Raw genomic sequence first — 57,671 nt, 5'->3', positions numbered from 1 at the left:
CGCAGGATGATCTCGCCCATGGGGGAACGGCAGATGTTGCCGGTGCACACGGTCATGACGGTGTAGGGCTTGTTGGTGCTCATATCGCCTTTCATAGATCGGAAACGGATGTAGCGGACGTAGCGGGCGTAACGGACATGACACGGACCCGACCGCCGTCCGAAAGACGGACCCCGGCAGCGGAACGGCGAATCGTCCGCATGCCAGGGTCTGTCGGTGCTCTTGTCTTACTTGGTCTTCGTCAGCAGGACGAAGCGGTAGGCATCGATGCCGCTCTTCGGATCGGCGGGCGTGTGCCACTCCCCCACTTCGGTCTCCTGCCACAGCCCGGCCTCGACCAGCGCGGCCATGTCCGGAGCGTAGGTGTCGGCGTCCACGTTCGCGGCCAGCATCGTGATGTAGGCCTTGTCCGCGAACGGCAGGGCCTCGGAGAACAGCTGCGCGCCGCCGATGATCCAGATTTCGGAACGATCCAGACCATCGTCCGGAATCGCCTCCTGGCGGGCCATGTCGAGCGCGTCGTCGAGGCTGGTGACCACCGTGGCGCCCGGCGCACGGTATAGCGGGTCACGCGAGACCACGATGTTGTCTCGGTTCGGCAGCGGACGGTACTTGACCCCCAGCGATTCCCAGGTCTTACGGCCCATGATCACCGGATGGGATACGGTCAGCTCCTTGAAGTGCTTCATATCCTCGGACAGGTGCCAAGGCATGCCGCCATTGAGGCCGATGGCGCCGGCGCGACCTTCCTTGTCGCGGGCTTCGGCCCAAATCAGATTCACCGAGAAGGTCTTGGGGAAATCGTCACCCCAGTCCTCCTCCGTGGCAGACAGCCCGGCAGATCCGGGCTCGGGTTCGTGATAGCCGCTACGGCTACTGTCATGCTCCATTTCGCTTACTCCTCCTGGATTGCGGAACTGCCCTTAGTGTAGTGGGTATGTCAGACGGCAACCGACCATCAGCCGGCACCGGACCGTCAGACGGCGACGGGCGCCTTGATGGTGGGGTGATGCTGGTATCCGACGATGGTGAAGTCGTCGTAGTCGTAGTCGAACAGCGAATCGGCCTTGCGGATCTCGATCTGCGGGTACGGGTACGGCTCGCGCGAGAGCTGTTCGAGCACCTGGTCGATGTGGTTGTCGTACACATGGCAGTCGCCGCCGGTCCATACGAATTCGCCGGGCTCCAAACCGGCCTGCTGGGCCATCATCAGCGTGAGTAGCGAGTAGGACGCGATGTTGAACGGCACGCCGAGGAACATGTCGCACGAACGCTGGTACAGCTGGCAGGAGAGCCGGCCGTCCGCCACGTAGAACTGGAACAGCGCATGGCAGGGCGGCAACGCCATCTGCTCCACTTCGGCCGGATTCCATGCGGAGACCACCATGCGGCGGGAATCCGGGTGGTTCTTGATGAGATCCATCACATTGGCGATCTGGTCGATGGTGCGGTTCGGGTCCTCCGGCGTGGGGGCCGGCCAGGAGCGCCACTGCACGCCGTAGACCGGGCCGAGGTCGCCGTTGGCGTCCGCCCATTCGTCCCAGATATGCACGCCGTGCTCCTGCAGCCAGCGCACGTTGGACGACCCCTTGAGGAACCACAGCAGTTCGTAGGCCAGTCCCTTGAAGAAGACCGTCTTGGTGGTCAGCAGCGGGAAGTACTGCGCAAGGTCGAATCGCATCTGCTGGCCGAACAGGGAGATGGTGCCCGTACCGGTACGGTCGGACTTCAGGGTGCCTTCGGTCAGGATCTTGCGCACCAGATCCTCGTACGGCATTGGAATGGCCGTTTCGGGGCGCGCGGGGATACGGGTACGGATGTCTGCGAGCTGTTCTTCGGTCAAAGCCATGGGCAACATGGTATCGACAGAGCCCTACCTAGGCCGTCGCGCTGGTGCGGCGACCTCGCGGAAAGCCTTATTTTCCGGCCATTCGAGCCATCAGCGTAACGAACGCAATACCTGGGGGCATAATGGAGAGGTCAACAATGCCATGAGATGCCGTAAGGAGGCACACTATGGGTAAGCGACTGTGGGTTGAGCGCAACAAGGACGGTTCGTGGGATGCTTTCAGCGATGACGGCGCTCATATCAAGTTCGGCAAGGATCGCGGCCAGTTCACGCCGGGCGATCTGATGAAGGTCGCGTTGGCCGGCTGCGCGGCGCTGTCCAGCCAGTTCGCCATCGAGCACACGCTCGGCGAGGGCAAGGGCGCCAAAATCGTGGTGGACGGCTCCTACGACCCCGAGAACGACGCCTACACCGCTTTCGAGGAGCATGTCGTGGTGGATGCCGCCGACGCCGACCTGTCCGAGGAGGACGCCGCGAAGCTCAAGGAACGCATCACCCGCCACATCGAAAAGGGCTGCACGGTGAAGCACACGTACGTGCAGGAGACCCCGGTCCGCATGGATGTGACCATCAAGCACTGATTTTTGCCGTACGGCATTACGGATCATTTGCCGTAAGGCGGCATAAACATCAAAACTGGCTCCCCTCTCCGAGGGGAGCTGTCAGCGAAGCTGACTGAGGGGAGTCGCGGAATAACCGTGGCGCTCCCCTCAGTCTCACTTCGTTCGACAGCTCGTCCGGCAATTACGGACGAACTTCGTTCGCGCTTTTCTGGCTCGACTGTCATCTCGCACATTGCCTACAAACAGCTCTGCTGTTTGCTTCACGGCAATGTCCTCAGAGAGGGGAGCCAGTATCGTTATTGCCGATTAGTCGTCAATCACTGCCTGTCGGGATCGATGGTCTTCTCGATCTGCTGGGCCACTTCCGGTTCGGCCTTGTCCACCGGGATCTCTTCGACGCCGGCGATGTCCTCCAGGGACTTGGTCGGCACATCGGCGGGCGAGCTCGGCACGGTGTCAAGACGGGATTCCGCGGCCTCCACATACTTGCGCGGCACCACGTACACCGGGCCCACCGCGTGCTGCAGCAGTCCCTGGCTCGTGGAGCCCAGCAGCAGGCCGGTGAAGCCACCGCGGCCACGGGAGCCCACGACCACCACGTCATGGTCGTAGCTGGCCTTGGTCAGGGCGCTCACAGCCGGTCCGGACACGATCTGCTTGTTGATCTTCAGGTCCGGATGCGCTTCCTGCAACGGCTTGATACGAACGTCAAGGTCTTCCTTGTAGGACTCCATCACGGCGTCCTCGCCGTCCACGCCCTTGAGGTTCGGCACGGCGGAGATCACGTCGAGTTCGGCACCCCAGCAGGAGGCGAAGTCGGCGGCGATGTCGAGCGCCTTGAGGCCCCACTTGGATTCGTCGGAGCCCACGGCCACCTTGGTGATGGTGTTGTTGAGGTGCATGAGGTTGCCGTCGTCGTCGGTGTAGGGCACCACCACGATCGGGCAGTAGGCGTACGCCGGCAGCGAGGAGGACGTGGTGCCGAGCAGTCGTTCAGCCAGGCCGCCCTTGCCGCGGTTGCCGATGACGATGAGGTTGTAGTTGCGGGACAGTTCCACGAACACGGACGCCGGGTCTCCGGTGACGATCAGCGTGGCTGCCTCCACGCCCTGCTCGTCCGCGATGGCCTTGGCCTTGGACAGGATCTCCTGGGCGTCGGAATGCGCGGCGTTGTCATCCCCCATCGCCGTATAGGTGGCATCGAACGAAACGGCGGCATAGCTTGGCAGGGAATACGCGCAGACGATCTGCAGCGTGAGCCCGGCATGCTTGGCATAATTCGCGGCCCACCATGTTGCCTTGTAGCTGGCATGCGACCCGTCAACGCCGACGAGTATGGCCTTGTCGTTAATCATGACGACCTCCTTGAAGTTATTACGGGATAGTCCCGCACATGTCCAACAATACCCCGTGACACTCGGTTTCGGCGGTAGCCTACGCGCAAAAAGAACAGGCAAATACGCAAAAGGCGCGCCCCGTAATGGGACGCGCCTTGGCATGAACGTTGGAACAGTTCTTGGATGGTTCCAGGCGGTTCGGCGACCTGTACGGCCCGCCGGAATCAACTACAGGAGACGGCGGATGGCGTAGCCAGCGCCACCGAAGACGGAGACGTCGACGATCTGCGTGCCCTGCACCGGGTTCATGGCGTTGACCACCATGCCGTTGCCGATGTAGATGGCGGCGTGGGTGCCGTTGGCCAGGATGTCGCCCGGCTGGGCCTCGGCGAGGCTGGCGACCGGCGTGCCCATGGCGGCCTGCGCACCGGAGGAATGGGGCAGGGAGATGCCGAACTGGGCGTACACGTACTGCACGAAGCCGGAGCAATCCCAACCGGCCGGGGTGTTGCCGCCGGCGACGTACGGATAGCCCGTGAACTGGCTGGCGTAACGGGCGAGATCGGCGCCGCTGCCGGTCATGGAACCCAAGTCGATCTGCGGGATGGCGGTGCGCTGTTCGGAACGGCTGGCCGCGTATTCCTGGGTCTGGGCCTTGGCGGCCTCGTCGGCGGCCTTCTGTGCGGCTTCGGCGTCCTTCTCGGACTGGGACTTGGTCTGCGGCACGTTCAGGGTCTCGATGCCGCCCCAATTGGAGTTCTCGTCCACCGAGGTGGAGGTGGATTCGGCCAGGAGGTTCGCCTTGGCGGCGGAGGCCTTCGGGAAGGAGCGGGAGGACACCACTGCGGTGGTGGTGCTGGCGGTGTCCGCGGCGTTGGCGGCGGGTACTACGCCGGCGAAGAGGGTGGCGGCCGCTACGACCGCGACGGAAGTCGAAAGAATCTGCTTAACGTTCATCATCAACGCACCACCTTACCACAGACGTTGACGCCTGTTCTGGTTCGCTTCCGCACAGCACAAGGCCCCGGACACGTCCGTGCCGGGGCCTTGAGGGGTTCGTCGATTCAGCGAAGGTGCATCACGGGATGCGTACCACGATGGTCACCTGGTTGAGCATGGCGCCGGCCAGCGCCACGGTGTAGCCGTTCCAACCGCCGTGCACGGCCTGGCCGTTGCCCACGTACAGCGCCACGTGGTCGTAATGGGCGCCGCCGTTCCAGCCGCCGGTGTTGGCGTAGATGAGGATGTCGCCGGGCTGCAGGGAGCCGTCGGTGACGATCTGGCCGCCGGGTACGTTGGCGTACTCCTCGGGCCAGCCATGGAAGTTGATGCCGCGTGCGGCGAGTGCGTAGCTCACCAGAGCGGTGCAGTCCATGCTTTGGCCGATGAGCGAGTATGCGCGATCGATGGATGCGGCGGCGCCGGCGGACACGGAACCGTCCGTCTCGGTGTAGGACAGGGTGCTGCGAGCCTGGCCGCGACTGGCGGATTCCATCTGACTCTGCACCTGGGCCGCTTCGGCCTCGTCCTGGACCTTCTTGGCCGCTTCGGCTGCGGCCGCGTCCTTCTCGGCCTGGGAGGCGGTCTGCGGCACGTTCAAAGTCTCGATGCCACCCCAGCTGGAGTCGCCCTCGACTTCGGTGGCGGTGGATTCGGCGGTCAGGTTCTCACGGGTCTGGCTGCTCGTGGGGAACGACTTGATGGAAGTGATGATACCCTCGTCGGCATTGGCCGCGGGGGCGAAGGCAAGCAGGCTGGCCGTGGCTGTGCACGCGGCGATTACTGAAGCGATTCGGGGAAAAGTCCTCATGAAACCTGAACGCTAGCCCGTAAACATGAACGGAAGCTGGGAGTCAATGGGCGAAACCGCACAATATAGGGGATTATGTCGGCGTGTCGCTAGTTGACAATCACTAAAAATCCATCTCGGATTTCAGCGGAAAAGTGACCAATGTCACGAAAGCTGACGACTCATCTGCGATGATGCGGGAGCCGCATACGGCGAATCGACGGGAATCAGTAGTGCACGTACTGGAACTTGGCGGCCTCGTCGGCGGTGAAGGTGCGGTGGGAGATCACGCCCAGGCCCTTGGCGTTGGATTCGGAGATCTCGATGGAACCGTCCGCGTTGATCTTCTCCAGCACGGCCACATGGCCATAGACGGGATCGGCGTTGGCCTGGCCCTGCGTGAAGATCACAGCGTCGCCCACGTGGCGCGGGGTATTGTCCACCCAGTAGCCCAGAGCGCGGGCGGAATCGGCCCAAGCGCCGCCGTTGCCGAAGTTGCCGCTGCTCGGCAGGCCGAGCTCGGCGCGACGGTTGTACGCATACCACGTGCACTGGCCCCACGGGTAGTTGTTGCCGCTAGTGCCGACGCTGTGGTTCGGATCGAAGCCGGCCGGAAGAGCCGCGGAATCCTCATCCATAAGCACGGAGACCACCGGGTTGTTCGCGGTGTTGCGGTTCATCAGCGTGGTGTTCAGCGAGCTTTCGGAGTTGCTCAGACTCCATCCGCCCTCGTTGGTGGACTGCTCGGTCACGGAGGAATTGAGTTCGGTACGGGCCTCGGAACGGGAGGCGGATGTCACATCGCTCACGCGCTTGATCTGCGTGGTCGTGGTGGCCGGGTCGGCGAACACGGTGGTGGTGTCGTCGTTGTGGGCGAAGGCCATGGAGGTCGCCGCGGTGCCCACCAGCGCCGCGAGGGACGCGGAGGCGAGGATATGGCTGCGACGTTCGGCCGCACGGGCGGCCTCGCGAATGGAGCGACGGGTCTGCGGGGCGATTTCGTTGATCTTCTCGGCCACCGCGGGATCAAGGCCCAGCGCGATGGCATCGCCGCCGGCGGCCTGTGCCGCACGGACCGCGCGAACGGAGTGGGAACCCTTTCCGGAGGCGAAGAAAGCCTTCGCTAAGCTGAACTTCTGGTGTGAGACCTTGGTCGCTTTATGCGAGGCATGCTTCATAACTGATTTACTCCTTGGATGGGTCGGACGCCTCCTCATGAGGGCGTCGCCGTACCGTCACAATTGCCCACTCTACAACGGGAGTATGTCAATTGCCAACCTGGCAAGGGCCCGTCCGGGCGTGTCAATCGATTGACGTATGCTCGTTCTCCCTGGAAAACCACCGGTGTTTCACGGCCTGTTTCATGGTTTTTCACGGCGCTTTTCCGCGGTATTCCCTTGTATTTCCGGGCTTGCGGCAAGATTGCCGATACCGTTTACCGCACCGGCATGATCGGCTGGGGACGCTATCGCCTTTCTCGCATACCGTTATATATAGGAATTATCTATGCCCGGCTATGACGGGGCTGCCGGGCTCCTTGGGAAATCGACGCCTGGAACGGCCGACAGCTCGACTGCCGGGCCGGTTGCCCGGAGCCTCCCCTCTGCGTGTGAAAACTAATCAATCAGTGCAGCCCGCCGACAACCCCGCCCTTCCGGCCCAAAGGAGCGTTACCCCATCTTGGCGGCCTTCGAGCACGGAAAAGACAAGCTCTTACTCTCACGATCGCGAGCCGTCTTTTCGGCGACCGTTTGGGTATAGAAGCGCTCATCTCCTGTCCTCAAACAATCGCGAATCCCTCTCCTCGTGACCGTTTGAGTACAGAAGTGTGCCGCTCCTGTACTGTAACGATTGCGCATCCCACTTCCAGCGGTCGTTTGAGGACAGAAGCCGTTCCCTTCTATACCCAAACGACCGCAAATCCCTCCTTCAGCGTCCTTTCCAGTACAGAAAAGCCCGTTTCTGTACTCAAATGACCGCAAATGCCCTCCTAGCGGTCCTTCAAGTCCAGAAGCACATGACTTCTGTACTCAAAAGACCGCTGATGAGGGGATTCGCGGTCTTTTGAGTACAGAAAAGCCCCTCTCCCATACTCAAACGACCACAACCGCTTCAAGCAAAGACCCCCTCCGCGAAACACATCACCACGCAATCCGTCATCCGACCATCAGACAACCGACATACGGACGACATGCGGGACCGCACCCTCGGTCCCCTACGACAGCGGCGGGTTCTAGTCCTGATGATCTCGAAAGGGGTCTCAGGTGGGTAGGTGGGTGTTCAACGGCGCAGAGTACGCACCCTGAAATGCCCCGAAAATCCGGCAGCCGGGAGATTGCCCACATTCGTTGCCGGCACGGGCTAGCCTTAAAGGCATGACTGTGAGCATCACCATTCCTGAATCGTTGAAGCCCGAGGACGGCCGCTTCGGATCCGGCCCGAGCAAGATCCGTCCCGAGCAGATCGCCGCGCTGGACGCCGGCGCCACCACGCTGCTGGGCACCTCCCACCGTCAGAGCCCGGTCAAGCAGGTGGTCGGCTCCATCCGCGAAGGCCTCGCCGAATTCTTCCACCTGCCCGACGGTTACGAAGTGGCGCTGGGCAACGGCGGCGCCAGCGCGTTCTGGGAGGTGGCCTGCGCCTCGCTGATCACCCGTCAGGCCGCGTTCAGCACCTACGGCTCGTTCAGCGCCAAGTTCGCCGCCTCCGCCGCCAACACGCCGTTCCTGGAGAAGCCGGTGATCTTCGAGGGTGAGCCGGGCACGTACCGCCTGCCCGAACTCACCGAGGGCGTGGACACCTACTGCTGGGCCCACAACGAGACCTCCACCGGCGTGGCCGCGCCGATCCGCCGCGTGCCCGGAAGCCGTGAGGCCGGCGCCCTGACCGTCATCGACGGCACGAGCGCGGCCGGCGCCCTGCCCATCGACATCGCGCAGACCGACGTCTACTACTTCTCCCCGCAGAAGGCCTTCGGCTCCGACGGCGGCCTGTGGGTGGCCATCCTCTCCCCCGAGGCCATCGACCGTGCGGCCGGCGTGGAGTCCAGCGCCCATCTGGAGGGCGCGCGCCGCTGGGTGCCGCCGTTCCTTTCGTTGACCTCCGCGCTGAACAACTCACGCAAGGACCAGACGCTCAACACCCCGGCCGTGGCCACGCTGATCATGATGGCCAACCAGATCGAATGGCTCAACGGCAATGGAGGACTGGCGTGGACCGCCGCCCGTTGCGCCAAGTCCGCGTCCATCCTGTACACGTGGGCCGAACGCTCCGATTACGCGCATCCGTTCGTCACCGATCCGGGCGCACGCTCGAACGCCGTGGTCACCATCGATTTGGACGAGAGCGTCTCGGCCAGCCAGGTGCTCGCGATCCTGCGCGAGAACGGCATCGTGGACGCCGCGGGCTACCGCAAGCTGGGCCGCAACCAGCTGCGCGTGGGCGTGTTCCCGTCCGTGGAGCCGTCCGACGTGATCGCCTTCACCAAGTGCGTGGACTACGTGGTGGAGCATCTGCAGTAAGGCAGGTCCGTCCGTAATCCGCTTGTTTTCCTGTCAATCGTCGCGTATCGCATCGTCGTGCGCGGCGATTGACGTTCCTGTTGACTACAGTGCATGACTATGAAGTTCGCGCCCATCATCGACCCTGCCGTCCGCAAGCCCACCCCGAAGCCAGTGCGTGTGGATCTGCGCAAGGTGTTCGGCATCGGCACCGGCCTGTGGGCCGTGGCCCTGATCGTCGCGTTGATACTGACGACCATCGACCGTACCTTCGAGCCGCTGGTGATCATGTGCTCGTCCGGCGTGATCATCGGACTGCTGCTGCTGATCTGGGAGTTCTTCGACCGCTGGGATTACCGGCGATTGGGCTTGTAGGGGCAGCAACGGACTCACCGAGCCGCTCCCCTCAGCCACCTTACGGTGACAGCTCCCCTCAAAGAGGGGAGCCAAGGATGGGGTCACTGCGCCAGGGGCAGGGTGAGAGTGAAGGTGCTGCCCTGGCCGGGGGTGCTCCAGACGGCGATGTCGCCGTGGTGGGTCAGCGCCACATGCTTGGCGATGGCCAAGCCCAGACCCACGCCGTCCGCCGTGCGTTCACTTTGGCCGGCACCGCGGTAGAAGCGCTCGAAGATGCGCGCCTGGTCCTTCTTGGCGATGCCCACACCCTGATCGATCACACGGATTGAGGCACGGCCTCCGTCCTGGCTTTTGGATGCGGACACGCTCACCACGCCGCCTTCCTTCGAATAGCCGATGGCGTTCTCGATGAGCTTGGTCACCGCACTGTCGATCTGGCCGCCCTCATCGTTGACCACCAGCGTGTCGTCGCCGCTCAGCCGCAGCGTGACGCCGGCCTGTTCGGCCTTCGGTGTGAGTCGGTCGACGGTCTTGCGCAACTGGTCCATGACCGCAAGACGATTCGCCGAGGACGGCGTGATCGGCTCCTGCGCGCGGATGAGCAGCAGCAGGTCGGAGACCATATGGTTGAGCTTGCCGCAGCTGGACCGTACCTGACGGGCATCCTCGGTGATGCGCTCGCGGTTAGGCTCGCCCTGTTCCAGTGAATCGGCGAGCTTGGCGAGGGCCTCGGTCGGGCCAAGCAACTGTTCGGACACGTTCGTGATGAATGCGTCGCGCACCTGGGCGAACCGGACCGAATCGCTGACGTCCTCCACCAGCACGATCACGAACTGCGCGTTGATACGCCCCACCGTGACCTTCAGCCAGTTGGGCCGGCGTACGGACTGGGTTTTTACCGCACTTCCCTTGTCCCGCTCGGCCGCGTACCGCTCGGGGGTGTCGGTGGTCAGGTCGAACTGGCGCTTGCCTCCATGGGCGCGCGTCTCGTGAATCGCGTCCAGTATCTCCTTGCCTACGATGGCGTCCTCCTGGACCACGCCCAGACGGTAGGCACCGGGACTGCAACGGACCACCTCGTCATGCTCGTCCACCAGAACCGAGACGTCCGGCAGCATGGACAGCAATGTGGAGGCCTCGTCCGGCAACTCCTCGTCGTCCGCGTCCCCCTCCCCCACAGGACGCGCGGACACACGCACACGATGCGTCGCCACGCCGAAAATCAGAACAACACCAAGAACCACCAGCAACACGGCGGCCACGATCAGCGCGATCAGGGCCGCAATCGGCATTTCAGTCATGGCTCCTATTCTCCCACACCGCACGGCACGCTGGGAACACGCCGAAAGCCTGCCAAAAACACGCCGGGAACATGAATTGAAGGTGAACAACCCAATGAACTTTGCAACAACTTGAGGTTGCCATTGCCTACGTTGAAGTAACGCATGAAAGCTGGAATAATACACTGAGAGAGGTTGCAATACCGAAAAGCATGAAAGGCTAGAGAAATGCGCGTTATTTTCAACGAGGAGCTGAAGCAGGTTGCCGACGACCTCGACCATATGGCGCAGGACGTGCGTAAGGCGATCAACGGCGCCGGAGAGGCTTTGCTGAAGCAGGATGTCGAAGCCGCCCAGACCGTCATCGACGGCGACATCGAGATCGACGCCCTGGAGTCCTCCGTCATCGATCAGTGCGTGAAGCTGCTGGCCAAGCAGAACCCGGTGGCCACCGACCTTCGCGTGGTCGTCTCCACCATGCGCCTGGCCTCCACCTTCGAGCGTATGGGCGATCTGGCCCGTCACGTGGCCGAGGCCGCACGCCGCACCTACCCGGCGTCCCCGCTGCCGGAGGCCGCCCAGCCGGTGTTCGCCCAGATGATCGACTTCCTGAGCAACACCGCGGACCAGCTCATCGCCATGCTCTCCGACCGTGACGCCAAGATCGCCGAGCACATCATCCTCGACGACGACACGCTGGACGAGCTGCACCACAAGACCTTCGAGCTGGCACTGTCCGACGGCATCACCCGTCAGCAGACCGTGGACATCGTGCTGCTGGGCCGCTTCCTGGAGCGTCTCGGCGACCACGCCGTGTCCTCCGCCCGCCGCGTGGTGTACATCGTGTCCGGCTTCGACCCGTCCAAGAAGCCCGCGCGCGACGAGGGCACCGACATCGGCTGATACGCCTGGACTGAAATCCTTATCCCCTCGGGGATGCCCGAAACGGCGATCCGGTTGCGACTGGACGCCGTTTTCTTATGCCGTTTGGCCGACCGCGTTTTTCTGGCTCCCTTCTTTGAGGGGAGCTGTCGAACGCAGTGAGACTGAGGGGAGTACCACGATTCGCTCCTGCCCGTATACTCCCCTCAGTCAGCTTTGCTGACAGCTCCCCTCAAAGAAGGGAGCCGAAATAACGCGGGTACGAAAAAGGGAGCCGCACGGTGAGGTGCGACTCCCTTGATGTGTGTTCAACGCACTAGCCTATCGGCTTGAGGCTCACTTCTGGCCCTGAGCGGCGACGGCGGCGGCACCGGCGGCGGCAGCCTCCGGATCCAAGTACTCGCCACGCGGCTTGATCGGCTTGAAGTTCTCATCCAGCTCGTAGAGCAGCGGGATGGCGGTCGGGATGTTGACCTTGGCGATCTCTTCCTCGGACAGGTTGTCGAGCATCTTGACGATGGCGCGCAGCGAGTTGCCGTGAGCGGCGATCAGAACGGTCTTGCCGGCCTTGAGCTCCGGCTCAATGGCGGACTTGAAGTACGGCTCGACGCGCTTGACCACATCGGCCAGGCACTCGGCTTCCGGAACCGGGTCGCCGGTGTAACGCGGGTCGTGGTTCTGGGCGTACTGATCGTTCGGATCGATCTCGGGCGGCGGGGTGGCGTAGGAGCGGCGCCACAGCATGAACTTCTCGTCGCCGTACTCCTCGCGGATCTCGGTCTTGTTCTTGCCCTGCAGAGCGCCGTAGTGACGCTCGTTGAGACGCCAGTTGCGCTCGACCGGGATCCACAGACGATCCGCGGCATCCAGCGCGATGTTGGCGGTGTTGATGGCGCGACGCAGCAGGGAGGTGAACACGATGTCCGGAAGGACGTTCTTCTCCTTGAGCAGCTCGCCGCCACGCTTGGCTTCGGCTTCACCCTGCTCGGTCAGCGGGACGTCGACCCAGCCGGTGAACTGATTGGTTTTGTTCCATGCGCTCTGTCCATGACGGAGCAGTACTAGTTTGTAAGACATACGGCCAGTTTACAGCCCGTGCGAGCCAAACGCGACTGCGAATCTTACGTTTTGCGCATCGATTGGATAACGGTTGGCGTTGCTGGACCAGAGCCAACATGTTCGCGATGGACTACCCCTCAGTCGGCTATGCCGACAGCTCCCCTGACAAGGGGAGCCAAGGAAAGGAATCGATTGGATAACGGTTGGCGTCACACGGCGACGGCGATCACGACCACGACGGCGAAGAGCAGCGTCTGGAAACCGGCGTCGCTCAGGGCGGTGCGGAACTGGCGCTTGGGCACGCTGGAGACCATGCGCACCGGCACCCCCACGCCGGAGATCAGCAGGATGCCGCCCCACGGCAGCCACAGCGACATACAGACGAACAGACCGAGCACCCACGCCGCGATGCAGCAGGCGGTGAACAGCGCGGTGGCGCGCCGCTCCCCCAACCGCACGGCCAGCGTGCGCTTGCCATGTCGCCCGTCTTCGGCGATGTCTCGCAGATTGTTGACCATGAGCAGCATCACGGCGTTGAGACCACAGCAGACGGCACCGCACACGCCCATCACATCGATGCTGCCGGCAAGCGCGTACTCGGTGCCGAGCACCGCGGCCAAACCGAAGAACAGGAACACCGCGACTTCGCCGAGGCCGGCATACCCGTACGGATGCTTGCCACCGGTGTAGAACCAGCCGGCGATGAGGCTCAAGGCGCCCACGGCCAGCAGCCACCACGCCTGCGAGATGACGACCGCCGCCAGGCCGCAGACGGCGGCGAGCACGGCGGCGATGCCGGCAGCGATCAGCACATGCTTCGGCGGCACGCCCGAGGCCACCAGGCGACGGGGTTTCGGCGTTCCACCGCGCTGTTCGGCGTCCGACTCCGATTCCGCCTCCGCTACGTTCCGTCCTTCATCGGTGCCGCGGATGCCGTCGGAATAGTCGTTGGCGAAATTGACCGCGATTTGCAGGAGCACCGCCACAAGCATGCAGAGTATGGCCACCGGCCAGAAATGGGCTTGCAGCGGCTCGGCCAAGGCTTGGTTGGCAACGCATTCCTGCGGCACGGGATGAATCTCGACGCAGGTGCCGAGCTGGTCGATACGGCGGGATGCCAGTGCAGCGCCCACCAGCACCGGGGCGATCGAAGCGGACAGTGTCTTGGGGCGCAATCCGGCCAGCCATAGACGTGGATTCATGATTTTCCCCCAACACTATGCAAAATCCTTTGTATGTTCGCGTCCCGACGAGGGCCTCGCGAACATACAAAGGATTAATGAGGCTAAACCCTTTGTATGTTCGCGGCATAATCGTTCAGACGCGAACATACGAAGGGAAACAGGTTTGATACTCAGGCCACCAGCGGCTTGACCAGCGGGAAGGTGATGGTCTCGCGGATCGTGGCGCCGGTCAGGGCGATGAGCAGTCGGTCGATGCCCATGCCCATGCCACCTGCCGGCGGCATGCCCACGCCGAGGGCCTCCAGGAAGTCCTCATCGATGTCGCAGGCCTCCTCGTCGCCCGCCAGTGCGTCCTTGGCCTGGGCCACGAAACGCTCGCGCTGCACGACCGGGTCGTTGAGCTCGGAGTAGCCGGTGGCCAGCTCGAAGCCGCGCACGTAGAGATCCCACTTCTCCACCACGCCCGGCTTGGTGCGGTGGCCCTTGACCAGCGGGGAGGTCTCGACCGGGAAGTCGCGCACGAAGGTCGGCTCGTAGAGCTTGTCCTCGTAGAAGTGCTCCCACAGGTGCTCCACGAGCTTGCCGTGGTTCTCTACGTCGTCGCGCTCCACGCCGAGCTTGTCGGCGATGGCGCCCAGGTGCTCCACGGAGGTGCCGGGGTGCTCGGGGCCGCCGTTCGGCACGATCTCCTCGCCAAGGGCCTCGGACAGGGAGTCGTACATGCTGATGGTCTTCCATTCACCGCCGAAGTCGTATTCGGTGCCGTCGAGCAGCGTGACCTTGTGCGAACCGTAGACGTCCATGGCGGTCTTCTGCACGAGCTCCTTGACCAGCTGGCCGATGGAGTCGTAGGTGCCGTAGGCCTGGTAAGCCTCGACCATGGTGAACTCCGGGGCGTGCGTGGCGTCGACGCCCTCGTTGCGGAAGTCGCGGTTGATCTCGAACACGCGGTCGATGCCACCGACCAGGCAGCGCTTGAGGAACAGCTCCGGGGCGATGCGCAGGTAGAGGTCGAGGTCGAAGGCGTTCATGTGCGTGGTGAACGGACGGGCCGCGGCGCCGCCGTGCAGGGTCTGCAGCATCGGGGTCTCGACCTCGAGGAAGCCATGGTCGTCGAAGGTACGGCGCAGGGAGGCCACGGCCTTGGAGCGGTTGCGCACCATGTTGCGGATCTTCTCGTCCGCGATCATGCCGATGTACGGCTTGCGGGTGCGGGTGTCCTCGTTGAGGTCCTTGTGCAGGGCCGGCAGCGGCTGCAGCGCCTTGGAGGCGATGGCCCACTCGGTGGCGAACACGGACAGCTCGCCGGTCTTGGAGGCGATCACGCGACCCTTCAGGTACAGGTGGTCGCCGAGGTCAACGAGCTGCTTGAACTGCTTGAGGGAGTCGGCGCCGATCTCCTTCTTGGAGATCATGCCCTGGATCTTGGTGCCGTCGCCGGCGGAGAGCTGCACGAAGCACAGGCCGCCCGCGTTGCGCAGGAACAGCACGCGGCCGGCGATGCCGACCATGTCCTCGGTCTCCTGGCCGGGCTCGAGCTTGCCGTCGTACTTGGCGCGCACGTCCTCGATGGTGTCGGTCACGTCCAGATGGACCGGGTAGGGGGCGATACCGGCCTCAAGCATCATGGCGCGCTTGGCCACACGCATCTGCACCTGCTCAGGGTGCGCCAGCGGGCCGAACTCCTTGTTGGAGGGGTCCACGGCCTCGTCCAGCGTGGCGCCGGACTTAATCTTCTCGGTGATGGTGGCGTCCTGCTTGAGCAGCATTTCCGCACGCTCGACGGTGCTCATCTGCGGGACGGCCGGGGTTTCGTTCTCGGTATTCTCAGTGTTTTCAACAACTTCAGCCATGGTTCTTCAGTGTACGCAAGACCGGCGAATTCTCTTTTTCGGGCTTTCGCCAAGCGCCTGCAACAAGTCTTTTTGGGGTTCTGGCTCCCCTCCCCGAGGGGAGCTGTCGAACGCAGTGAGACTGAGGGGAGTGACTTGATTTATCGACATGGCCGAACTCCCCTCAGTCAGCTCCGCCGACAGCTCCCCTCAAAGAGGGGAGCCCCCAAAAAACGAAACCGCCGCCATTCACCGCAATCCGCCACGAAAACGTTGGAATTCCGCGCGACACGCCGTAGTTTGCATGAACAGGCACCCTTATCGTAAGCTATACGACGTTGCCAAAACGGGCTGTAGCGCAGCTTGGTAGCGCGCTTCGTTCGGGACGAAGAGGCCGCGGGTTCAAATCCCGCCAGCCCGACTGCAATAAGGGAATCAGTGGTTACCGCTGGTTCCCTTTCTTTTTGCCTGAACCGCGGTATCCCATCACCGATCGCCGCGCGAAGGCACGAGTGGAGGCAAGAGTACCGATGAAGAAAAGTCTGCTCGCGCTCGCTTCGGGCGCGTTCATCCTCGGCGCCGCGGAATTCGTGATGATGGGCATCCTGCCGCAGGCCGCCGCCGCGACCGGTGTGGACATCCCCACCGCCGGCCATTACATTTCCGCCTACGCCTTCGGCGTGTGCTTCGGCACGCTGATTCTGGTGTTCGGCCGCAAGGTGCCGCCGAAGAACCTCATCATCCTGTTCATGGCCATCGCGTTGACGGGCAACCTGCTGTCCGCCGTCTCCGTCAACGGCCCGATGCTGCTTGTCGCTCGCTTCATCTCCGGCCTGCCGCACGGCGCGTTCTTCGGCACCGCCACACTCATCGCCAAGACGCTGGCGGACAAGGGCAAGGAGGCGCAATCGGTCGCCGCGATGGTGACCGGCCAGACCGTGGCCAACATGCTGGGCGTTCCCGCCGGCACGCTGATGGCCGAATTCCTGTCCTGGCGTCTCGCGTTCGGATTCCTCGCCGCGTGGGCCGCGATGACCATCGTGCTTGCGCTGACGTGGATCCCGTACGTCGCCCCCATCAAGGACGCAGGCATCGCCGGCCAGTTCCGCTTCCTGACCCGTCGCGGCCCGTGGGTGATCCTGGCCGCCGTGTTCACCGGCAACGCCGGCGTGTTCTGCTGGTGGAGCTACGTCTCCCCGTGGCTGCAGAAGTCCGGCGGCTGGTCGTCCGACCTGGTGCCGCTGCTCATGATGCTCGCCGGCTTCGGCATGGTGGTGGGCGGCCTGATCGGCGGACGCATCACCGACCGTTGGCGCCACGCCGGCACCGCGGCCCTGGGACAGGCGATTTCCTGCCTCGGCCTGATCATGGTGTTCCTCGTGCCCGCCAACCTGGTGACCACCGCCATCCTGACGTTCTGGATCGCGTTCGGCCTGTTCTTCATCTCCGCTCCGCAGCAGCTGCTCATGACCGAGGCCGGCCAGGGCGGCGGCGAACTCATCGCCGGCGCGGCAGTGCAGGTGGCGTTCAACTTCGGCAACGCCGTGGGCTCCATCGTGGGCGGCGCCATGCTCAACGCCTTCGCCATGCAGTACCGGTTCACCGGCCTGGGCGGCGTGCCGCTGGCCCTGATGGCCGTGGGGCTGCTGACCTATTACTCGTGGCGTTGCGAGACGAACACCGACGCCATCCACCGCATGCGCGAAGTCAAGGTGGACTGATTACGGCTGGCGGCGCGGCGGGCAGGTATGTACGTGTCGACACACTCAAGGCCGTTCGGCCAAGCCTACGGTCGTCACGCACATACCTGCCCGCCGCGCCTTCCATATCGGCAAACTCAAAACATCAGCGAGTTCGTTCTTCCATAGCCCCACCCTTCAAACTCCAACAATCGCCTGCTGAGAGCAAACTCACAGGCGATTTTTCGTATGCGCAGGCCGCCGTGACCATAGACTGTTACAGGAATCTGTTCAAGGAGGTACACGGTGGTTGACGAAGACGCGCTGCTCAGGCAATTCGCCGCACAATTCGCACATGGTCCGGAGGATGGCGACGACACTGATGAGGTGGCCGCCGCACAATCGGCCATCGATGATGACGAGAACGACGAGGGCGACGACGAGACGCCCGCGGACTTCGACGTCGATGCCTTCCTGAAGGGATTGGACGACATCTTCAACCGTCATGCGGCCGCCACCGAGGCCGGCCCGTATCTGGAACAGGCCGCGGTGGATGCGGAGAACGCCGGCGACGCGGCCGGGCTGCTGACCGTGCTCAACGAGACGATGGGCTTCTACCGCTCCCAAGGCCGTCACAAGGAGAACCAATGGATCGTGCAGCGGGCGCTGGAGCTTGCCGCACGCATGGGTCTGACCACCGGTACCTCCGAGGCGTGGGCCACCACACTCATCAACTGCGCCACCGCCATGCGCGCGGCCAAGCAGTACGACCAGGCCGAGGACCTCTACCATCAGGCGCAGGACGTGTGCCGTCGCGCCTTCTCCCCCACCGATCGCAGGCTCGCGGCGCTGCACAACAACCTCTCCATGCTCTACAGCGAAACCGACCGTTTGGATAAGGCAGAAACCGAGCTGCGCGAGGCCCTGCGCATCATCGAGGCGTCCAGCGTGAACCCGGATGCGGACATCGACGTGGCCAGTTCACACACCAATCTGGCATTGACCCTGCTCGCCGAGCACAAGTTGGAAGGCGCGCATTGGCACGCGGCCAAGGCGTTGGAGATCTACAGGACCGGTCATCTGGAACATTCCGCGCATTACGCCTCCGCGCTGGCCGGCTTCGCGCAGGTGTGCTTCGCCGAGGGACGCTTTGCGGACGCGGCGGACGGGTATCGCCGTGCGCTCGGGGTCATCGAGGAATGCTACGGCAAGGACACCGATTACTGGCGTATCACCGAGGAGAACCTGCGCGAGGCCGAACGTCAGGCCGTGGCGCACGGCGAGCGCACCCGGTCGGACGGAGGCGTGGCGACCGACGCCGCAACCGATGTCAAGAAGTCCGGCGCTACTTCCGCAATCGCCGAAGAACGTGCTGGCACCGGCTTGCCCGCCGCGGACATCGCATCGGGAGTCCCCGGCCATGCTCCTGACGACGGCAGGCCGGGGACGAATCCGCTCACCGAACCGGTGGACGGGGCGGATTCCGGTTCCGACTCTTCCGACGTCACGGTCTGCCCGGTGTCCGGCCTGAAGCTGGCGCGCGCGTTCTGGACGCAGGTGGTCCGGCCGATGATCGAGGCGAAGTACCCGCAGTACGTGAGTCGCATCGCCGCCGGCTTGGTGGGTCACGGATCCGAATGCTACGGATTCGACGATGAGTATTCGCAGGACCACGACTTCGGCCCACGCTGCTGCCTGTGGCTTGCGGACGAGGATTACGAGACGATCGGCGAACGATTGCAGGCCGATTATGAGGCGTTGCCGCGCGACTTCACCGTGGACGGGCAGAATCGCGTCACGTTTGCGGCCGCGGAATCCGGCGACGGAGCAATGGAGGGCGGGGCGGCTCAACGTTTCTCCCCCGCCACCCCGCGGGCGCAGGGCGCCAACCGCCGCGACGGCGTGTTCCGCATCGGCGATTTCTTCACCGCCATCACCGGCTATCCGGCTGCCCCCGCACCCACCGCGGCGCATGAATGGCTCATGCTGGACGAGGCCACGCTGGCCGCAGCCACCAACGGCGAGGTGTTCGCGGACCCCACCGGCACGTTCTCCAAGACCCGTCAGGGGTTCAAGGACATGCCGGATGACGTGCGTCTGGCGCTTATCTCCAAGCGGCTCGGCATGATCGCGCAGGCCGGCCAGTACAACCTGCCGCGCTCGTTGAAGCGCGGCGACGGCGCGGCCGCGTGGCTTGCCATCCGCGAGTTCGTCAACGCCACGGCGTCGCTGGTGTTCCTCATCAACGTGCCGATGGTGGTGGGGTACATGCCGTACTACAAGTGGCAGTTCGCGGCCCTGCGCAAGCTGTCCGGCTCGATGTTCGCGCTGCTGCCGGGCGTGTGCGGCCAGTTGGAGACCGTGATGCGGCTGAGTTCGGCGGCCTGCTACGGCGGTGCGGGCTTCGGCGAGGGCGGCAAGGGCTCCACGCCGGCCATCGAACAGATCAACGGCATCGTGGAGGAGATCGCGCAGGCCATCGTCAAGGAACTGCTGCGCGAGCATCTGACCACGTCCGGCGAGACGTTCCTGGAATGGCAGCGCCCGTATGTGGAGGACCACATCGCCTCGGACGATCCGATTCTCAAGAGTCTGTAGATGTTACGGCTTGGCCGCCACACGCAAAGGAGCATGAATGACAACGGAACAGAACGTCACCCTGGACGAACTGCGCGAGACCATCGTGCGGCACGAATGGGACCAGTTCCAGCGCACCAACAACGAAGGCGGCCGCGCGGCCTGCCAAGGCAACTGGCCGGTGTTCCATCAGATGCGGTTGGCCCAGTTCCTCACTTGGGAGCGTCTGCTGCTGACATCGTATGCAGCCGATCTTGACGAGGCGGATCGCGTGGGCCGCAATCTCGTCACCGAAAAGTACGGCCGTATGATGGCCTCCACCGCGCCGGCCGAGTACGCAGCGAACATCGAACCGTATATCCCGAAGCTGGATGCGGACCGTGTGGCCCGCCAGGAGCGGGTGATCGCGCAACAGGTGGCGTGGGCCGCCGATTTCCGCAGGCGCTACCCCAAGCTGGGCGAGGCCATGCGCGTGCTCACCACCGCGGAGGACACCCCCACCGCCACGTCGTTCGAAACCTATCTGCGCGGCGAGCTGGGCACCTACTCCCCCGCCACGTTCGACCTGTATGAGGCGATGATCCGCGAGCGCACCAGTGCCGATCCGCAGCGCAACATCACCGAGGAGACCTTGCTCAACACCGTGCGACTCGGTGGGTTCAGCGGTCTCGACGAGGCCGAAGCCGCGCAACGGTCCGTCTGACGCTACGCGGGCGGGGGCGAAATGGACACATACTCCCCATTCCGCCCCCGCTCACAGCATGTCAACGGGGTATCCCGGGGTGCTTCATGCCCAATTCACTCCGTTTGCCAAGCCTCAGCGAAACCAATCGGATAGCTGATACCCGTTTTACTGCGCTCAAGAAATCTCAGCGAGGTGAAATGGGCAGTCGGCACCTGATCCACTCCGCCAGCACCCAGCCAAGCGGGGCAACACCGATGGATACTCCCTGTTATGCCCTGCTCACATCCCACTGGGCGATACGGTACCGGCGCATACTCCCCATTCCGCTCCGCTCACAGGGACCTACCGTCAGAACGGCAGGGCGAACAGCCCCCAAAAGGCCAGCGAGGTCAGGGACGTGAACGCGGCGAACGCCACCACAACGCAGATGACGCGACGCGCACCGGTGATGCAGCAGCGGTATCGCCAGCAGTACTCCAGCTGCCAGGCGAACGTAATCACCAACAGCACGGTCAATACCTGCAGCACCGTCCAGCCGATGCCGAACAGTTGCGGGTACGGCTTGACGTACACGGACGCCAGTCCCACGGCGGTCAGGTAGCCGTACGCCAGCATCGTGATCACCGTCGAGACAATGCCGAGCAGCCAGCAGGGGCCGGCGATGCCCAGTCGCGCCAGCGACCGGTCCACGGTTGTATACGCTCGCGCTGCCGGAATTCCGTTGCCCGCCGTTGCCGCATGCGCGCCGCCGGACAGTGCGCCCGGTCGGATGTGCAGGGCGGCACGTTTGCCTTTGATACGCACCTTCGACCCGTAATCCCGCGCGAATGCGGCTGCCATCATGCCAAGTCCCAGCAGAGCCGCGACGATCAGCAGCACCGGCCCCGCGGCCATGATGCCGACGAGCACGCCGAGCGAGCCGATGATACCGGAATCGGTGCGGGTGGGCGCGGCGAAGCGCTGATGCGGCTGCACGCCGGCGATCTGTGGCGTGGCCCAGTTTTTCGCCATGGTCCAGGTCTTCGCAGTGGTGTTCACAGCGGTGGCAGGGACGTTCGTGTCAGCATCGCCAGTATCCTCGTCGACAGCTCCGTCAACTTCGGCAGCTTCGGCACGAACATCACGTACGCTCACGTTCGCAACACCCATCTCGAGTTCTACCGCCACGCCGTTGACCCAGTTCTCCAGCGCCTGCGTGTATCCGTCCGCGAGCGGCAGGCCCGGCGTGAAGAGGCCCTGTCCGGCGCGCATCTGATGGTTGCCGGCGAAGTAGCGTATGGTCACGTCGTCGTTGCCCGCACGATGCGCGGCGGTCATGATGCGTTGCGCGCCCTGTTCGATGGGCATGGCCGTGTCGTAGGTGCCGTAGCTGACGAGCACCGGCATGGTCAGGGTCGACAGGTACCGGTCGGCGTCGAAGTCGGCGTAGGCCAGGTCAAAGGGTGCGTAGTCGAGCGACATGAGCTTGGCTATGTCCTTGATGACCGGTTTCGGCGCCCCGGCCTGTTTGGCATAGGCGCTGACGGCCATGGCCATCTGCTCGCGGCCCTTGAACACGGGCGCGGAGGTCAGCGCGGCGAAGGCGATGTCCTTGCGGGAGGAGGCAAGGATCGTGGCGATCCAAGTGCCTTCGGATTCGGCGTAGATTCCGGTGGCGGCCGGGTTCACGCCATCGGTGCCGCGCAGCACGTCCAAGGCCTTGCCGTATTCGTGGGCGAATCTCGCATAGTCGCGGTGGAGCACGGTGTAGTCGTCGTTGCGTTTGGCGGGCACGAGGGTCACGATGCCGGCGGAGGCCATGGCGTTGGCGATGTCGCCGAAGTCCTCGGCCCCACTGGTGCCGGAGCCGTGGATGAACAGGCAGGCGGGGCGTGGGCCGGGCGCATCCACCGGTTCGCGCAGTACGGCGGGTAACGTCACGCCGTCGCCCACATCCACGGTGATGTTGGTTTCCCGAGTCCGGTAACGGCCTTCGTGCGGGATGCTGGCGTTGGCGGGTTCGATATCAGGATTGCTGGTGGCGACAGTGAGATGGTTGTCATAGGGACGGATATCCCAGCGTGGCATCATCGCCCAGCCGAGTGCGGAGAACACCAGCAACAGCGTCAGGGCGACCACCGTGATGCGTGCTATCCGTTTCATCCGTCCTCCCGATTCATCCAATCCCGTCACGCCGACGGACCGACCGTCCATGCCGCGCCCGCCCATTGCCTCATGGGCAGGCCGGAATCCGGGCGGTAGCCACGCGGAGCCACCGGCCACAACCCCAACAGGTGTACTCGCATCACTGCCCAGCTTGGGTTTTCCGCTGTTTCGCGGCTCCCATCACGGCCCAAACGATAGCCACGATCACCAAAATCACGCCGATGGAACCGCATGCGACGGCCACCACCAGTTGCGGATCTGCGGCGAAAGTCGGAATCAACGTGTTGGGGAACACCAGTCCGAACGTCAACGCCGTCAGGCCGATGATCAGACCCAGCACACCGAAGATGATCGTGAGCACGCTCACCCCTCGCTTGGCTTCGGGAGCGGCGGACTCCCGGCCGACGGGCGGTTGACCGTACATCGGCACATCGGTCGCCGGAGGAATCCCGTCGCCATGCAGCGGCAATTCGCCGATGGGCAGGCTCTTGGGATCGGGATTCGCGTCCGCCGGCATCGCCGTGGATTCGGGCGCGGATTCGGGTGTGGCTTCATCCGTGGGCTCGGACGCGGGCTCAGCCGTGGGCTCGGGAGCATGTTCCGCAGCGGATCCGGCCACGGGATCGATGGCTTCGGTTGCGACGGCGTCGCCGGACGCATCCGCGGAGGCATCGGCAGATACAGCCTCGAACGTTTCATCGATCGGCTCGTCGGCCCGTTCATCGGACAGTTCGTCGGCCGGGGCATCAGTCGAATCGCCAGCCTGATCGTCGACGATATCGGCCACGGACTCCAACGCGATGGTCCGGGGCTCTTCGTTACCGGCCATGGGGGCCAACGTCGCCGTCATGGGGGCCAACGTCTCAGTCACGGTGCCGTCCTGGACGGTGGACATCGCCGTGGTCGCCACCGCGTCCTCGGGCACCGGCAGCACCGCGGTCGTATCCGGCTCGGCCACCGGCATCACTTTGGTTTCGGGCACCGTTTCGGACTCAGCCGCGGGCTCGGTTATGGGCTCGGCCGCGGGCGCAAGCCCCGTCACGGGGGCGATGGTCTCGGTATCGGCCACCGGCATCGCCTTGGTTTCGGTCACATCCTCGATGGTGTGGAACCGTGTGGTATCGCTGTTCATTGCTGTTCTCCTACTGATTCTGGTTGGAGCCTTCGGCATCGGATCCGGGCGCGTCGCTCCTCCGTTCGGGCGACGTCAAGCGCGGACTACTGCCGTTCCTCACGACCGGCCTCGGTGCTGTGCAGGTTTTCATACTGGCTGAAGGTGAATCCCTCCCAGTTCGAGACGTACGTGACGTTCACCCGCGCCTCCAATGCATAGGGCACGTCGATAAGCAGTTCCGGACCATTAACCGGCGTGCTCTCGTAATTGTTGAGCCAGTCGTACTCGGAGCCGCTCATGCCCGAGCCATAGGTGAGCGGGGCACTGGTCAGGGCCGTGGGCGTCATCGACATGATGCTGTAGCTGGTGCTCGTGGCGTCGTACTTGCCGCCGATGGCCTCGGCGATCTGGTATCCGTCGCGGCTGCTGCCGAAGGCGTACGAGCAGCCGTCCGGCAGGATGATATGCACCTGTGAACGGTAGGCGGACAGGGTGATCGTGCCGGCCGGGCAATAGGATATGGTCTTCCTGCCGTTCTGCAGTTCCAGCTCGTGATCGGGATGCGTGTCCTCCCATGCGGACAGGTCGAGTATGGCATGGCTGTTCTCGAAGCTGTCGCCCATGAAGAGCACGCCGCCCTTGAGCGTCTTGAACGTACGGTCGCTGGAATCGGCCACCAGCATGTGCGCGGCCTGGACCTCGTTCATGCCATATGCGTTTTCCGAATTGACGCCTTCGCCGAGGTCCACGGTGGACACATAGGTGCCCGTGTCGTGGGTCAGGTCGTAGTAATAGGAGGAATAGGTGCCGGAGACGACGATCATGGTCACGGCGCACGCGCCTGCCATCAGTCCCAGCGGGATCAGTCCGCCCGTACGCCGTCCGCGCACGCCGAGGATCACGACGATCACGCCCATCACGATGCACACCGCCGCACTCCAGATGGTGACGAGTTCGATGATGGGGCCGAGTCCGAAGTCGTTGGCCTGGATGGCCGCCATGACGCCGGCGAAGGAGATGAACATGAGTCCCAGCACGGCCAACACCATGATGGGTCCTGCCGGGCGGCGACGGAGCGATTTCACGGGTGTCGCCTCGGGTTCGGAGGTGGCGTAACGGCTATTGGCCGGGGCGGTCGGGGCGGTCGCCTGGCCCGGTGCGAATGGGCTGGCGTATGCGGGGCGCGCAGTCTGGGCGGCGGACGGGACAGCTGCAGTCGGGGCGGCGGCAGTCGGGCCACCGGGCATGGCGCCTGGTCCGGAATACTGGGCGGTCGGGGGCATCGACTGACCGACGTACGGCATCGATGCAGCGGGCGCAGCGGAAGAGCCGGCGTAGGGAGCGGCCGCGGGCATGGCGGCTCCCATCGGCCCCGGACCGGCGACGTTCGGTGACGCAGGCGCGGGGCCCGCGTATGGATTGGCCGGACCGGCGTACGGGCCGTACGAAGCGGCCGGATTGGGCGTATTGGCCGGGCCGGCGGGACCGTATCCTGAGTTCATCGGACCGACGTACGGGCCCTGCTGACCGACGTACGGGCCCTGCGGACCAGCGTACGGGCTTGCCGGGCCTGCAGGACCCGCGGCGGGCGGTCTGCCACGCATGCCGCGGGCACCGAACCCGTACCCCTCCTGCTGCCTGATACCGCTTTTGGCGAGCGCCCACAGCGTGACGGCCGCGAGCGCGATGCACGCCCAGCCGGCGCCGGGGATCAGCACCGCCACGGCCATGAACAGGAAGCAGCCGAGGCAGTTCCAGTTCCACTGGCCGGCGATGAGGTCCTCGCCGAGGATGTGGCCGCCGCGCACGTCCGGCAGCAGGAACCAGCCCATCGCGTACAGGGCCGCGCCGAAGCCGAAGAACAGCGTGGCGACGATCATCAGCGCGCGGACCAGGGTGGGGCTCCAGCCGAGCCGGGCCGCCAGTCCGCTGCACACGCCGCCGATCCAACGGTCGTCGCCGCGCATGAGGCCGCTCGACCTGATCCAGGCGAAGAAACGCCGCGAAGCCTTGTTCGGCTGCGGCTCATAGGGATTCATGGTGGGATTGCTCATGGTTCCATTACAGCAACGCGGCGCTGCCACACTCCCCCGGAAACACCCTGATTGTTCCCTGAACCCGTGTTGAAACCCCGGTGCCAAAGCCCTGAACGCGGCACAATGGAGGCATGACCTTCCCCATACAGACCGGCGCGGCCGGGCAGACACAGTCGCAGGCGGCTTCGCGGCCGTTGCCGCCGATGCTCCCTGCACGGCTGCCGTTGATGCGGCCGAAACGCGGCCGATGGCTGACCGGCGTGTGCAAGGGCATCGCCCTTCATCTGAGGGTGTCCGTGGCGTGGGTGCGGCTGGCGTTCGTGCTGCTGACGATGGTGTACGGGGCCGGCATCATCGGCTATGTGTTCCTGTGGATTTTCATGCCGGCAGGCGACCCGGTGGCGGCGGCCGCGGCCTCAGCGGCGTCAGTGCCGGTGGGCCAGGCGCCGCTGTCGCGCGGCAATGCGGGGCTTCCCGGCGATATGGCGGACGGCGGCGACGGCATCGCCGCGGCGACACCGGAATCGTTGGCGGATGCGGTCAGACGCGCCCCCAAGCCGGCGCTGGTGGCGTTGAGCGGCGTGCTGCTCATGGGCATCGGACTGTTGCTGGTAAGCACCGGCGTGGATAGCGCGGTGATCCTGCCGCTGCTGCTGGGCATGGCGGGCATCGCGTTGGCATGGATGAACCTCACGCCGCACGGCACGCAGCTGTTGTCCATGCTCGGCGGCATCGTGCTGATTTTCTGCGGCTGGGCGCTGTACGTGTCCAACGTGACGTTCGTGGGGTGGGGCACCTCGCCCCGACGCATCATGTTCTCGGGGTTCGTGATGCTGGTGGCTACCGTGGTGGCGGTCATGCCCTGGGCCAACGCGATGCTGCAGCAGCTCTCGCATGAGAAGGCGCTCAAGGAGCGTGAGGAGGAGCGCGCGGATATGACCGCGCACCTGCATGATGGCGTGTTGCAGACGTTGGCGTTGATCCAGCTGCATGCCAAGGAGCCGGACACCATCTTCACGCTGGCCAGGGCCCAGGAGCGCGAGCTGCGCGAATGGCTGTACCAGGAGCGGTCCGCCTCGGATCGTTCGGTGAGCGCCGGTCTCAAGAAGATCGCGGCCGAAGTGGAGGATGGGCACGGCAAGCCCATCGAGGTGGTCATCGTGGGGGACGCCCGTCCCAGCGCCCAGACGGATGCGCTGCTGGACGCCACGCAGCAGGCGTTGGTCAATGCCGTGACGCACGGCGGCGAGCCGATTTCGCTGTACTGCGAGGCCGGGGCCACGCTGGTGGAGGCGTTCGTGCGCGATCACGGCCCCGGTTTCGATATCGACGCGATTCCGCCGGACCGGCTGGGCATCCGCGAATCGATCATCGGCCGTATCAAACGGCGCGGCGGTACAGTGGAGATCGTGTCCAGACCCGGCTGGGGCACCGAGGTCCGTATGCATATGCCGATCGCGCTGCACGCCACGGCGCAGTCCGCAACGCAAACCACACCGCAACCTGCGGCGCAACAAGGAGAGACAGCATGAACGAGGAGCAATCCACGAGGATTCGCGTGGCCGTGGTGGACGACCATGAGATGTTTCGCGCGGGGGTGATCGCCACGTTGCGCGATTCCTTCGACATCGTGGGGCAGGCGGCGGACGTGCCGGGATCGGTGGCGATGATCGCCCAGACCAAGCCGCAGGTGGTGCTGCTGGATGTGCATGTGCCGGGCGGCGAGGGCGGAGGCGGGGCCGAGATCCTGCTGAAGTCGCGCCCCTACTCCCCCGATACCGTGTTTTTGGCGCTGTCCGTCTCGGATGCGCCGCAGGACGTGGGCGCGGTGATCCGGGCCGGCGCGCAGGGGTATGTGACCAAGACCATCACCGGCGCCGATCTCATCTCCTCCATCAAGCAGGTGCATGAGGGGTATGCGGTGTTCTCGCCGAAGCTGGCGGGATTCGTGCTCTCCGCGTTCCAGGGCTCAGGCGGCGGGAACGGCTTCGGTGCCGTCGGCGGGGCTGGCTCGCAGGCCGGTGGGCCGGTGCGCGACGAGGAGCTGGACCGGCTTTCCGCCCGCGAGCAGGAGGTGATGCGGCTCATCGCCCGCGGATACACCTACAAGGAGGTGGCGGCGGAGCTGTTCATCTCCATCAAGACCGTGGAGACGCATGTGAGTTCGGTGCTGCGCAAGCTGCAGCTGTCCAACCGGACCGAGCTGACGCGCTGGGCCGCCGACCGGCGCATCGTGTGAGTTCGTGTGAGTTCGTATGAGTTCGTATGAGTTCGTATGAGCTTATGTGAGCTCACGGAAAAGAACAGCGGGCCTCCGCCGCGTACGACATGCGTATGCGGCGGAGGCCCGCTTTCGTCTCATCGGACGAAATCACTTCTCGGCGTCGCGGAAACCGTTCGGGTTCTTGGTCTGCCAGTTCAGGGAGGAGGCGGCCATGTCGTCGATGGTCAGCTCGGCCTTCCAGTCGAGGTCGTGCTCGGCCTTGGAGGCGTCCGCGTAGCAGGCGGCGATGTCGCCGGGGCGGCGGGGCTTGATCACGTAGGGGATCGGGTGACCGGCGGCCTTTTCGTAGGCCTTGATGACCTCGAGCACGGAGTAGCCGTGGCCGGTGCCCAGGTTGTACGTGAACACGCCGGGCTTCTCGATGTGGTCGATGACGGCCACGTGGCCCTTGGCGAGGTCCACCACGTGGATGTAGTCGCGCACGCCGGTGCCGTCGTGGGTGTCGTAGTCGTCGCCGAAGACCTGGACGGCCTTGAGCTCGCCGATGGCCACCTTGGCCACGTACGGGGTCAGGTTGGCCGGGATGCCCTTCGGGTCCTCGCCCAGCAGACCGGAGGCGTGGGCGCCGACCGGGTTGAAGTAGCGCAGCAGCACGATGGTCCACTCCGGGTCGGCCACGTGCACGTCGCGCAGGATCTGCTCCTGGAACAGCTTGGAGGTGCCGTACGGGTTGGTGGTGCCGCCGGTCGGGGTCTCCTCGGTGATCGGCAGCTCCTTCGGGTTGCCGTACACGGTGGCGGAGGAGGAGAAGATGATCTTCTTGACGTTGTGGGCGCGCATGACCTTGAGCAGCACCAGCGTGGAGTACAGGTTGTTGTCGTAATACTCGATGGGCTTGGCCACGGACTCGCCCACGGCCTTGAGGCCGGCGAAGTGGATGACCCAGTCGATGGGGTTCTCGTCGAAGATCTTGTTCATCAGGGCTTCGTCACGCACGTCGCCGTCGTAACGCTTGATCTTCTTGCCGGTGATCTGCTCGACGCGGTCCAGCGCGACCGGCGAGGAGTTGCCGTAATTATCGACGGAGACGACGTCGTATCCCTTTTCCAGCAGCTCGACATCGGTATGGGTGGCGATGAAGCCCGCGCCGCCCGTAACCAGAACAGTGGTCATGTTTCCTCCTTGAAGTATCTTGCCTTCGACTTCCTAGTGTACTACAAGAAGAAGCAAAATGTGCGTTTTTGTCCGTTTTTGTGCGCGAATTTTCTGTTAAACGGAAATCTCACATTCATTATGATACTTTTCGCACATTCTGCAAGGATTCGGGCTTGCGCCGGAACGCGCGGCGCGAGGTAAACACAACGCAAAAGGGGCTCCGTCCATAACGAACGGAACCCCTTGGCCTGCGGACAGAGCGAGATTCGAACTCGCGGAGGGTCGCCCCTCAACGGTTTTCAAGACCGTCTCTTTAGACCGCTCAGACATCTGTCCTTGTGCGCGCGATGGCCGAAGCCAAAAGCGCACGATGTTCAATTATACAGCTGGGGTGGCCAGAGGGTTTGAGCTCATACCCATCGCAGCCGGAATCGCTTTATACGCAATGTCCTATCCGCGTGACTACCCCTCAGTCAGCTGCGCTGACAGCTCCCCTGACAAGGGGAGCCAGGAAGGGGGATCAGGCCTCCCACTTGGTGGGCTCGATGACTTCCTTGCCGCCCATGTACGCGCGCATGGCCTTCGGGATCTCGATGGAGCCGTCCTTCTGCTGGTGGTTCTCCAGGATGGCGACCAGCCAACGGGTGGTGGCCAGCGTGCCGTTGAGGGTGGAGACCGGACGGGTGCCGCCGTCCTCCATGCGCTCGCGGATGTTCAGGCGGCGGGCCTGGTACTCGGTGCAGTTGGAGGTGGAGGTCAGCTCGCGGTAGCGGCCCTGGGTCGGTACCCAGGCCTCGCAGTCGAACTTGCGGGCGGCGGAGGAGCCCAGGTCGCCGGCGGCGGTGTCGATGATGCGGTACGGCACCTCGACCTTGGCGAGCATCTCCTGCTCCATCTCCAGCAGGTGCTGGTGCTCGGCGTAGGAGTTCTCCTGCTTGGCGTAGACGAACATCTCCACCTTGTCGAACTGGTGGACGCGGATGATGCCGGAGGTGTCCTTGCCTGCGGCGCCGGCCTCGCGGCGGTAGCAGGAGGACCAGCCGCAGTAGCGCAGCGGGCCGTTGGACAGGTCCAGGATCTCGTTCTCGTGCATGCCGGCGAGCGCCACCTCGGAGGTGCCGACCAGGTACTGGTCGTCGGGCTCGCGCAGACGGTAGATCTCATCGGAGTGGGAGTTCAGGAAGCCGGTGCCGCGCATGACCTCGGGGCGCACCAGCGTCGGGGTGATGGCCAGCGTGAAGCCGTGCTCCTCGGCCTGGTCCACGGCCATGGTGAGCATGGCGATCTGCATGCGGGCCACCTGGCCACGCAGGAAGTAGAAGCGGGAGCCGCCGACCTTGACGCCGCGGCGCATGTCGATGCCGGCCACCTCGGTGCCCAGGGTCAGGTGGTCCTTCGGCTCGAAGCCCTCGGCCGCGAAGTCGCGGATCTGGCCGACCTTCTTGACGACCACGTAATCGTCCTCACCGCCTTCCGGGGCCTCCGGCTCGACGATGTTGGACAGCTTCCACATGGCGGTGGTGTATTCCTCGGCGGCGGAATCGGCCTTGGACTTGAACTCGGCCACCTTGGCGGCGAGCTCCTTGGTCTCGGCGATGAGCTTGGCCTTCTCCTCGGCCGGAGCGGCGGCGACCTTCTTGCCGATCTCCTTCTGCTGGGCGCGGGCCTCCTCGAAGGCCTTCAGGGCCTCACGACGGGTGGTATCGGAGGAGAGCACCTCGTCGACGAGTTCCACGGACTCGCCGCGCTTGCGCTGGGATTCCTTGACGATATCGGTGTGTTCACGGATGAATTGAATATCAAGCATGCGCCTAACACTACCGCCGTAAGCCGACACGCGGCGTCCGCTTCGCCCTGGCCCGTGCAGGCGGCGACGTTCCCCGGGAAGACGCTTCCCGGCCGGTAGCCGCCCAACGTGCACAAACTGTTCATGTTCGCGCAACTTTCACCGCTTGTCCCGACGGTCACGCTAACAATAGGAATCATGTCTCAGCCTGCCGTCACCGCGCTCATCGTCGCCGTCGTTATCCTCGTGATCGTGGCCATCGCCGCCGCAGTCCTCGCGCTGCGCGCACGCCGCCGCCGCAAACTGGCGGAGTCGCTGGAGAAGCGGCGTGACGACGAGGTGCAGTACGCCTTCGTGATCAACCCCTCCAAGCCGCAGGCGGCGGCCCAGCGACTGCATATCCAGGAGTTCTGCGAGGCCAAGGGGCTCGACCGCATCCGCTTCTACGACACCCAGCTCGACAAGGACGGCCGCGTCTGCGCGCTGGAGGCGCTGCACGACGGCGCGGACGTGGTCATCGCGGTGGGCGGCGACGGCACCGTGCGCACGGTGGCGAGCGCCGTCTCCGGCACCGGCCATGCGCTCGGCATCATCCCGATCGGCACCGGCAATCTGTTCGCCCGCAATATGGGCATTCCGGTGGACGACATCGACGCGGCGCTCACGGTGGCTACCTCGCATGGCTCGCGCCTGGTGGACATGGGCCGTCTCACGCTGCTCGACCATCCGGAGGACGACCACGGCCATGCCTTCCTCATCATCGCCGGCGTGGGCTTCGACGCGGCCATGATCGACGACACCGACCCCGAGCTCAAGCGCAACATCAGCTGGCTCGCATACTTCGCCGGCGGCATCAAGAACCTGTTCGCCCCGAAGTTCCGCGGCGACCTGACCATCACCAGCGCCGACGGCTCGGCCCACACCATCAACAACCTCAAGTTCCGCACGGTGATGGCCGGCAACTGCGGCCAGATTCCCGTGTTCTCGCTGATGCCGGCCGCATCCTACGACGACGGCATCCTCGATTTCGAGATCATCGACACCACCGGCGGCATCCTGGGTTGGGCGAACCTGTTCGGCGACGTGGTGCATCAGACCATCACCGGCAAGCCCGAGCAGAACCCGCTGTCCACGAACTCCACGATGGAGCAGGTGCAGGGCGTTTCCGCGGAGATCACCTTGGAGAAGCCGGCCAAGGCGCAGGTGGACGGCGATATGCTGCCCGAAACCCGGCACATCCGCTTCTCCGTGGACCATCGCGCGCTCATCGTGCGCGTGCCGGCATCCTCGCTGTCCTCGCTGGAGAAGACCGCCCAGGTGGCCGCCGCGAACGCCACCGCCGATTTCGCGGAGAACACCAGCATCCTCGAGCCGGTGCGGTAAGCGGTCAGGCCACCGGACCGCGGAACCGGCCGCGAGGGCCGCCTACCGCCGTTCCCCGTCCGAGGTGACCCTCGCCACGTGCATCGCGAGATACGCCACCTCGTCCTCGCTGATGTCCGCGTCGAGCCGCAGTTCAAGCAGCCGTCTGATGGTCGCCGCGCATCGCATGGCTTCGGGATACGCGGTGCGGATCGCGTCGACGATGGGCACCGGCTCGTCGGACAGCTGCCGGTTCTGGTGGATACGGATGAACAGGTACCGCAGATGCGTGATGAATCGGCCGACGTTGACCGATTCCCGGTCGAGCGTGATGCCGTAGCTGTGTTCGATGATGTCCAGCATCTGCTGAATCACGCCGGTCATCGTGTACGTGTATGTCAGATCGCCGGTGGAGAATCCGGCGTTGACCAGATGCATCGCCAGTGACGTCTCCTCGCCGTCCGGCAACGGTGTGTCAAGTCCACGATTGATCGCGGCGAGTAGCGCACGTCCCTGCTCGTACTCGCGCGGGTAGAGGTTGCGCACCTCGCCGACCAGCGGGTATGTGACCTCGATACCTCTTCGCTGCCGTGCGATCGCACCGGCGATATGGTCGGACAGAGCCAGCACCAGCGTGGTGCTGGCGAGCTCCCGCTCCCCCAATCCCGCTTCCTGCATGGCGCCCACCACCGTGCGGATGGTCTCCGGGTCGATGTCCGAGAGCATCTGCGCCAGATGATCGGGGTCGCGTCCGTCCGCGGGCACGAAGGTGCGCACCACCTTCGACTCGTCCACCGTCTGGCCCGGCTTGGCCTGGAATCCCAAGCCACGGCCCGTGAGGATCACCTCGCCGCCGTCCGCCCCCTTGGCGAGCACGACGTTGTTGTTGAACACCCTCAGTATCTCCATGGCGTTCCTTCCCGCGGCCCTTGCGCCGCCATCGCCGTATCCGTCATGTCCGGCATGTCCGTCAGCCAATCCCGGCCTTTACCGTTCCACATCGATGATAGGGTCGCCGGCCGTCACATGCCGACCGGTCAGCGGCGTGACCGAGGTCATGGCTGCCGTGTTCACCACGGTCACCACCACCGCGGTGTCATGACCGGCGGCCGCGATGGCCCCGAAATCCACCCGCGCCAGCGTCCTGCCGGCATCGACCCGGTCTCCCTTGGCCGCGTCGACGGCGAATCCCTCACCGTCCATGCCCGCAGTGCCAAGACCGATGTGGACCAGCACCTCGACGCCGCCGTCGGTCTTGATGCCGAAGGCGTGACCGGTTTTGGCCACCGTCTTCAGCGTGCCGCTCACCGGTGCCAGCACAGGCACCATCGTTGACGTTGCCGGCACGATGCACACGCCCTCGCCCAGCGCACGAGATTCGAACACCGGGTCTCCGGTGGCCCCCAGATCCTCGACCCGGCCGGAGACCGGCGCGAAGATGGCGTTGGACGACACCCCAACGTCCGGGGCAGTGTGGTCAGAAGCAATGCAGGTCGCCGATTGCGAAACGAAATCGTCCTTGTCTGCCGGAACGGGACCTGCGACCGCATCATCAGACCCGGCTCCGTGCTTTCCACGCCCCACTGCATTCTCCGAAGACGGTACCGGCGTGGTTTCCGCATCATCTGCAGATTCGTCCGGCACCGGCGTGCGATACCCGAACAGCACGGTCAGCGTCATGGCCGTCGCGAACGCCACCACGATGGACAGCGCGTACACCCACATCCGGCTGAACACCGGAATCGTCAGCAGCGAAGAGAAGGCGAACGCCGTGGTCGTCACCCCGCGAATCACCCTGCCGGAAGCCAGCACGGACGGGAACAACCAGCCCAGCACCGCACTGGCCACGCCTCCCGCGGCGCATCCGGCGAGCAGCCATCGATAGACCCGGCGATGGCGCAGATGGATGCCGTACAGGCTCAGCTCCGAGACACCGCCCAGCAGCCCGGCCACCAGCGCCCCCAACGCGGTCTGGCGCATGGCCGAATCCCGCTCGCGCACGGCAAGCACCAGCACGCCGGCCGTAGCGCCGAAGCAGGCGAAATTCCACACGCCCATCGGCCCCTGCACGAAGTCGTAGCCGAGCGACTGCAGGTTCATCAGCATCAGGGCGTTGAGCGGCCAGTGCAGGCCAAGCGGCACCAGGAACGGATAAAGCATCGGGATGACGAGGGCGAACAGGAACGGCACATGCGCATCCAGCCAGGCCGTCGCCACGGCCAGACCGTCGCCCATCCATATGCCGAACGGGCCGATGGCAAGCAGCGCGATGAGATACACGACGGACAGCGAGAGGAACGGCACGAACACCATCTGCACACTGCCCGGGATGATGCGTGTAAGACCGTGGTATACGAGCGCGAGCACGGCGACCATCAGCAACGGCACGAAGATGTTGCCGCTGTAGTCGCTGAGCGTCACCCGCACTCCGAATACCGACACGCTGCCGGACAGGCCCGTGAATTGCGGGATCATAAGCGCCGCCATGATCGAGCCGCCGAGCCACGGGTCCACATGCAGCCTGCGGGCCGCGTTGTAGGCGATCATGATCGGCAGCAGCGTGAACATGCCCTCCCAGATGGTCCTGAGCAGCTTCCAACCGCTGGCATCCCCGCCGGACGGCATCAGGCCGAGCGCGATGACGACGTTGGCGATGGCGATGACCAGCGACGCCCCGAGCAGCACGCCGAGCAGCGGTCGGAACGAGTCGGACAGGTAGTCGAGGATCGCCTCGGCCCAGTCGCGTGCCGTGCGAGGCAGACGTGGCAAGTCGTTGCGTCCGGACAGGGCGAAGGCTGCGGAAAAGGCTTCGGTTCCGGCCGGGGAGTTGCAGTGTCCGGCGGAGTGCGGCGAGGCAACGGCATCAGTCCCTGCAACGGATACGGCGGATTCGTCGAGTCTGGCATTACCGGGGGTTCCGGACGGTACGGCACCGGTACGGGACTGCCCGCCATCGCCGGCGACGACGCCCGTCACCTCATCGACGCTCCCAGCACCAGACGGTTCGCCACCGGAAACCGTTGCTCGCAACCCCATGATTCGTTCGTACACCGAAGCCACCGCGCCGCCGATGATGATCTGGTACCGGCCGCCGGCACGCGGGAAAGCGCCGAGCACGCCGGAGACGGCCTCGATGCGGCCCGGATTCGTACGCCCGGGGTCCGCCAAGGCCATGTGCAGGCGGGTGGCGCAGTGGGTCAGGTCCGTGATGTTCGATGTGCCGCCGACCGCCTCGACGATGCCTTGCGCGATGTCGGCCGCGGATGCCGGCGTCTGCGATGCGGGACGCCGAGCCGGTGCCGCAACGCCAGACGCGGACGACGCCGCGGGGGCGGCGGAAGTCCCGTCGCCCATGGCCGGCGCACCCATCGCACCCGACGCACCCGTCCCGTTCCGCTCGCCTGACACGTCCCCTCCTTGTCTCCGTTTCCCGTAATTCTCCCCCATCGGCGTCGGGTTGTCCACAGGCATCCGGCGCGACGGCCTCCCGCGAAAACCGTCGCGGATTCCCGATTTCTTCGGAGTGTCGCGCACGGAAAAGTCGTATTCTATCTTTCACACGTTGCGTAGCAGGGTTGTTACTTGGAAACGAGGCAAGACCTGGAGCGATGTGGAATTTGCGTATTCACTGTTCGAATATGCGTATTCCACGTTGTTCCAGGTCTTTTTTGTTTTCCGGCGACTTGGCAATCGAAGCCGCCCCGCACGCGGCAGGGCCACGCCGGCGGGCATGGCCCGTCAATGGCGATGAAAGGACCTAAGGCAATGACGACGGCAACGACATCACCCGCAGCGATGCAGGCGGTATCCGAGACCAGCGAGATCGACGGCAACGTCGTGACGAACGCGATCGAAACCATCGAGACCATCGAATCGCGCAAATTCTCCACGCGCTGGCCCCTGAACAGCACCTTCATCTTCACATTCGGCGCGCTCGGCGGCATGCTGTTCGGCTTCGACACCGGCATCATCTCCGGCGCCTCCCCGCTCATCGAGTCCGACTTCGGCCTGACCGTCTCGCAGACCGGCTTCATCACCTCCTCCGTGCTCATCGGCTCGTGCGCCGGCGCGCTGTCCATCGGCGCGCTGTCCGACAAGTTCGGCCGCAAGAAGCTGCTCATCGTCTCCGCGATCCTGTTCCTCATCGGTTCGGGCATGTGCGCCACCTCCACCGGCTTCCTGATGATGGTCGCGGCCCGCATCATCCTCGGCCTCGCCGTGGGCGCCGCCTCCGCCCTGACCCCGGCCTACCTCGCCGAACTCGCCCCGAAGGAGCGCCGCGGCTCGCTGTCCACGCTGTTCCAGCTCATGATCACGTTCGGCATCCTGCTGGCCTACGCCTCGAACCTCGGCTTCCTGGGCCACAACCTGCTCGGCATGCGCGACTGGCGCTGGATGCTCGGTTCGGCGCTCGTGCCGGCCGCACTGCTCCTCATCGGTGGCATCATGCTGCCCGAGTCCCCGCGCTACCTGGTCAACAAGGGCGACGAACGCAACGCCTTCAAGGTACTCACCCTCATCCGCAAGGACGTCGACCAGACTCAGGTGCAGCTTGAGCTGGACGAGATCAAGGCCGTGGCCGCGCAGGACACCAAGGGCGGCGTGCGCGAGCTGTTCCGCATCGCCAAGCCGGCGCTCGTCGCCGCCATCGGCATCATGCTCTTCCAGCAGCTCGTGGGCATCAACTCGGTGATCTACTTCCTGCCGCAGGTGTTCATCAAGGGCTTCGGCTTCCCCGAGTCCGACGCGATCTGGGTGTCCGTGGGCATCGGCGTGGTGAACTTCGTCTCCACGATCGTCGCCACCATGATCATGGACAAGTTCCCGCGCAAGGGCATGCTGATCTTCGGCTCCATCGTGATGACCGTCTCGCTCGCGATCCTCGCCGTGATGAACTTCGTGGGCGACGTGGCCGTGCTCGCCGTGCCGACCATGATCCTCATCGCCTTCTACATCCTCGGCTTCGCGGTCTCGTGGGGTCCGATCGCCTGGGTGCTCATCGGCGAGATCTTCCCGCTCTCGGTGCGCGGTATCGGCTCCTCCTTCGGTTCGGCCGCCAACTGGCTGGGCAACTTCATCGTCTCCCAGTTCTTCCTGGTGCTGCTCGACGCCTTCGGCAACAACGTGGGCGGCCCGTTCGCCATCTTCGGCGTGTTCGCGGCCCTCTCCATCCCGTTCGTGCTGCGCTTCGTGCCCGAGACCAAGGGCAAGTCGCTGGAGGAGATCGAGGAGGAGATCGCCCACCGCTGACCGTCATATCAACGGGTTGCCGGTCGTTTCCGGCATCGGCTTCGAGGGTCGGCCCCCGCATTGGAGTGGGGCCGACCCTTTGTTTTTCGCACAAAAGTTGACAACTCTTAACACAGCCACGCCCGGAAACCGCGAAAAACGTGGCACAATAGGGAGCATGGTAGCAAACAATGCGGGTATGCCCGCCACCCCAGCAGATCTGATCAACGTCGATGAGGTCATCGGCAAGTACTATGACCTCGTCCCCGACCCGTCCGTTCCCGAGCAGCGTGTCATCTTCGGCACCTCCGGCCACCGCGGATCGTCCCTGAAGACCTCGTTCAACGAGGCCCACATCATCGCCATCTCCCAGGCCATCGCCGAATACCGCAAGAAGGCCGGCGTGACCGGTCCGCTGTACCTCGGCTCCGACACCCACGCGCTGTCCGGCCCGGCCAAGAAGACCGCCATCGAGGTGCTCGTTGCCAACGGCGTGCACGTGCGCATCGATTCCCGCGACGACTTCGTGCCCACCCCCGTGGTCTCCCAGGCCATCCTGACGCACAACCGCGCCGCCGATGGCACCCAGCGCTTCGAGGGCGAGGGCCTGGCCGACGGCATCGTCGTCACGCCTTCCCACAACCCGCCCACCGACGGCGGTTTCAAGTACGATCCCGTCACCGGCGGCCCGGCCCCGGCCGAGACCACCAACGCCATCGCCGCCCGCGCCAACGAGCTGCTCGGCGATTTCAAGTCCATCAAGCGCGTGCCCTACGAGGAGGCCATCAAGTCCGAGTACGTCGAGGGCTTCGACTTCCGCGAGCACTACGTGGACGATCTGGCCAACGTCATCGACTTCGACGTGATCCGCAACTCCGGCGTGCGTCTGGGCATCGACCCGCTCGGCGGCGCCTCCGTGAACTACTGGCCGCTCATCAACGAGAAGTACGGCCTGAACATCGGCGTGGTTCGCCCGGACGTCGACCCGACCTGGCGCTTCATGACCATCGACCACGACGGCAAGATCCGCATGGACCCGTCCTCCCCGTACGCCATGAAGGGCCTGGTGGACGAGCTCAACGCCGGTGCCTGGGACAAGTACGACCTGGTGGGCGGCACCGACCCGGATGCCGACCGTCACGGCATCGTGTGCCCGAACTGGGGCGTGATGAACCCGAACCACTACATCGCCGTGGTTGTGGAGTACCTGTTCGGCGGCAACCGTCCGGATTGGCCCGCCGGCGCCGGCATCGGCAAGACGCTGGTCTCCTCCTCCCTCATCGACCGCGTGGCCGCCTCCATCAACGCCAAGCTGGTCGAAGTGCCGGTCGGCTTCAAGTGGTTCGTCGACCCGCTGTTCAAGGGCGAGGTCGCATTCGGCGGTGAGGAGAGCTCCGGCATGAGCTTCCTGCGCAAGGACGGCCGCGTGTGGACCACCGACAAGGATGGTCTGATCCCCGACCTGCTGGCCGCCGAGATCACCGCCAAGACCGGCAAGAACCCGGCCGAGCTGCACAAGGACCAGGTGGCCCGCTTCGGCGAGTCCTGGTACAAGCGCGTGGACACCCCGACCACCCTCGAGCAGAAGCAGAAGTTCGCCAAGCTTTCCGGCGATGACGTGACCGCTTCGACCCTCGCCGGCGAGGAGATCACCGCCAAGCTCACCGAGGCTCCGGGCAACGGCGCCAAGATCGGCGGCCTGAAGGTCACTACCAAGGACAACTGGTTCGCGGCCCGTCCTTCCGGCACCGAGAACATCTACAAGGTGTACGCCGAGTCCTTCGAGAGCCCCGAGGCCCTCGACAAGGTGCTCGACGAGGCCAAAGTCGTGGTGGACAAGGCCCTGAGCGAGTGATTCGGGGATGATACCTGATTTTTAGGCATCACTGGGGTTCCGCTGGAATTCAAGTTCCGGCGGGACCCTTTTTCATGCCCGTTCGGCCAATGGAGCGCAGCGTGCGTTAGACCGTGCGTTAGGGTGGAGCGCATGACGATTGTTGTATCCACGGATGGGTCCGCATTGGGCAATCCGAATGCTGAGCCGTCAAGCGGAAAGTCCGGTGGACTTTCCGTAGGCGCAGTGAGCGGGCCCGCCCGCGAAGGGGCCGTTCGGATCGACCGGAAAGCGAGCAAAGCGTGACCATCACAGTATCCACAGACGGATCGGCGCTGGGCAATCCGAACGGCCCAATGGGCTGGGCGTGGGCCGACCACGAGAAGAACGCCGGTGGCAAGCCGGGTCATGAGCATGACGACCACGGCTATGACGCGGGCGGTGCCACGAACGGCACGAACCAGATCGGCGAGTTGTGCGCGGTGCTGGAGGCGCTGCGTGCGCATCCCGGCAGCGAGCCATTGCTCATCGAATCCGATTCGCAGTACGCCATCAACTGCTCGACCACCTGGGTCAAGGGCTGGAAACGCAACGGCTGGAAGAACTCGCAGAAGAAGCCGGTGAAGAACGTCGAGCTCATCAAGGCCATCGACGAGGAGATCTCCCGCCGATCCGGCCCGGTGAGCTTCAAGTGGGTCAAGGGACATGCGGGCAACGCGGGCAACGAGCTGGTGGATGAGCTGGCGCGCACCTATGCGGGCGACTGTCGGTCCGGCGCGCGCGACGGGTACCTGCCCATTGAAGGCTGGCAGTCGCTGCTGCATTCCGAATATTCCCGCGGCACCGATGTGCCGCCGGACGTGCAGCTGGTGCTGGACGGCCAGGCGGATGCGTCAAGCTTGCGCAAGCCCCTTGAATCCGGTGCTACGAAGTCCGGCAAGGGCAGCGCCAAGGACGGTGACTCCCCCGTCAAGTCGCGCGGCGGGCAATCGCTGGCCGATCTGCTGGCCGAACCGGAAGGCGTGCCGGATCTTGATTTCGGCGACCGGCCGACCGACGATATCAAAGACGCGACGAACGCGATGCGCAAGACCGATACCGAGGCAGGCACATCAGTCGCAACGGCCACCCAGCCTGCATCCCCGGCCCCCGTCAGGATTTCCAAAACCAGCAGCGCGGACGATAGCGCCGCGGCTCCGGCAAACCGACAGTCTCACGGACCTGCGCCAATCGCAACCACGCCTATGGCGGCGGCCGCGAAACCGAGCGGACTGACGGTGTCGGGCACGCTGGTCTTCTCCCCCGCACCCAAGACCAGCCCATACTTCAACGGCCAGCCGATGCCGATTTCCGGCGTCATCGACATCGAGGGATATGTGGACGGCGACGGCAATCTGACCATCACGAACGCGCCGTTCATGCGTCAGTGACGGCCGCCTGACCGGCCGCTTACTTGGCCGTCACACAACCAACATCACAAACGCCGACCAAAAGCGGACACGACGGCACAACTTCGTTCACGCGCGTTAGGATAGGAATCGGACTTCACTCCGTTAATACATCCGTGAAGCGCTGAAGGCAAAGGAGAAAACGCAATGGATAAGGCACAGCAGGATGCCCTCAAGAAGGCGGCCGGCATCGAAGCCGCCAAGCTCATCGAGAACGGCATGATCGCCGGCCTCGGCACCGGTTCCACCGTCAAGTTCCTGGTGGACGAGCTGGGCCGCCGCGTGCAGGAGGAGGGTCTTGAGTTCACGGGCGTGACCACCTCCCGTCGTACGCAGGAGCAGGCCGAGAGCTACGGCATCAAGATCGTGGACATCGACGACGTGGATCACATCGACGTGACCATCGACGGCGCCGACGAGGTGGACAAGAACTTCAACGGCATCAAGGGCGGCGGCGCTGCCCTGCTGTGGGAGAAGATCGTGGCCACCAACTCCGACAAGATCGTGTGGATCGTGGATGAGTCCAAGGTCGTGGACACCATCGGCAAGTTCCCGCTGCCGGTCGAGGTGATTCCGTTCGGCGCCGGCCACGTGGTCAAGGAGTTCGAGGCCAAGGGCTACAAGCCGGTGCTTCGTCTGGACGCCGAGGGCAAGGAGGTGCGCACCGACGAGAACAACTTCGTGGTGGACCTGCATCTGGGCCGCATCGACCACCCGCAGGAGCTGGCCGAGGATCTCATCAACACGGTCGGCGTGGTGGAGCACGGCCTGTTCCTCAACATGGTGGACAAGGTCATCGTGGGCGATCCGAACGGCCCGCGCGTGATGACCAACTCCAACAAGTGAGTCAGACCGAATCAGCCCTAATCCGGCCTGATTCGGTCTGACGAAACGGAAGCCGCCTTTCGCGTGATTCGTCGCGCGGAAGGCGGCTTCCGTTTTTTCGGGTGACGACAAAAAGAAAACTCTGTTGAACCAAGATTGACATGAATTTCATTGGACTACCCCTCCGTCGGCTCCGCCGACAGCTCCCCTGACAAGGGGAGCCGAGAAAATGGGGGGCCATCCAATCTTGGTTTAACAGAGGCAAAAAGAAACCCCGCGGCCGAACGGCTCACGGGGTTTTCAATGCCTTGATTGCAGGTAAGACTACTTACGCTGGTGGCGGGTCTTACGCAGCAGTTTGCGGTGCTTCTTCTTGCTCATCCGCTTGCGGCGCTTCTTGATGACAGAACCCATCTGAAGCCTCCATTTCGATTAATCGTAAAAGTTGCAACTCGCACAATACTACACATCCAGCCAGACAGCGGGCAATCGCATGTTGGCTGTGTCGCCGCACGCGCCTCGGCAAGGCCGTCAAAACCTTACGAAATCAACGGTTTTGACAGCCCCGGCACATCCGGCGAATTCCGTCTGACGGGTTGCGAGTCGCCTGGGCGCAAGGATGCGGTTGCGCGCGAATCACATCGGGAACTTCTGATAGAAGCGCTCGACGGCCTCCTTGGTACCGATCGCCTGGAAGACGACCGTGTCGTTCTGCCAGATGGCCACGGACTTCTTCGCGTCCGAAGCGTCCGCCTTGACCACGTAGGCTCCGGTCACGTTGCCGGAGACCTTCACGTTGCCGGAGGCCTGTTCGTCGCCGGTCTGGGCGGCGACCAGCGCGTCGTACTGCGTCTTGGCGCTGTCCGACGTGGACCACTGGGCGGCGATCAGCGTGACGTCCTTGGCCTTCTCACCGGTGGAGTAGGTCAGCGTGTACTCTTCGAGCGGCGAAGCGGCGCTCCACGTGGTGGAGGCATCCGCCTTGGCGCGCGCGTAGTTGAGCACGCTGTCCGGCATGGCCTTGAGCAGCTCGGTGGCGTCGTCCGGAAGGGCCGTCGCCTCGATGGTCGGCGTGGTCGGCTCGGCTTCCGCGGACTGCTGCTGGCTGCTGCTTCCGCCCTGGGCGGTGGTGCCGGCGTCCTTCTTGATGGCCCAGCCCGGCCAGACGAAGGCCGACAGCACTGCCAGAATGATGACGACGGCAGCGGCGATCACCACTGCGATGAGCTTGCCATGGGACTGCGTGGTCGAAGAGTTCTCGGTGTTAGTCATGCCCCTGATTCTCTCACAGCGGCGTGACGCTGGCCGGCCGTGTGATCGCGGGTTTCCGCGTCACAGGCGAATGTATGGTGAATCGATGGTTTTCGGCTTGATTCCGTCGGGTTCGGTAAAATTTTACCGTCTCGCAAAACCCGGGTTAGGGTGGAGTCATGGCGAAAACGACTGTGCAATATGTGTGTTCCGAATGCGGCTGGAACGGGACGAAATGGTATGGCCGGTGCCCCGAGTGCGGACAATGGGGCACCGTGGAGGAGTTCCATGAGTCCCGTCCTGTCGTGGGCTCGCGCACGGCGGCCCCGGGGCGCACGTCGCGCACGCAGTCGGCCGCGGTGCCGTCGGATGCCCGTGCCGCGGCTCGCCCCATCACCGAGATCGGCACGGAAACCGTGGAACGGCTGGAGACCGGGTTCTCGGAGTTCGATCGCGTGCTGGGCGGCGGTGTGGTGCCCGGTTCGGTCACGCTGATCGCCGGCGAGCCGGGTATCGGCAAGTCGACGCTGCTGTTGCAGACGGCGGGCAATATCGCGCGGGCCGTGCGCGGAGGCGAAGTTCGTCGTCCGGAACACCCTTCGGGCTTGGCCGGCTCAGCGGGCTCGGATACCGTGCTGTACATTTCCGGCGAGGAATCGCAGGCGCAGGTGCGATTGCGGGCCTCGCGCATCGACGCGGTGGAACCGAATCTGCTACTTGCGTCCACCACCGATCTGTCCACGGTGCTGGGACTCATCGAGAAGCACAAGCCGGCATTGGCGATCGTGGATTCCGCGCAGACCATCGTCTCGCAGGAGGTCGATGGCATCTCGGGCGGTTCCACGCAGGTGCGTGAGGTGGCGAGCGCCCTGATCGACACCGCCAAATCGCTCGACATTCCGGTGTTTCTGGTGGGCCATGTGACCAAGGACGGCTCGATAGCCGGCCCGCGCACGTTGGAGCATCTGGTGGACGTGGTCTGCCAGTTCGAGGGAGACAGCGAGACGGCATTGCGTATGCTGCGTGCGGTGAAGAACCGTTTCGGTCCCACGGATGAGGTGGGTTGCTTCGATATGAGCGGCGAGGGCATCGAGGAAGTCACCGATCCGGCCGGCCTGTTCCTGTCCGGTTCGGGGCCGAATGCTGCCGATGACGCGCCGATCGAGGGCACATGCGTCACGTTCACGCTGGATGGGCATCGCAGTCTGCCCATCGAGGTGCAGGCGCTGGTCACCACATCGGTGCTGCCCACTCCACGGCGTGCGGTCAATGGCGTGGATCCGAGCCGCATCGCCATGCTGACGGCGGTGCTGTACCGCCATAGCAAGCTGAATCTGCTGGCGAACGATCTGTACGTTTCCACCATCGCCGGGGGCCAGGCCAAGGAGCCCGCCTCGGATTTGGCGATCGCGAGCGCGTTGGCGAGCGCGGCCACGTCCAAACCGATAGCACGTACCACATGCGCCATCGGCGAGATCTCCCTGACCGGGCAGATACGTCCGGCGCCCCGCATGGAATACCGTCTGCGCGAAGCCGCGCGCCTCGGGTTCGCCACGGCCGTCATCGCGCCGTTGCGCAAACCGTTGCACATCGATGGGCTGCGGCTGGTGGAGGCCGGTACATTGCAGGACGCCTTGGCTGCATTGGGGCTGACTTCCGGTGCCAAGACGCCGAAACGGCAGGCGCAGGGAATGTAGGATAGCCAACATCGAAACCATCGGATAACGGAAATCACAGAACAACGGGAACGGTGATGATATGACTGGAATGGATTTTGCCACTTGGGCGATGACCTATTCACAGCGGACGAATCGGTCTGTGGCCGGCTCCCGCATGACGGTGCCGCGAACGGAGGATGCGACCGCGTTCACCGAGGCGGCGGGCCAGTGGGGCGTGGCCGTCCGGCGAACGGAACGGAACGATGTGCCGGCGAGCGGCCCGGCAGGCATGGAGCCAGGCAACGGTGATTCAGTGCACGTAGACGGTCCGGTAAGTGGAGACGGTCCGGTAAGTGGAGACGGTCCGGTAAGTGGAGACGGTTCGGCAAGTAGGGTCATCCCCGCAAGTGGGGCAATCATGGCGGCCGATGCGGACGTCACCGCGGATCTGTCCGGGACCGTCGAAGAGCCGGATTCCGTCTTGACGTTGCAGGATGTTCGCAAACTGGACGGCAGGGACGCCATCGATTACGCCGAACGGCATATGACGGTGCTGCGCACGTTGATGGACGAACTGCGGCAAGACACGGATTTCACGAACGTGCGCATCGCCGTATGTCTGGTACTGGAGCCGAAAACGGCGGTATTGCTGCGTCAGCTCAAGGCGGCCGGTGCCGTGGTCGGCGTATTCGCCGACCCTTCGGAGACGGATCAGCGGGTAGCGGAGCAGCTTCGCCGCGAGGGCATCGTCGTCGAGGCCGACGCGGGATGGTCCCCGCGGCAGACGCAGGAGGGAGCACTGCGCTTGCTGGACGAAATCCGCCCGCAGATCATCATTGATGACGGCGCGAGTTTCGCCAGGCTCGCGGCGGCCCAACGCCCGGAGCTGCTGGACGGGCTCATCGGCGTGGCCGAGGAGACGACCAGCGGCGTACGCGCCTTCCAGGCCATGCAGGAGGCGGGAGCGCTGTCGTTCCCCGTGGTCGCGGTCAATGACAGCGTGCTCAAGACCGGGTTCGACAACATGCATGGAACGGGCGAAACCTGCGTGACCACCATGCAGGAACTGCTTGGAGCGCACTGTTTCCGGGATAGGACCGTGGCGGTGATCGGATACGGGCCGGTCGGCAAGGGATTTGCGCTACGGGTCCGTGCCTTGGGTGCGCAGGTGCTGGTCTGCGACACGGATCCCGTCGCGGCGCTGAAGGCCGTGTTCGATGGTTTTGCCGCCTGCGACATCGATGATGCCGTGGCCGAGGCGGATATCGTCGTCTCCGCGACCGGTGTGCGGCACACCATCGCAGTGGAGCATATGCGACTCATGCGCGCAGGCGCGGTGCTTTCGGTGATCGGCGGCATCGCCAACGAAATCGCGCTTGACGACATTCCCGGTTTCCGGCATGACAATACGCGATCCCTCAGCACCATCGACGTGCCGGACGGCCCCGCGCTCACCCTGCTCGCACAGGGTGACGGCGTCAATTACACGGCCGGCGGCGGCAATCCCATCGAGATCATGGATCTGAGCTTCGCCGTCCAGGCGAGCGCGGTCTGTCACCTGCTCGCCCATCACCGTGACGGTCATCGGCTCAGCGCCGGCGTGCACCGTCTCGGAGCCGAGGCCGACCGCCGCATCGCCGCCGTCGCGCTGCATACGCGGGGGCAATCGGCCAGCCATGCCGTGGCCGACAACGGGTACGCCTGGAACCTCACCCGGTTCGACGACATGGTCTGAGTGCTTCTACGAAACCGCCACGACATGTCACACGACATGCCCACGCCCCATCGCGATGAAATGAGTGCCGCGAAGCCGGTATAAAGGAGGGATGACCATGACCGATGATTCGTTCGACCCGTTGTATGCGGCCGCCCACCCGGCTCCGCTCGACTCGGTGACGTTGTACAGCGCACCGCTCATCATTCCCGTCACCGGACCGGTGATCATGGACGGCGCCATCGCGGTGGCCGGCAGCCGCGTGGTGCATGTGGGCACGCGACGTTGGGTGCTTGATACGCTCAAGCAGGATATGGCCCCGCAGGGGCGCATCGAGGAGCATCATTGGCATGGCGTGATCACCCCGGGCCTCATCAACGCGCATACGCACCTGCAGTACACGAATATGGCCGAAGTGGGCCAAGGTTCCTATTCGAGCTTCCGCGACTGGGAGCTCGGGTTCAATCCGGTGTACGAGCACCTGTGCCAGGAAGGCGACTGGAAGCAGTCCGCGGAACAGGGCGCCCGGATGATGGTCGAGGCGGGCGTCACGGCGGCCGCCGATATCGTCACCGACCCCGAGGCCGCCGGAGCGCTTGCCTCCCAGGGCATGCACGGCGTGGCCTACTGGGAGGTGATGGACTGGCATAACGACGACTGGCGTAAGGTGGGGGTGCGCGAACTCGTCCGGCATCTGGGCCGCATGCGGCAGGAGGACCTGCCCAGCATCGGCATCAGCCCACACGCGCCCTACACGTTGGAGACCGCGCCGTTCGTGGATCTGCCGGATATCGCCCGTCAGCTCGACATGCGTCTGCACATCCATCTGGCGGAGACGCCGATGGAGGCTGGCGACCGCGAAACCACCTTGTCCACGTATTCGGCGGCTTCCTGGCGTGACCAGGATTGGACCAGCTACCAGCAACTCAGGGAAGCCGGCCAGGGCGCATCCGCCATCCAGTTCCTCGACCAGCTCGGTTCGCTCGGTCCCGACGTGCATATCGCGCACGGCGTCTGGGCGGATACGGAGGACCGACGTATCCTCCGTCAGCGAGGGGTCGGCGTCGCCCTGTGCCCCCGGTCGAACCGCATCACGGTGACCGGCCGGGACGCCCCGATCAGGGAATATCTCGAGGAAGGCAACCTGCTGGCCGTCGGCACCGATTCGCTGTCCAGCTCACCCAGTCTGGATGTGCTCGACGATGTGGCGATGCTGTATGACCTGGCCCGTGAACAGGGGTACATGAAGGACGACCTGACGCACCGCCTGATCCGCATGATGACGTTGGGCGGCGCCCAGGAACTCGGCATGCATGTGGGCGCGGGCCGCATCGGACAGATCAACGCCGGCGCGATGGCCGATCTCGCTTTCTTCGACGTGCCCGTGTACGTGGCCACCCCACGCGGCATCGAGGACACGCTGGAGGAGCTGGTTCGCAACGGTGCCGGCACGAACCAAGCAACGGTGATTTCAGGCCGTGTGGTCTACAACAACGGCGCATGGTGAACGAAAGGAGCAATGCATGAGCGTTCCATTGGAGGAGATGAGCCCGTACGCGCGTTCCGTGGTGCAGCGTCTCGGGCTTGAGGCCCATCCCGAAGGCGGCTGGTATACGCGCGACTGGCAGTCGCCGCTGCCGGAACCGGACAGCGGGCGTCCGCTCGCCTCGCTGATCTACTTCCTGCTGCCGGAGGGCGACGCCAGCGCCTGGCATAAGGTGGACGCCGACGAGATCTGGCTGTGGCACGGCCCCGCCACCGTCACTCTGGAGCTCGGCGGCGACGGCGAGCAGCCGGCCGACGATCCGAGCGAACGGCGGACCATCGTGCTCGGCAACGGCATCGCACCGGAATCCCAAGCCGAGGAGCACGGCCAATCACAGGACGGCGCTCCCGTCGGGCATGCGGTCGTTCCCGCCGGCGTCTGGCAGCGCACGGTTCCCGGACACGGCGACGCATTGGTCTCCTGCGTGGTCTCCCCCGGCTTCACCTTCGAGGGATTCACGCTGCGATAGGAGCCGGCGCCGGCCGACCGGCCCGTCAGGCGCATGCGAATCGCATAATCCTCGATAACCAGTCATCGCGGGAACCGATAGCACCGGCAACATGTCGCATGCACCGAATAACTATCTTGTACTAGGACAGGAAGCAAGAAAAGAAGGAGAACACCCCATGTCATTCAAGTCCGCCGTCCGCGTGTTCGCCGCCGGCATCACCGCCGCGACGCTCATGTTCACCGCCGCCTGCGGCTCGTCCAACACCTCCTCCGACGCCAACGCCGGAGGCAGCGACAGCTCCGACATCACGCAGCAGACCGTCACCCCCGGCACGCTCACCATCGCCACCGGCGACCCGGCCTACGAGCCGTGGGTCATGAACGACAAGCCGGAGTCCGGCGAGGGCTTCGAGGCCGCGCTGGCCTACGCCGTGGCCGACAAGCTCGGCTTCAAGAAGGACAACGTGAAGTGGATCCGCACCACGTTCGACTCCGCCATCGCCCCCGGCGCCAAGGATTGGGATCTCAACATCCAGCAGTTCGGCATCACCGACGAGCGCAAGCAGGCCGTCGACTTCTCCTCCGGCTACTACAAGGACACGCAGTCCGTGGTCGTCAAGAAGGACGGCAAGTTCGCTTCCGCCAAGTCGCTGTCCGACCTCAAGGACGCGGTGATCGGCGTGATGGTCGGCACGCAGGCCTACACGATCGTCCAGAGCAAGATCAAGGACGACATCCAGACCTTCAATGACGACGCCTCGCTCGCCCAGGCGCTCGACGCCGGCCAGATCGACGCGCTGGTGACCAACACGGTCGAAAGCGTGTACATGGTCCAGTCCGAGCAGGTCAAGGACGCCGAGGTGCTCGGCCGCATCGCCGGCTCCGAGGACAAGGACGGCCTGGGCATCGTGCTGCCGAAGGATTCCAAGCTCACCTCGGCCGTCACCAAGGCCGTGGACGACCTGGACGCCGACGGCACGCTCAAGCAGCTGCAGGACAAGTGGCTGGCCGAGTACACCACCGACCTGGCCGAGCTCAAGTAAGGTCGGCGAGCAAGTCCAGCCCAACCAGGTGCCGCACGACCGCATGCATGACGGCTCGTCCGCACCGATTCGAACCCGTCGGAGGAGATAGATCATCTCGGCCGGCGGGTTCGTCGTCTCGCGTTCCACATTGCGCGACACCAATCTCAAACCCGTTCGGACACTGCAATACAATCCACATATGGTCGATTCTCAATCCACGCATGATTCCGCCGCCGGAGCATCATCCATGCCGCCGGTGAGCGAAATCGAACTCTCCCGCCGTGACTATCGGCGCAAGCAGCAGCTCAAGTCGGTGGTCACCAGCCTGGTCAGCACCATCGTGCTGGCCATCATCGTCGTCACGGGATTGAAGATGTCCCCCGGCTGGCCGCGCGTCAAGCAGACCTTCTTCTCCCCCGAATACTTCGTCAAGTCCCTGCCCAAAACCATCGACGGCCTCTGGCTCAACCTCCAGGTGCTGGTCGTGGCCGTGATCGGCGTCGCCATCTTCGCCACGCTCATCGCCCTGGTGCGTACCAGCAAGAACCCGGTGATGTTCCCGCTGCGCGTGCTGGCCGCCCTGTACACCACGGTGATGCGCGGTATACCGATGATCGTCGTGCTGTACCTCATCGGCTTCGGCATTCCGGGACTGGGCCTGTTCGGCCGCATCAACCCGGCCATCCTCGGCACGATCGCCGTCATCATGGGCTACAGCGCCTATGTGGCCGAGGTGCTGCGCGCCGGCTTCAACGACGTGCACCCCTCGCAGCGCGCCTCGGCACGCTCGTTGGGTCTGACCGCCGGTCAGACGACACGCATGATCGTCATTCCGCAGGCCCTGCGCAAGGTGGCGCCGGCGCTGATGAACGATTTCATCTCGATGCAGAAGGACGTCGGCCTCATCTCCGTGCTGGGCGCGGTGGATGCGGTGCGCGCGGCCCAGATCGAGGTCGCCAGCTCGTACAACTTCACGCCGTATGTGGTGGCGAGCCTGCTGTTCATCCTGATGAGCGTGCCGTTCATTCTGCTGAACGACTGGTATACGGCGCGACTGCGCAAGCGCGAACTGAGTGGAGGCACGGTATGAGCACGGATCAGAACATGCGGCGGGACACGCTCGCACAAACCCCGGCAGCCGTTCAGGAAAACGCCGCTCAGCCGGTGCTGCGGCTGGACAACGTTCGCAAGTCCTTCGGTTCCACGCAGGTGCTGCGCGGCATCTCGTTCGATGTCAAGCAGCATGAGGTGGTGGCGTTGCTCGGCCCGTCCGGTTCCGGCAAGTCCACGCTGATGAAGTGCGTCAACCTGCTCGAACAGGTCGACGACGGCCAGATCTGGCTCGGTTCCACGGACATCACCGACCCGCGTGCCAACCAGGATCGCATCCGCGCACGCATCGGCGTGGTGTTCCAGCAGTTCAACCTGTTCCCGCACATGTCGGTGCTGAAGAACGTGACGCTGGCCGCCATCAAGGTGCATCATTGGTCGAAGGACCGTGCCGAGGCACGCGCCCTGGAATTGCTGGACCGCATCGGCATGCGGGCCAAGGCCAAGGCCTATCCCGATCAGCTCTCCGGTGGCCAGCAGCAGCGCGTGGCCATCGCCCGTGCGCTGATGACCGACCCCGAGCTCCTGCTGCTCGACGAGATCACGTCGGCGCTTGATCCGATGCTCGTGGGCGAGGTGCTGAACATGGTGGCCGAGCTCAAGTCGCAGGGCACCACGATCCTCATGGCGACGCACGAGATGAGTTTCGCACATGATGCGGCCGACCGCGTGGTGCTGATGCGCAACGGCATCATCGCCGAGAACGGCACGCCGCGTGAGGTGATGGACGAGTCGAACGATCCGCAGACGCGCGAGTTCTTCGCGCACTTCCGCCACTGACGCCACCGATTGGTTCGATAAACTCAATCGTAATGGCCCTGACGAGGAAATCCCGTATTCCTCATCAGGGCCATTATTTTCACTTGCCGGTCTCAGTGATGCGCTTGGTTTCCTCGACGTTGCGCCTGAGCTCGTCCACAAGCTGGTCAGGGCCGTCGAACTTGACCTGCGGTCGCAGGAAGCCGGCAAACTCCACGCGGACCTTGTGGCCGTAGAGGTCGATCCAATCGTCGGTGATGCAATAGGACTCCACCACGCGCTCATGGAGACCGGTCTTCTCGCTGAAGGTGGGCTTGGTGCCGATGGAGATGGAGGCGGGCCAACGGCGGGCTTCCGCTCCGGCGGGGGCATCCCCGTCCTTGTCGGCGCCCAAGTCCACAAGCCAACCGGCGTAGACGCCGTCCACGGGGATGTAGCCTTCGATGTCGCTGCCCAGATTGGCGGTGGGGAAGCCGATGGTGCGGCCACGCTCCTCACCGTGCACCACTTCGCCCTCGATGGCGTGCGGTTCGCCCAGGATCGCGTTGGCGTCCTGGATGCGGCCGTGGGCCAGCAGGTAGCGCACGTTGGTGGAGCTCCAGGCGCGCATGGCCTTGGCCTGGTGCTTCTTGCTCCAGGCGCGACGCTCGGCCTTGGTGGCGTTCGCCAGTGGATCGGCGGGCTCGCCCCACTCGGCAGGCATCTCAGGCTTGAAGTCACGCGGGATGCGCACCTCGCCGGGGCCGCGGTCATCCACCACGTCCAGTTCGAAGACACCGGTGGCGGCGGCGAGATTGGCGATATGCGGCACGTCGCCTTCACGGCCCTTGCCGAAAGCGGCGTCCTGGCCGAGCACCAGCGTGCGCATACCAAGCTTGCCGGTGAGGCGTCCGAGGAAGAAGATGTACGACTTGGCGGCGAAGGCCAGCGTGTAGTGCACCACAAGCACATGATCCACGCCCAACGCCTCGATGCGGCGCAGCCGTTCATGCACGCTGGTCAGCGCCTCGGCGTCGATGTTCTCCTCGCCGGGTTCCTGACCGTCATGCTTGGCGGCCCAGCCATGCACGAAGGCAGGGCGCGGGTCGAACAGAATCACCACGGAGAAGGAATCGTGCTGGTGGGCGAGCTCGACCACGCGCCTGATCACGGCCTGATGGCCCAAGTGCATGCCGTCGAAGGCGCCGAGCGTCACCACGGCCTTCTTGTCGTTATCAAACGAGGGCCATTCGACTTCGCCCTGGGCGTCCGGAGTCAGATGCGTGATGTTCATCGTGTTGCGTCCCGTCCTTGCTTGTGTACGTGTTGTGTCCGTGTTTTTGAACGATATCTGAGCCTGTGCCCCGTACTTGTTGCGCCGCACCGCACGCATATGCGGAGCGGGCGGCGCAAGGCAAACCGCGTTCAGTCTACTCGGCGGGGAATACGGTGGCCGGCTTGGCCTGATGCACGTTCGCGCGTTCCAGGATGGCCACCACATCGTGCGTCTGGGGCACGATGGCCACGGTCGGCTCTCCGATCACCCGTTCGATGCGGCGTCCGAACCGCAGTTCGGCGGCTTCATCTGGGGTGATGTCCAACGCGGGCATGGCCCCGCGCGCGGCCTGTTCCATGGTGAGCGCGCGGCCGAGCAGCCATTCGCGCCGCTCTTCGCCGGACAGTTCCGCCGGGGTGTCCAGTACGCATTTGTTGCGGGTGACGGTTTCGCCGTCGCGGTTGGTGAAGGTTTTGGATTCGCTGTGAGCGGTGACCGTGTGGTCACGGGTGGCTGCCATGGCCTCATCGCCGATGAGACCACTGGTATCGTCCGGCAGGGCAAAACGACCGACCCGCGTGCGGTGCAGACGTATCAGATGGCCGCCGACGCCCAGTTCAGCCCCCAAATCGCGGGCCAGGGCACGGATGTACGTGCCGGACGAGCAGCTGACGCGCACGTCCACGTCGAGCACCGGAATGGGCGGAGCGCTCGAAGCGGCCACGGCGATCGGAACAGCCGAGGTCGTCGGCCCGGACGAATCAGCGGTCGCATGCCAATCGACGGCCTCCCGCAGCAGTTCGCCGGCCCGTTCCCCAGCCACATACCCCTGGCGGACTGCGAGTACGGCGAATTCACTGATATGCACGGGCCGGGCCTTGAGCTCCACGTCCTTGCCTTCGCGAGCCAGGTCGTAGGCGCGCTTGCCATTGATTTTGATGGCCGAAAACGTGTTGGGCACTTGTTCGATATCCCCGGTGAAGTGGTCGGCGATGGCGGCGCGGATCTCATCCTGCGTCACACCCGTAACGGTACGGGCACCCTCGCCGGACGTGACGTCCAGCTCGCCCTCGGCGTCATCGGTGGTGGTGCCCAAACCGAGTCGAATCGTGGCTTCATAGGTCTTGTCGTGCTCCACGATGGCGTTGAGCAGTCGCGTGGCGTGACCGAATGCGATGACCAATGCGCCGGTGGCCATCGGATCGAGCGTGCCGGCGTGACCGACCTTCTTGATGTGCAGTGCGCCGCGCACCGCGGCCACCGCGTCGAAGCTGGTCACGCCCTGCGGCTTGTCGATGATGATGAGGCCGCTTGGAGCGGGTTGTGCCATGTGCTTGTTTTCCCCCTGATGAACGTGTTCGACTCTGCTACATCACGATTGACATGAATCCCGCTGGACCGCCCTCAGCCGGCTTCACCGTCAGCCACTTTCGGCTCCTCGCACGGGGAGCCGAAAGAGACGAACTTACTCGCTCAGGCCTTCTTCGGTGGCGTCATCCTCGGAATCGAATTCCGAGCCGTCATCGGAGTCATCGTCGAAGTCGGCGTCGTAATCGACTTCGTCCTCGCCATCCTCGTCGGCAGGTTCGTCGTCATGCTTGTACGGGTCGGCGTCGCCGGCGTACTGGGCGGTGGCACGAGCCTTGGCCAGTTCCTCGTCGCGCTTGCGGGCCAGGGCCAGGATGTCCTCGATCTCGTGGGCCTCGCCGGGCACCTCGTCGAACACGAACTGGAGCTGCGGGGTCAGGCGCAGGCCGGCCTTGCGGCCGACGAGCGTGCGCAGGTGGCCCTTGGCCTGGTCGAGGGCCTGCTGGGCGCGCTTGCGTTCGCCGGATTCCTTGCCTTCGTGGCCGAGCTGGGTCCAGTAGATCTTGGCGATCTGCAAATCGTTGGTCACGCGCACTTCGGTGACGGTGATGTTGGTCAGTCGCTTGTCGTGCAGCTCACGCTCGATGGAGGAGGCGACGACGCGCTGGATCAGGGCCGCGATACGCGCGGCGCGGGGGTTGGTTCCCGCCATAGAGGTTCCTTTCAAAAAACTCGGCTCCCCTCCCGAGGAGGAGCTGTCGGACGGAGTGAGACTGCGGGGAATACGTCAGCAAACTTGCGGCGCTCCCCCAGCCCGCTTCGCGGACAGCTCCCCTCGGTGAGGGGAGCCAGCGAAGATGACGGGTTCTCCCGCCGTGGGAGAACCGTGATGGACTACTTGCGCTCGACCTCGCGCATCTCGAAGGTCTCGATGATGTCGCCGAGGGCGATGTCGTTGAAGGAGCCGAGGTTGATACCGGCCTCGTAGCCTTCCTTGACGGACTGGACGTCGTCCTTGAAACGGCGCAGCGAGGAGATCTCCAGGTCGTTGACCGTGGCCACGCCGTTGCGCAGGATACGGCACTTCGTACCGCGCTTGACCTCGCCGTCCTGCACCATGACGCCGGCGATGTTGCCGAACTTGGAGGAGCGGAAGATCTCGCGGATCTCGGAGTGGGAGGTGACGACCTCCTCGTATTCCGGCTTGAGCATGCCCTTGAGCGCGGCCTCGATGTCCTCGATGGCCTTGTAGATGACCGAGTAGTACTTGATCTCCACGCCCTCACGCTCGGCAAGGTCCGCGACCTGACGGTTCGGACGCACGTTGAAGCCGATGATGACGGCCTTGTCGACCGTGGCGAGGTTGACGTCGTTCTGCGTGATGGCGCCGACGCCGCGGTGGATGACCTGGATGCCGACCTCGTCGGACACCTCGATCTTCATCAGGGAGTCCTCCAGCGCCTCGACGGAACCGGACGAATCGCCCTTGATGACGATGTTGAGCATGTCGATCTCGGACTCGGCGAACTTCTTCTTGAAGTCCTCCAGGGAGACCACCTTGCGGCGCTTCGCCAGCTGGGCGGCGCGCTCGGTGGCCTGACGCTTCTCGGCGATCTGGCGGGCGGCGCGATCGTCGGAGGCGACCAGGAAGAGGTCGCCTGCGGTCGGCACGGAGGTCAGACCCAGCACCTGAACAGGCGTGGACGGACCGGCGGCCTCCATGGTCTGGCCGTTCTCGTCAAGCATGGCGCGGACGCGGCCGTACGAGGTGCCGGCCACGATGGCGTCGCCCACGTGCAGGGTGCCCTGCTGGACGAGCACAGTGGCCACGGCACCGCGGCCCTTGTCGAGTCGGGCCTCGATGGTGGCGCCACGGGCGTCCATATCGGGGTTGGCACGCAGGTCGAGCTCGGCGTCGGCCGTGAGCAGCACGGCTTCGAGGAGCTTGTCCACGTTGATGTTCTGCTTGGCGGAGATGTCCACGAACATGGTGTCGCCACCATACTCCTCGGGCACCAGGCCGAACTCGGTGAGCTGGCCGCGCACCTTCTCCGGGTTGGCGCCGGGCACATCGATCTTGTTGACGGCCACGACGATCGGCACCTTGGCGGCCTGCGCGTGGTTGATGGCCTCGACGGTCTGGGGCATCACGCCGTCGTCCGCGGCGACCACGAGGATCGCGACGTCGGTGAGCTCGGCACCACGGGCACGCATGGCGGTGAACGCCTCGTGGCCAGGGGTATCGAGGAACGTGATCTTGCGCTTCTCGCCGTCCAGCGTGACGGTGACCTGGTATGCACCGATGCGCTGGGTGATGCCGCCGGCCTCGCGTGCGATGACGTTGGTCTTGCGGATGGTGTCCAGCAGTCGGGTCTTACCGTGGTCGACGTGGCCCATGACGGTGACGACCGGCGGGCGCGGCTTGAGATCCGCGTCATCCTGCAGCTCTTCCTCATCAAGGTTGATGTCGAACTGCTGGAGCAGCTCCTTGTCCTCCTCCTCGGCAGAGACGAGCTGGATGTTCCAGCCGATCTCCTCGCCCAGGATCTGGAAGGTCTCCTCGTCCAGGGACTGGGTGGCGGTGGCCATCTGGCCCAGGTGGAAGAGCACGGTGACCAGTGCGGCCTGGTTCACGTTGATCTTCTCGGCGAGGTCGGCGAGGGACGCGCCCTGACGCAGACGGATGGTCTGGCCGTTGCCGTTCGGGATGCGAACGCCGCCGATGGTCGGTGCTTTCAGCTCCTCGTACTCATGACGCTTCGCCAGACGGTTCTTGCGGGCCTTCGAGGACTTGCCGCCCTGACGGCCGAACGCGCCTGCGGCACCGCCGCGACCGCGACCGCCGCCGCGTGCGGGACCGTTGGACGGAGCACCGCCGCCCTGGAAGTTGTTGCCGCCCTGGCCGCCGCGGAATCCACCGCGGGCACCGCCCTGGGCACCGGCACCGCCGCCCTGACCCGGACGGCTGTGACCCCACTGGCCCGGACGCGGCGCACCGCCGCCCTGACCCGGACGACCGTTGCGGAAGCCGCCACGGCCCTGACCGGCACCCTGGCCGGGACGGCCCGGACGACCATTGCGGCCGCCCTCGGCGGTCGGACGCGCCATCGGATGCGGACGCGGAATGTCACCCGGAGTCGGGGTGTGCATGCCCTGCTTGCGGGAGAACGGGTTGTTGCCCGGACGCGGACCCGGCGTGTGCGGGCGCGGAATCGCGTTGGAGGCGGCGCTGTTGCCGTTGCCGGCGTTGCCGCCCTGCTGGCCGTTGTTATGGTTGGCACCCGGACGCGGGGTCGGCATGTTGCCGTTGCGGCCGTTCTGGTGCTGGCCCTGCTGGCCGCCGTTCGGACGGCCCTGGCCCGGACGCCCCTGACGGCCGTTCTCGCGGCCCTCGCGGTTGTCGCGGTTCTCATGCTGCTGATGACGACCCGGCACCGGAGCGCCCGGACGACCACCCTGCGGACGCGGCGCAGGCGTGCCGGGAGTGGCGCGACGGGCCGGACCGGGGGTCGGGGCGTGCGGAGCCGGAGTAGCGTGCGGAGTGGCCGGGGTCGCCTGAGCGTGGGATGCGGAAGCGGCCGGGGCGGCGGGTGCCGGAGCCGGCTTGTGCTGCGCCGGCTTGGCGGCGGCAGGCTTCGCGGTGTTCTGGGGACGGGCGGAAGCGGCAGGCTTCTGATCGCCCTTGTTGTTGTCCTTGGCAAACGCGGCCTTCAGGCGGCGTGCCACAGGAGGCTCGATCGTAGAGGAAGCGGACTTGACGAACTCCCCCATGTCCTTCAGCTTCTCAAGGACGGTCTTGCTGTCGACATGCAAGTCCTTGGCCAATTCGTATACGCGCGGTTTCGCCACTAATTACTCCTATCT

Annotated in this window: 45 protein-coding genes and 2 tRNA genes (1 of these 47 only partly in view); 22 read left to right on the top strand and 25 right to left on the bottom strand. The window is 64.7% G+C overall.

Annotated elements, in window-relative coordinates; translation table 11 throughout:
• The 3 genes from JS536_RS06985 to JS536_RS06975 all read right to left on the bottom strand — a co-directional run.
• Positions 1-83, bottom strand: the 5' end (the start) of a protein-coding gene (locus JS536_RS06985) for a low molecular weight protein-tyrosine-phosphatase (RefSeq protein ID WP_214303922.1). The gene continues 442 nt to the left of window position 1, outside the view; only the first 83 of its 525 coding nucleotides appear in the window; the start codon lies at positions 81-83; the stop codon falls past the left edge of the window.
• Positions 84-227: 144 nt separating this feature from the next.
• Positions 228-890 (bottom strand): dihydrofolate reductase, encoded by a 663-nt coding sequence (locus tag JS536_RS06980; protein ID WP_214356347.1) that lies wholly within the window; start codon positions 888-890, stop codon positions 228-230.
• 86 nt (positions 891-976) lie between these two features.
• Complete coding sequence (locus JS536_RS06975) at positions 977-1,777, bottom strand: thymidylate synthase (protein WP_214356362.1); 801 nt, start codon at positions 1,775-1,777, stop codon at positions 977-979.
• A gap of 239 nt (positions 1,778-2,016) precedes the next feature.
• On the opposite strand from JS536_RS06975, the gene JS536_RS06970 reads away from it, so the two are divergent.
• Positions 2,017-2,430 carry an OsmC family protein gene (locus JS536_RS06970; protein ID WP_214303924.1) on the top strand — a complete coding sequence of 138 codons (414 nt, stop codon included), beginning with the start codon at positions 2,017-2,019 and terminating at the stop codon, positions 2,428-2,430.
• Between the two features lie 299 nt (positions 2,431-2,729).
• Here the strand turns inward: JS536_RS06970 and JS536_RS06965 are convergent, their stop codons facing one another.
• From JS536_RS06965 to JS536_RS06950, 4 genes are all read right to left on the bottom strand, one after another.
• Positions 2,730-3,767, bottom strand: coding sequence for a universal stress protein (locus JS536_RS06965; RefSeq protein ID WP_214356346.1), 1,038 nt, complete (start codon positions 3,765-3,767; stop codon positions 2,730-2,732).
• Between the two features lie 210 nt (positions 3,768-3,977).
• Positions 3,978-4,709 carry a C40 family peptidase gene (locus tag JS536_RS06960; RefSeq protein WP_214356345.1) on the bottom strand — a complete coding sequence of 244 codons (732 nt, stop codon included), beginning with the start codon at positions 4,707-4,709 and terminating at the stop codon, positions 3,978-3,980.
• Between the two features lie 118 nt (positions 4,710-4,827).
• Positions 4,828-5,559, bottom strand: a complete 732-nt coding sequence (locus JS536_RS06955; protein ID WP_214356344.1) for an NlpC/P60 family protein — start codon at positions 5,557-5,559, stop codon at positions 4,828-4,830.
• Between the two features lie 206 nt (positions 5,560-5,765).
• Positions 5,766-6,716 (bottom strand): CHAP domain-containing protein, encoded by a 951-nt coding sequence (locus JS536_RS06950; protein WP_214356343.1) that lies wholly within the window; start codon positions 6,714-6,716, stop codon positions 5,766-5,768.
• A 1,197-nt stretch (positions 6,717-7,913) separates the two neighbouring features.
• Here JS536_RS06950 and serC point away from each other — a divergent pair.
• Positions 7,914-9,059, top strand: coding sequence for a phosphoserine transaminase (gene serC / locus JS536_RS06945; protein ID WP_214356342.1), 1,146 nt, complete (start codon positions 7,914-7,916; stop codon positions 9,057-9,059).
• A gap of 99 nt (positions 9,060-9,158) precedes the next feature.
• The gene (locus JS536_RS06940; protein WP_214356361.1) at positions 9,159-9,413 is read left to right on the top strand and encodes a DUF2530 domain-containing protein; all 255 of its coding nucleotides are present in this window, start codon (positions 9,159-9,161) and stop codon (positions 9,411-9,413) included.
• Between the two features lie 83 nt (positions 9,414-9,496).
• Here JS536_RS06940 and JS536_RS06935 read toward each other — a convergent pair whose 3' ends face one another.
• The gene (locus JS536_RS06935; RefSeq protein WP_214356341.1) at positions 9,497-10,696 is read right to left on the bottom strand and encodes an ATP-binding protein; all 1,200 of its coding nucleotides are present in this window, start codon (positions 10,694-10,696) and stop codon (positions 9,497-9,499) included.
• Between the two features lie 207 nt (positions 10,697-10,903).
• On the opposite strand from JS536_RS06935, the gene phoU reads away from it, so the two are divergent.
• Positions 10,904-11,578, top strand: a complete 675-nt coding sequence (phoU, locus tag JS536_RS06930; RefSeq protein WP_214303931.1) for a phosphate signaling complex protein PhoU — start codon at positions 10,904-10,906, stop codon at positions 11,576-11,578.
• A gap of 315 nt (positions 11,579-11,893) precedes the next feature.
• On the opposite strand, the gene JS536_RS06925 is transcribed toward phoU, so the two are convergent.
• The 3 genes from JS536_RS06925 to lysS form a co-directional block, all read right to left on the bottom strand.
• Entirely contained in the window at positions 11,894-12,634 is a 741-nt protein-coding gene (locus JS536_RS06925; protein ID WP_033889849.1) for a phosphoglyceromutase, read from the bottom strand.
• A gap of 191 nt (positions 12,635-12,825) precedes the next feature.
• On the bottom strand, positions 12,826-13,818 hold the full coding sequence (gene menA / locus JS536_RS06920; RefSeq protein ID WP_214356340.1) for a 1,4-dihydroxy-2-naphthoate octaprenyltransferase: 993 nt from the start codon (positions 13,816-13,818) through the stop codon (positions 12,826-12,828).
• Between the two features lie 152 nt (positions 13,819-13,970).
• Positions 13,971-15,653, bottom strand: coding sequence for a lysine--tRNA ligase (gene lysS / locus JS536_RS06915; RefSeq protein ID WP_214356339.1), 1,683 nt, complete (start codon positions 15,651-15,653; stop codon positions 13,971-13,973).
• A 326-nt stretch (positions 15,654-15,979) separates the two neighbouring features.
• Between lysS and JS536_RS06910 the strand changes: the two genes are divergently transcribed.
• The 4 genes from JS536_RS06910 (at position 15,980) to JS536_RS06895 (ending at position 20,591) form a co-directional block, all read left to right on the top strand.
• Positions 15,980-16,053: transfer RNA gene (locus JS536_RS06910), tRNA-Pro, on the top strand.
• A 109-nt stretch (positions 16,054-16,162) separates the two neighbouring features.
• Positions 16,163-17,353, top strand: a complete 1,191-nt coding sequence (locus tag JS536_RS06905; protein WP_214356338.1) for an MFS transporter — start codon at positions 16,163-16,165, stop codon at positions 17,351-17,353.
• 264 nt (positions 17,354-17,617) lie between these two features.
• A complete protein-coding gene (locus tag JS536_RS06900; RefSeq protein ID WP_214356337.1) occupies positions 17,618-19,909 on the top strand; it encodes a DUF4037 domain-containing protein in 2,292 nt (763 codons plus the stop codon).
• A gap of 37 nt (positions 19,910-19,946) precedes the next feature.
• A complete protein-coding gene (locus JS536_RS06895) occupies positions 19,947-20,591 on the top strand; it encodes a DUF4125 family protein (RefSeq protein ID WP_214356336.1) in 645 nt (214 codons plus the stop codon).
• A gap of 330 nt (positions 20,592-20,921) precedes the next feature.
• Here the strand turns inward: JS536_RS06895 and JS536_RS12035 are convergent, their stop codons facing one another.
• The 3 genes from JS536_RS12035 to JS536_RS11835 form a co-directional block, all read right to left on the bottom strand.
• Positions 20,922-22,715: an alpha/beta hydrolase gene (locus JS536_RS12035; RefSeq protein ID WP_346427467.1), complete on the bottom strand. Its 1,794-nt coding sequence runs from the start codon at positions 22,713-22,715 to the stop codon at positions 20,922-20,924.
• A gap of 142 nt (positions 22,716-22,857) precedes the next feature.
• Positions 22,858-23,850 (bottom strand): sodium/calcium exchanger protein, encoded by a 993-nt coding sequence (locus JS536_RS06885; RefSeq protein ID WP_214356335.1) that lies wholly within the window; start codon positions 23,848-23,850, stop codon positions 22,858-22,860.
• 86 nt (positions 23,851-23,936) lie between these two features.
• The gene (locus JS536_RS11835; RefSeq protein WP_240544297.1) at positions 23,937-25,886 is read right to left on the bottom strand and encodes a PspC domain-containing protein; all 1,950 of its coding nucleotides are present in this window, start codon (positions 25,884-25,886) and stop codon (positions 23,937-23,939) included.
• 185 nt (positions 25,887-26,071) lie between these two features.
• Here JS536_RS11835 and JS536_RS06875 point away from each other — a divergent pair, with 185 nt between their 5' ends.
• Both JS536_RS06875 and JS536_RS06870 read left to right on the top strand, forming a co-directional pair.
• On the top strand, positions 26,072-27,400 hold the full coding sequence (locus JS536_RS06875; RefSeq protein WP_240544303.1) for an ATP-binding protein: 1,329 nt from the start codon (positions 26,072-26,074) through the stop codon (positions 27,398-27,400).
• On the top strand, positions 27,397-28,107 hold the full coding sequence (locus JS536_RS06870; RefSeq protein ID WP_214356333.1) for a response regulator transcription factor: 711 nt from the start codon (positions 27,397-27,399) through the stop codon (positions 28,105-28,107). The genes JS536_RS06875 and JS536_RS06870 overlap by 4 nt, the downstream gene beginning before the upstream one ends.
• 132 nt (positions 28,108-28,239) lie before the next feature.
• Here JS536_RS06870 and galE read toward each other — a convergent pair whose 3' ends face one another.
• From galE to serS, 3 genes are all read right to left on the bottom strand, one after another.
• A complete protein-coding gene (gene galE / locus JS536_RS06865; protein ID WP_214356332.1) occupies positions 28,240-29,265 on the bottom strand; it encodes a UDP-glucose 4-epimerase GalE in 1,026 nt (341 codons plus the stop codon).
• 233 nt (positions 29,266-29,498) lie between these two features.
• Positions 29,499-29,583: transfer RNA gene (locus JS536_RS06860), tRNA-Ser, on the bottom strand.
• A 184-nt stretch (positions 29,584-29,767) separates the two neighbouring features.
• The gene (gene serS, locus JS536_RS06855; protein ID WP_214356331.1) at positions 29,768-31,054 is read right to left on the bottom strand and encodes a serine--tRNA ligase; all 1,287 of its coding nucleotides are present in this window, start codon (positions 31,052-31,054) and stop codon (positions 29,768-29,770) included.
• Positions 31,055-31,231: 177 nt separating this feature from the next.
• Between serS and JS536_RS06850 the strand changes: the two genes are divergently transcribed.
• Positions 31,232-32,416, top strand: coding sequence for a diacylglycerol kinase family protein (locus tag JS536_RS06850; RefSeq protein ID WP_214356330.1), 1,185 nt, complete (start codon positions 31,232-31,234; stop codon positions 32,414-32,416).
• Positions 32,417-32,458: 42 nt separating this feature from the next.
• On the opposite strand, the gene JS536_RS06845 is transcribed toward JS536_RS06850, so the two are convergent.
• The gene (locus JS536_RS06845; protein WP_214356329.1) at positions 32,459-33,304 is read right to left on the bottom strand and encodes a PRD domain-containing protein; all 846 of its coding nucleotides are present in this window, start codon (positions 33,302-33,304) and stop codon (positions 32,459-32,461) included.
• Between the two features lie 78 nt (positions 33,305-33,382).
• Complete coding sequence (locus tag JS536_RS06840) at positions 33,383-35,803, bottom strand: glucose PTS transporter subunit IIA (RefSeq protein WP_346427466.1); 2,421 nt, start codon at positions 35,801-35,803, stop codon at positions 33,383-33,385.
• Positions 35,804-36,160: 357 nt separating this feature from the next.
• Here JS536_RS06840 and JS536_RS06835 point away from each other — a divergent pair, with 357 nt between their 5' ends.
• The 4 genes from JS536_RS06835 to rpiA all read left to right on the top strand — a co-directional run bounded on the left by JS536_RS06835 (position 36,161) and on the right by rpiA (position 41,752).
• On the top strand, positions 36,161-37,645 hold the full coding sequence (locus JS536_RS06835) for a sugar porter family MFS transporter (protein ID WP_214356328.1): 1,485 nt from the start codon (positions 36,161-36,163) through the stop codon (positions 37,643-37,645).
• Positions 37,646-37,802: 157 nt separating this feature from the next.
• The gene (gene pgm, locus JS536_RS06830; protein WP_214303952.1) at positions 37,803-39,479 is read left to right on the top strand and encodes a phosphoglucomutase (alpha-D-glucose-1,6-bisphosphate-dependent); all 1,677 of its coding nucleotides are present in this window, start codon (positions 37,803-37,805) and stop codon (positions 39,477-39,479) included.
• Between the two features lie 281 nt (positions 39,480-39,760).
• A complete protein-coding gene (locus JS536_RS06825; protein ID WP_214356327.1) occupies positions 39,761-40,888 on the top strand; it encodes a ribonuclease HI in 1,128 nt (375 codons plus the stop codon).
• 165 nt (positions 40,889-41,053) lie between these two features.
• Positions 41,054-41,752: a ribose-5-phosphate isomerase RpiA gene (gene rpiA / locus JS536_RS06820; protein ID WP_214303954.1), complete on the top strand. Its 699-nt coding sequence runs from the start codon at positions 41,054-41,056 to the stop codon at positions 41,750-41,752.
• Between the two features lie 303 nt (positions 41,753-42,055).
• Here the strand turns inward: rpiA and JS536_RS06815 are convergent, their stop codons facing one another.
• Both JS536_RS06815 and JS536_RS06810 read right to left on the bottom strand, forming a co-directional pair.
• On the bottom strand, positions 42,056-42,145 hold the full coding sequence (locus JS536_RS06815) for an AURKAIP1/COX24 domain-containing protein (protein ID WP_004268639.1): 90 nt from the start codon (positions 42,143-42,145) through the stop codon (positions 42,056-42,058).
• A gap of 222 nt (positions 42,146-42,367) precedes the next feature.
• Entirely contained in the window at positions 42,368-43,003 is a 636-nt protein-coding gene (locus tag JS536_RS06810; protein WP_214356326.1) for a hypothetical protein, read from the bottom strand.
• A 158-nt stretch (positions 43,004-43,161) separates the two neighbouring features.
• On the opposite strand from JS536_RS06810, the gene JS536_RS06805 reads away from it, so the two are divergent.
• The 7 genes from JS536_RS06805 (at position 43,162) to JS536_RS06775 (ending at position 51,265) form a co-directional block, all read left to right on the top strand.
• Positions 43,162-44,679 carry an AAA family ATPase gene (locus JS536_RS06805; protein ID WP_214356325.1) on the top strand — a complete coding sequence of 506 codons (1,518 nt, stop codon included), beginning with the start codon at positions 43,162-43,164 and terminating at the stop codon, positions 44,677-44,679.
• Between the two features lie 379 nt (positions 44,680-45,058).
• Positions 45,059-46,375 (top strand): adenosylhomocysteinase, encoded by a 1,317-nt coding sequence (locus JS536_RS06800; protein ID WP_240544296.1) that lies wholly within the window; start codon positions 45,059-45,061, stop codon positions 46,373-46,375.
• 97 nt (positions 46,376-46,472) lie between these two features.
• Positions 46,473-47,861: an amidohydrolase family protein gene (locus JS536_RS06795; RefSeq protein ID WP_214356324.1), complete on the top strand. Its 1,389-nt coding sequence runs from the start codon at positions 46,473-46,475 to the stop codon at positions 47,859-47,861.
• 16 nt (positions 47,862-47,877) lie between these two features.
• Entirely contained in the window at positions 47,878-48,369 is a 492-nt protein-coding gene (locus JS536_RS06790) for a cupin domain-containing protein (protein ID WP_214356323.1), read from the top strand.
• A gap of 157 nt (positions 48,370-48,526) precedes the next feature.
• Positions 48,527-49,393, top strand: coding sequence for an ABC transporter substrate-binding protein (locus JS536_RS06785; protein WP_214356322.1), 867 nt, complete (start codon positions 48,527-48,529; stop codon positions 49,391-49,393).
• Between the two features lie 181 nt (positions 49,394-49,574).
• On the top strand, positions 49,575-50,465 hold the full coding sequence (locus JS536_RS06780; RefSeq protein ID WP_214303960.1) for an amino acid ABC transporter permease: 891 nt from the start codon (positions 49,575-49,577) through the stop codon (positions 50,463-50,465).
• A 14-nt stretch (positions 50,466-50,479) separates the two neighbouring features.
• Positions 50,480-51,265, top strand: coding sequence for an amino acid ABC transporter ATP-binding protein (locus JS536_RS06775; RefSeq protein ID WP_214356358.1), 786 nt, complete (start codon positions 50,480-50,482; stop codon positions 51,263-51,265).
• A gap of 79 nt (positions 51,266-51,344) precedes the next feature.
• On the opposite strand, the gene JS536_RS06770 is transcribed toward JS536_RS06775, so the two are convergent.
• The 4 genes from JS536_RS06770 to infB form a co-directional block, all read right to left on the bottom strand.
• A complete protein-coding gene (locus JS536_RS06770) occupies positions 51,345-52,517 on the bottom strand; it encodes a riboflavin kinase (RefSeq protein WP_214356321.1) in 1,173 nt (390 codons plus the stop codon).
• 136 nt (positions 52,518-52,653) lie between these two features.
• Positions 52,654-53,829: a tRNA pseudouridine(55) synthase TruB gene (truB, locus tag JS536_RS06765; protein WP_214356320.1), complete on the bottom strand. Its 1,176-nt coding sequence runs from the start codon at positions 53,827-53,829 to the stop codon at positions 52,654-52,656.
• A gap of 135 nt (positions 53,830-53,964) precedes the next feature.
• Complete coding sequence (rbfA, locus tag JS536_RS06760; RefSeq protein ID WP_214356319.1) at positions 53,965-54,519, bottom strand: 30S ribosome-binding factor RbfA; 555 nt, start codon at positions 54,517-54,519, stop codon at positions 53,965-53,967.
• Positions 54,520-54,701: 182 nt separating this feature from the next.
• Complete coding sequence (infB, locus tag JS536_RS06755) at positions 54,702-57,656, bottom strand: translation initiation factor IF-2 (RefSeq protein WP_214356318.1); 2,955 nt, start codon at positions 57,654-57,656, stop codon at positions 54,702-54,704.
• Positions 57,657-57,671 lie beyond the last annotated feature (15 nt).

The organism is Bifidobacterium sp. SO4 (assembly GCF_018555355.1).
Classification (GTDB): Bacteria; Actinomycetota; Actinomycetes; order Actinomycetales; family Bifidobacteriaceae; genus Bifidobacterium; species Bifidobacterium miconisargentati.
This window is presented reverse-complemented; position numbering and strand designations above follow the sequence as displayed.

Coding starts and splice junctions, on each gene's coding strand:
- JS536_RS06835 (WP_214356328.1), top strand. CDS start 36,161: ATGACGACGGCAACGACATCACCCGCAGCGATGCAGGCGGTATCCGAG.
- JS536_RS06810 (WP_214356326.1), bottom strand. CDS start 43,003: ATGACTAACACCGAGAACTCTTCGACCACGCAGTCCCATGGCAAGCTC.
- JS536_RS06980 (WP_214356347.1), bottom strand. CDS start 890: ATGGAGCATGACAGTAGCCGTAGCGGCTATCACGAACCCGAGCCCGGA.
- JS536_RS06770 (WP_214356321.1), bottom strand. CDS start 52,517: ATGAACATCACGCATCTGACTCCGGACGCCCAGGGCGAAGTCGAATGG.
- phoU (WP_214303931.1), top strand. CDS start 10,904: ATGCGCGTTATTTTCAACGAGGAGCTGAAGCAGGTTGCCGACGACCTC.
- JS536_RS06960 (WP_214356345.1), bottom strand. CDS start 4,709: ATGATGAACGTTAAGCAGATTCTTTCGACTTCCGTCGCGGTCGTAGCG.
- rpiA (WP_214303954.1), top strand. CDS start 41,054: ATGGATAAGGCACAGCAGGATGCCCTCAAGAAGGCGGCCGGCATCGAA.
- serS (WP_214356331.1), bottom strand. CDS start 31,054: ATGCTTGATATTCAATTCATCCGTGAACACACCGATATCGTCAAGGAA.
- JS536_RS06805 (WP_214356325.1), top strand. CDS start 43,162: ATGGCGAAAACGACTGTGCAATATGTGTGTTCCGAATGCGGCTGGAAC.
- truB (WP_214356320.1), bottom strand. CDS start 53,829: ATGGCACAACCCGCTCCAAGCGGCCTCATCATCATCGACAAGCCGCAG.
- JS536_RS06885 (WP_214356335.1), bottom strand. CDS start 23,850: ATGAACAGCGATACCACACGGTTCCACACCATCGAGGATGTGACCGAA.
- JS536_RS06775 (WP_214356358.1), top strand. CDS start 50,480: ATGCGGCGGGACACGCTCGCACAAACCCCGGCAGCCGTTCAGGAAAAC.
- JS536_RS06905 (WP_214356338.1), top strand. CDS start 16,163: ATGAAGAAAAGTCTGCTCGCGCTCGCTTCGGGCGCGTTCATCCTCGGC.
- JS536_RS06850 (WP_214356330.1), top strand. CDS start 31,232: ATGTCTCAGCCTGCCGTCACCGCGCTCATCGTCGCCGTCGTTATCCTC.
- JS536_RS06815 (WP_004268639.1), bottom strand. CDS start 42,145: ATGGGTTCTGTCATCAAGAAGCGCCGCAAGCGGATGAGCAAGAAGAAG.
- JS536_RS06875 (WP_240544303.1), top strand. CDS start 26,072: ATGCTCCCTGCACGGCTGCCGTTGATGCGGCCGAAACGCGGCCGATGG.
- menA (WP_214356340.1), bottom strand. CDS start 13,818: ATGAATCCACGTCTATGGCTGGCCGGATTGCGCCCCAAGACACTGTCC.
- JS536_RS06970 (WP_214303924.1), top strand. CDS start 2,017: ATGGGTAAGCGACTGTGGGTTGAGCGCAACAAGGACGGTTCGTGGGAT.
- JS536_RS06790 (WP_214356323.1), top strand. CDS start 47,878: ATGAGCGTTCCATTGGAGGAGATGAGCCCGTACGCGCGTTCCGTGGTG.
- JS536_RS06780 (WP_214303960.1), top strand. CDS start 49,575: ATGGTCGATTCTCAATCCACGCATGATTCCGCCGCCGGAGCATCATCC.
- JS536_RS11835 (WP_240544297.1), bottom strand. CDS start 25,886: ATGAGCAATCCCACCATGAATCCCTATGAGCCGCAGCCGAACAAGGCT.
- JS536_RS06845 (WP_214356329.1), bottom strand. CDS start 33,304: ATGGAGATACTGAGGGTGTTCAACAACAACGTCGTGCTCGCCAAGGGG.
- serC (WP_214356342.1), top strand. CDS start 7,914: ATGACTGTGAGCATCACCATTCCTGAATCGTTGAAGCCCGAGGACGGC.
- JS536_RS06800 (WP_240544296.1), top strand. CDS start 45,059: ATGGCGGCCGATGCGGACGTCACCGCGGATCTGTCCGGGACCGTCGAA.
- JS536_RS06795 (WP_214356324.1), top strand. CDS start 46,473: ATGACCGATGATTCGTTCGACCCGTTGTATGCGGCCGCCCACCCGGCT.
- JS536_RS06925 (WP_033889849.1), bottom strand. CDS start 12,634: ATGTCTTACAAACTAGTACTGCTCCGTCATGGACAGAGCGCATGGAAC.
- JS536_RS06975 (WP_214356362.1), bottom strand. CDS start 1,777: ATGCCGTACGAGGATCTGGTGCGCAAGATCCTGACCGAAGGCACCCTG.
- JS536_RS06895 (WP_214356336.1), top strand. CDS start 19,947: ATGACAACGGAACAGAACGTCACCCTGGACGAACTGCGCGAGACCATC.
- JS536_RS06950 (WP_214356343.1), bottom strand. CDS start 6,716: ATGAAGCATGCCTCGCATAAAGCGACCAAGGTCTCACACCAGAAGTTC.
- JS536_RS06965 (WP_214356346.1), bottom strand. CDS start 3,767: ATGATTAACGACAAGGCCATACTCGTCGGCGTTGACGGGTCGCATGCC.
- JS536_RS06940 (WP_214356361.1), top strand. CDS start 9,159: ATGAAGTTCGCGCCCATCATCGACCCTGCCGTCCGCAAGCCCACCCCG.
- rbfA (WP_214356319.1), bottom strand. CDS start 54,519: ATGGCGGGAACCAACCCCCGCGCCGCGCGTATCGCGGCCCTGATCCAG.
- lysS (WP_214356339.1), bottom strand. CDS start 15,653: ATGGCTGAAGTTGTTGAAAACACTGAGAATACCGAGAACGAAACCCCG.
- pgm (WP_214303952.1), top strand. CDS start 37,803: ATGGTAGCAAACAATGCGGGTATGCCCGCCACCCCAGCAGATCTGATC.
- JS536_RS06870 (WP_214356333.1), top strand. CDS start 27,397: ATGAACGAGGAGCAATCCACGAGGATTCGCGTGGCCGTGGTGGACGAC.
- JS536_RS12035 (WP_346427467.1), bottom strand. CDS start 22,715: ATGAAACGGATAGCACGCATCACGGTGGTCGCCCTGACGCTGTTGCTG.
- JS536_RS06935 (WP_214356341.1), bottom strand. CDS start 10,696: ATGACTGAAATGCCGATTGCGGCCCTGATCGCGCTGATCGTGGCCGCC.
- galE (WP_214356332.1), bottom strand. CDS start 29,265: ATGACCACTGTTCTGGTTACGGGCGGCGCGGGCTTCATCGCCACCCAT.
- JS536_RS06955 (WP_214356344.1), bottom strand. CDS start 5,559: ATGAGGACTTTTCCCCGAATCGCTTCAGTAATCGCCGCGTGCACAGCC.
- JS536_RS06785 (WP_214356322.1), top strand. CDS start 48,527: ATGTCATTCAAGTCCGCCGTCCGCGTGTTCGCCGCCGGCATCACCGCC.